Source organism: Mycobacterium sp. Root135, from assembly GCF_001426545.1.
GTDB lineage: Bacteria > Actinomycetota > Actinomycetes > Mycobacteriales > Mycobacteriaceae > Mycobacterium.
In genome coordinates, this window is sequence record NZ_LMEZ01000007.1 from 229279 (window position 1) to 286743 (window position 57465).

Sequence of the window (57465 nt, forward strand, 5' to 3'; positions counted from 1 at the left end):
TCCGGTGTGGCCTTGCCCGAGACGAGCTGCATTCCGCGCACCAACTGCCTGTACGACGCGTGGTAGACCGACCGCGCGGTCTCACTGCGGCGCAACAGGTCCACGGCGGTCACCGGAGCCAGATACAGCACGGGATGGCCGGCGAACACCGTCGAGTCCGTCTGGATGCGCAGGCTGCCCACGAACGCCGCTTCGAGCTCTGCCCGGTAGACGTCGCAGAACTCGGGCTGGGTGAAGTAGACCTTGTTGAACCCGATGGCGAACGGGGCCAGCTTGGCGCCGTCGTCGAGGTACTTCAGCGTGCCGACCGCGACGCCGGGCCACTGCTGGTTGAAGATGTCGTCGGCGATGACGATGCCGCCCTCGGAGAGGGTGTCCTCGGCCAGCCGCATGTCGCTGTAGACGATCTCGGCGGTGTGGCCGCCGTCGACGCTGAAGAAGCGGATCGGGCCGCCTGCCTTCTCCATCAGCACGGCGGCCTCGAGCTTCGTCGAGTCACCCTGGTGCAGGACGAGGCCGTCGGTCGTCGACCAGAGCGCCACGTTGTCGGTGAACTTGTCGAGGTTGCCGTTGCCGGACTTGTCGATGTTCAGCTCTTGGTCACCGAACAGGTCGATCGCCACCGACTTGCCGGTCCCCCGCTGCAGCAGGTGCAGCGGGATGAAGAGCCTGCCGTGGTGCACCCCGATCTCGGCGACGGCGCCCGCGACGTTGCGCGCCCGCTGGGCGTCGTCGAGAACCTTCAGGACCGGGAGGTTTCCTGGCTCGAGAAAGCCACTGACGAACCGATAGCCGACGTTGCTGTACCGCTCGAATGTGCGCTTCATCGACGCTGATCCTACGTTCCCAGGAGCCGATCCCGCAGCGCTGCATCCTTCTGCAGCACCATCTCTTCCAGGCTCGCCTGGAAGGCTTCCATCCGCCCGCGCAGAGTCGGGTCGGAGGCGCCGAGGATCCGCACGGCCAGGAGGCCCGCGTTGCGGGCGCCGCCGATGGACACCGTCGCGACGGGGACCCCGGCGGGCATCTGCACGATCGACAGCAGCGAGTCCAAGCCGTCCAGTCGCGCGAGCGGCACCGGAACGCCGATCACCGGCAGCGGCGTTGCCGCGGCGACCATGCCCGGCAGATGCGCTGCGCCACCCGCGCCTGCGATGACGACCTCGATCCCCCGCCCGGCGGCACCGCGGGCGTAGTCCAGCATCCGGCCGGGCGTGCGATGGGCGGACACCACGCCGACTTCGAACGGCACCTCGAACTCCGCCAACGCAGTGACGGCGTCCTCCATCACCGACCAGTCGCTGTCACTGCCCATGATGACGCCAACCCGGGGCGTGCTACTCGGCATGTTCATCCCATCCATCCGTCCATTCACCATGCGACAACCAGTGCGCGGCACGTACCGCCCGTTCCCGGACCTCCGCGACGTACTCCGCGTCGTCGACCGAACCACCCGCCGCGCCGAGCACGTTGACGTGGCCGATCTTGCGGCCCGGCCGTTCCGACTTGCCGTACAGGTGCACCTTCGCCTCGGGCAGCCGCGCGAACAGGTGATGCAGGCGCTCGTCCATGGTCATCGCGGGCGCCTCGGGTGCACCGAGCACGTTGGCCATCACCGTGACCGGAGCAATGGGGGCGGTGGACCCGAGCGGGTAGTCGAGAACCGCCCGGAGGTGCTGCTCGAATTGGCTGGTGACGGCGCCGTTCATGGTCCAGTGGCCGGTGTTGTGCGGTCGCATCGCCAACTCGTTGACCAGAAGTGCGCCGTCGACGGTCTCGAACAGTTCCACGGCGAGCACACCGACGACACCCAGCTCACCGGCCAGCCGCAGACCCAGTTGCTCGGCCGCGGCACCCAGTTCGCGGCCCAGGTTGGGCGCCGGTGCCATCACCTCGACGCAGATGCCGTCGCGCTGCACCGACTGCACGACCGGCCACGCCGCACCCTGCCCGAAGGGTGACCGGGCCACCAGCGCCGACAGTTCGCGGCGCATGTTCACCCGCTCCTCGAGCAGCACCGACGCGCCGTCGGCCAGGTAACGCTCGGTCACCGCACGTGCCTCGGCGACGTCCCTGGCCAATGTCACGCCGCGGCCGTCGTACCCGCCGCGGGCGGTCTTGACGACGATCGGACCGTCGATCCGAGCCGCGAACGCGTCGACGTCGGACGGGTCGACCGCCTCGGCGAACCGGGGAACGGGGGCGCCGAGCTCCTCCAGCCGGCGGCGCATCACCAGCTTGTCCTGCGCGTGGATCAGCGCCTGCGGCGGCGGCGCGACGTTCACGCCGGCGTCGACCAGTGCCTGCAACAGCTCGGTGGGTACGTGTTCATGGTCGAACGTCAGAGCCGCGGCTCCCTCGGCGACACGGGCCAGCGCGTCGGCGTCGGTGTGTGAACCGATGACCACGTCGCGGGTCACCATCGCCGCCGGATCATCCGGGGAGGCGGCCAGCACGCGCAGTGTCTGGCCGAGGGCAATGGCGGCTTGGTGGGTCATCCTGGCCAACTGTCCGCCGCCGACCATGGCTACGACTGGAGAAGCGCTCACGGCCCCTATGTTGTCACGGCCCCAAGTACCGGCCGCACCCGTCGCGACCTGCACGGCTACGCGTAGCATGGCCGGTTTACGTAGAATCGGCTCTCGTGTCCTTTACCGATGCCACCATTGCGCGTCTGCCGCGCGCGATTCGGCCGTTCTTCGAACAGCATCACGAGCTCATCAAGTTCGCGATCGTCGGCGGCACGACGTTCATCATCGACTCCGCGATCTTCTACACGCTGAAGCTGACGATCCTCGAGCCCAAGCCGGTGACGGCGAAGATCATCTCCGGCATCGTCGCCGTGATCGCGTCCTACATCCTGAACCGCGAATGGAGCTTCCGCGATCGCGGTGGCCGCGAACGCCACCACGAAGCCCTGCTGTTCTTCGGTGTCAGCGGGATCGGCGTGCTGATCTGCATGGTGCCGCTGTGGGTGTCCAGCTACGTGCTGGAACTCCGCGTCCCCATGGTCAGCCTCACCATGGAGAACATCGCCGACTTCATCTCCGCCTATGTGATCGGCAACCTGCTGCAAATGGCGTTCCGGTTCTGGGCGTTCCGCCGGTGGGTCTTCCCCGACGAATTCGGCCGCAACCCGGACAAGGCGGTCGAGGCCTCCATCACCGCCGGCGGCATCGCCGAGGCGCTCGAGGACGAGGCCGAGAAGGCGCACGACGCGGGCTCGGTCACCTCGCTACGGGGCCGTCGCACCCGCCGGGACGATCAGCTCGGCGATTCCTCCGACCCTAGAGTGTCGAAGACTTCGTGATACAGCAGTGAGTGAACCTGCTCCACGCGCGGAATGTCGTGGAATTCCAGGGGATCTTGCGACGCCGACTCGATGATCAACGTTCCGGTGCGGAGTATCCGGTCGACGAGGCCGTGACGGAATTCCACGCTGTTGATCCGTGCCAGCGGGATGTCGATGCCGGAACGCGTCATGACGCCGTGGCGGAACATCACCCGTCGGTCGGTGATGACGAAGTGCGTTGAGCGCCAATTCAGCAACGGCCAGGACACCAGCCAGCCGACGAGGATCAGCCAGATCACCCCGATGACGATCATGACGATGTTCTTCGCCGTCTGATCCCAGGTCATGCGGTTGACCACGCCGAGCCCGAAACCCGCGACCGCGGTGGCCAGCAGCAAGACGAAGACCGGACCGATCAGCCGCTTCCAGTGCGGATGACGGTGCAGGACGACGCGTTCGTCGCCGGCGAGCACGTTGTCGGGATATCCCACGGGGCAGACTCTACCCAGCCGTGATCGGCTAAACGGGTCGAAGATGCACGATGTCGCCTGCCGAAACGACGGTGACGTCGCCGCCGGTGTCGATGCGCAGACGACCCTGATCGTCGATCGACACGGCCTCGCCGACCACCTCCCGGCCGCCGGGCAACGTCGCCCGCACCCGCGATGCGACGGTCAGGCTGTTGGCCAGGTAGTCGGCGACGAGGCTGGCATCCGCCCCGCCCGCCGCCGCCAGGCCGTCGATTCGTCGCCGCAGCTGCCCCAACAGCGCGACCACCAGTGCGCCGCGGTCGGGGTCCTCGGCGCCAAGGACCCGCAGCGAGGTGGCCGTGGGCTCGGGAAGTTCGTCGGCACCGAGCGAGACGTTGACGCCGACGCCGACGACGATCGCCGCGGCCGGGGACGCCACCTCGGCGAGGATGCCGGCGAGTTTGCGACCGTCGCGCCGGGCGAGGACGTCGTTGGGCCACTTCAGGCCGACGGGGACGCCGGTCACCTCGGCCACGGCGTCCACGACGGCGAGACCGGTGATCAGCGGCACCCATCCCCAGGCGGTGGCGGGCAACCCGTTGGTGGGCACCCCCACCGACATGCTGATCTGCGCTCGAGGCACCGCCGACCAGCTGCGGCCGTTGCGACCGCGACCGGCAATCTGGTCCTCCGCGACGAGCACCGACCAGGCGATGTCCTGACCGGCGGCGACCCGGGCGACGAGGTCGGCGTTGGTCGACCCGGTTTCGGCGACGACGTCGAGCGTGCGCCAGCCTGCCGGATCGACGGCGGCGGCCCGCAGGGCGGCTTCGTCGAGCGGGCGGCGGGTGGAGTCAGCAGTCATTCTTGGCGGGCTTCCCCTCGAATCGGTCGGTCATCCACTGGATTGCGTCAAGCGCGTCGCTCGGATTGTGCCCGCCGTCTGGGTCGTACTTGATGGTGACGCTCCCGCCCAGTGCGCAGGCCCGTTGGATCGCCGCCGTGGTCCACTCGGCGTCGATGAACGGGTCCTTGCCGCCGTAGTAGACGTACAGCGGCTCCGACAGCGGTTTTTGCGGCAGCGCCCAGTCCTCCAGGAGCCCCCGCAGGCGGTCGGCGGCCGCAGGGGTCTTCGGCGCGAAGTCCCGTGGCCCGACGCCGTCGACGGCCTGGCTGCGGGCGTAGGCGTTGGCGGGCCTGCAATCGGTGAGGACGTTCCAGTAGTGCTTGGCCCCTGCGGTACGGAAGTCGTCGCGGTTCAGGTCGGGATGCAGCCGGGCCAGCGACTCGATTATCGCCTGGATGACACCGCGCTGCTCCGAGGTGAGGGTGCCGTCCTGGGCCTTCTGGACGATCCCCGTCATGTCGGCGGGCGGCGACGCGGCCAACGCTCCGAGCAGTTTGAGCTCGGGCGCGTAGTCCTTGGCCTGCTCGTCGGCCGCCCACGACGCGCCCGCGCCTTGCGAGTCCCCGAAGGCAACCCACCTGTCGGACACGTCGGGGAAGGTGTGCCGCAGCGCGCGTACCGCGTCGATCATGTTCAGCGCGGCGGTGCGGGAATCCGAATAGGGGTGAATTCCCTTGGCGCCCAGACCTTGAAAGTCGGCGAGGGCCACGGCGTAGCCCATGCCGGTGAAGACGTTGACGTATCTGAGGAAGCCGAGCAGCCCCGAATCGAGCGACGGTGCGCACGGTGTGTCGATGCCGAGGGTCGCGTGTCCGAGCGACACCACCGGCCAGCCGCCGGCGGGGGCGTCCCCCTTTGGGACGAAGACCGACCCGGACACGATCGTCGGTGACATGTCGTCACCCGAGGTCGACCGGTAGACGACCCGCGCGGCCTGCAATCCGCGGCCCTCCCACTTGCGCGTCACCAAGGGCAGCGTCGTCGCCTGGAGCACCGAGCCCGGCTCCGACCCGTTCAGTTCCGCCGATGCGACCTTCTCGGGCGGTCCGGCCGACGGCGCGACCTGGTCGTAGGCCCAGATCCCGACGACTGGCGCAAACGGGAACGCCGCGTAGGCAATTCCCAGGACGAGCACCACGATGACCACCGGAAGGACGACTCGCTTCAGCACGCCGGTCACGCTAGCTTTCCGCGCCCGACGCGGCAGCCCGCGTGGTCGAGTTCATGTCGAGCCACCCTATCCGCCGCCACCCGGCGGACACTGGTTGGCTGCCGGCTTGCCTGCGAATCTGTCTGCGATCCAACCGAATCCGGCGGCGACGTCGACGTTGCCATGCCCCTTGTCCGGCTGCAATTCCCACTCGACGTTGCCGCCGAGCGCACAAGCCCTGGCGATCGCGTCGGTGGTCCACTGCGCGTCGATGAACTCGTCCCGCCCTGCATAGGTGACTGACAGCGGGGCAGTCAGCCGTTGCTGTGGCAGCGCCCACGCGCGCAGGAGCGTCCGCAGGCGTTCGGCCGCGGCGGGTGTGGCGGGGGTGAAGTCTCGGGATCCGACCGCTTCGGCAGCCGTCGCCCGACTGGCCGCCTTCGGCCCGGAGCACGCCGACAGCACGTCCCAGTAGGTGACGGCCGCACCGCGCCGATAGTCGTCCCGGACGACGTCGGGGTGTAGCCGCGCCAGTGACTCCACGATGACCTCGAAGGCCAGTGACTGATCCTTCGACATCGTTCCCGCGACGGCCTTGTCGACCAGACCGGTGACGTCGGCCGCCGGGACGTAGGCCTCGGCGCCGACGAGATCCAACTCCGGAGCGTACGAGGCGGCTTGCTCGTCGGCGGCCCACGCCGCACCACCGCCCTGTGAGCCACCGACGGCGGCCCAGCGCGCCGAGACGCCGTCGAACGTGTGCCGTAGCGCGCGGACGGCGTCGATCATGTTGAGGCCAGCGGTCTTCGCATCGGTGTAGGGATGGACGCCCGGCGAGCCAAGACCCTCGTAGTCGGCGAGGGCGACCGCGTACCCCTTGGTCACGTACCCGACGAGGGTCGACGAGAACCCCAGGAGCGTGTTGGAAACCGAAGGCCCACAAGGCTCGTCGAGACCGGTGGTGCCGTGCCCGAACGAAATCACCGGCCAGCCGCCCTCGGGCGCTGCCCCCTTCGGGGTGAACACCGATCCGGAGACCTCGGTCTGCCGGCCGCTGTCACCGTTGGTCGACCGGTAGACGACCCGGGCCGCGTCGACGAGCTGTCCCTCCGGCGAGCGACTGAATGCGGGCATGGACGTCGCGCTGATCAGCGATCCCGGTCCGGAACCGGAGAGATCGGCCGTCGCGACGGCAGTCGGCTGATCGCCGACCGCGACGTTGCCGGTCGACCCGCAGGCCGACGACACGACGGCGACCACGATGGCGACCACGACCAACGGGACGAGCACCCACCTCGACGTGGAGTGACCACCGGCCTGGGTCATCGCCCGGCACCGTGGACCACGCGGCCGAGCTGGCGCCGTCCAAGGAGTTGGTCCTGCAGAAGGCCCCACGCCAGGACCAGCACCAGCGAGACGAAGAACCCGAGCCCGCCGCCCTGGACGAGGTTCCGCGTCAGCGAGCCCTCCCGCTTCGAGGGCCCAGCCTCGTCGACGAGTACCAACTCCGTTCCACCGCCGTCGACCTTCGCCAGCTCGCCGGACGCGGCGATCAGGTTGGCGGTGACAGCCGAGGCCACCTCACGCGTCTCGTCAGGATCGGTGCCCTTGACCACGATGTCCAGGACCGGCGTCAACGACGGAGCGATGCTGATGCGGCCGGCGAGATCCTGCCCGGTCTGCGGGAGTTCCAACTGGTCGGCGGTAGGTCCCGTCACCCGCTCACTGCGTGCGAGGTACTGGTAGGTCAGCACACGGGTCTTCGAGTTGACCTGACCGTAGAACGCGTCGAGGGGGGTTGCGTCTCCGGTGGACTTGACGATGACCCGCGCGGTCGAGTCGTACACCGGCGTGGTGGTCTGCCACACGACCCACCCCATCCCGATCGAGAGCACGGTCGCACACACCAGAACCAGCCATCCCCTGAGCACGATCTGGAGATAGTCCCCAAGGCGGGGGGCGCCCGGAGGGGAAATCACGACGCCCCCACGCAGACGTTGCCCAGCCGTTGGCCACCGAACCGGGCGTACAACCAGCCGACGGCACTCTCTATTACCTGGTCGTTGGAGGCCTCGGTGCTGCCGACGCGCTCGATCACCTCGATCTGTTCACCCTTGGCGCACGCGGCGTCGACTGCGCGGCGAATGCCCGCGGGCGGTGAGCTGGCGTCAAGGCTTCCGAAGGTCACCAGCACCGGCGCCGCCCCCGGCGTCGGATAGCGAGCGGGCACGCCTGCGGCCGAAAGTCGTTGGCGCAGATCGTCCGCCGCGGCGCGATCGCGAGGTTTCAGATCACTCGGCTTGAGGTCGTCGAAGATCTTCTTGGCCGCGTCGGGGTCGGGGGGAACGCAGTCGGCCAGGACGTCCCACTGCTCGCGGGCCAGCCCCGACCGATAGAGATCCAAGTCGAGGCTGGGATCCTGGTTCGCGAGACTCTGAAGTGACCAAATGTAGTTCCGCAGGTCGACGACGCCGGACAGCTCACCGCGCTCGGCGGCGTCCACCAGCGGCGACATGTCGGCGAACGGTGACAGAGCCACGGCGCCGACCATGGTCATTCCGCCGCCGTACGTTCCGGCACGTTCGGCCGCCGCCCAGGCCGCCAAGCCGCCTTCGCCGAGTCCGTAGGCAGCCCATTGGGTGCTGCTCGACGGCAACACCCGGTGTGCCGCCCTGGCAGCGTCGATCATGGTGTCGCCCAACGTCGTCGCGTCCACCGCCGAATGCGGCGCCTGACCGTCGAGACCAAGCCCCTGATAGTCGGGGAACACGACGACGAACCCTCGACCCAGCAGGTTGGCGATCGCCGAGGAGTAGCCGTAGTACTTGTCGGCCAGGGTTGGGCCGCACTTCGGCTGGGTGCCCGTCATGGCGTGGCCGAAGGCGATGATCGGCCAACCGTCCTTCGGGGGTTGACCCGGCGGAACGACGACGACGCCGGTGGCCTCACTCGGTGCTCCGGTGCGACTGGTCGATCGGTACGTCACCTTGACCGCGGAGGCGGCGGCGTCGTCGAAGGCCACCATTCCGGTCACCGGTGTGGAGTCGACGAGTGACCCGGGGCCGGTGTCCGACAGGTCAGGGGGCGGAATTTCAGGTGCCCCAGGGAAGTTGGGCGACACGTCGGACCGCGGCGGAAGGTCACGTGCGACTGACGGTGCCCGCGGCGACGGTGCGCAGCCCGAGAGAACGGCTGCCGACACGACCGCCGACGTGACCAGGGCGGTCAGAAGTCGCGACCGCACGGTCAGTCGGACCCGTGCCTGGCCGCTGCCGGCTCGGACGTTCCCACCAGGCCCTCGGTGGGTGCGTCGCCCTCGCTCGCGGGTGACTTCGGTGGTGCCACCTTCGAGGGGGCAGGCCCCGAGTTCAGTCGTCGACGGAACCCGGGTTCGAACGTCGCAACGGTGCCGATGAGGATGGCGTTCGCCGCGTGCAGCGTCTGGACGCCGCGCCGCAACTTCGCGCTGGTGGTGCGGCGGATCCTGGCCAGGAGCAAGGCACCGTCAGCAAGGGCGGCGACGAGCGCGCCGTCGTTGTACTTCTCAAGCGGAGGAGTGTCGACGACGACGTAGTCGAAGGAGTCACCCAGTTCGTCGAGGAGGTCCGTCGCACGGTCGCTCGCCCAGAGTTCGCCGGGCCGCGACGGGATGGGTCCGGTCGGTAGGAACGAGACGCGGTGATGGCCGACCGGCACGTCGGAGATGATCGCTTCGACGACGGTGGTCTCCCCGGCGATCGTGGTACTCAGGCCGCGGGTTGCGGCCGCTTCCTTCATGGGGCCTTCGAGCGAAAGTCGCTCGGCGAGGGTGGAACCCCGGAAGTCGCCGTCGACGAGGACCACCGAGCGCCCGGACTCGGCAAGGGCAGCCGCGAGGTCGACAGCCAGCGTGGTGCGTCCCTCCCCTGCCGCCGGGCTGGTGACGGCTATCACCTTTGGCGGCTCGGGACCGTCGGTCAACCTGGCGAAGCGCAGATTCGTGCGCAGTTCGCGGAGGCGCTCGGCGTAGAGACCGTCCCTGTCGAGGTCGACGACTCCCACCTTGGCTCGCGCCGGGTCTGCGGGCAGCCCGCCGATCACCGCGGAGTCGGTGCTGTCGGCCACCGGTTCGCGGCCACGCACCCGCCGGTCGAGCGCCCCGACCAGGACGGCCGCGAGAACGCCGAGCAGCAACCCTCCCGCGACGCCGAGGCCAATCCTGACGAGCATGGACATTCCCACGGGTTTGACCGGGTAGTCCGCTTCGTCGACGACGACGGCCCCGGCGGCGGGAGTGCCGCCCCTGCGGGAGGTTTCGAGTTCGCTGATGAGGCCGACGAGCTGATCGGTCACGGCGTTGGCGTAGGTCTGTGCCATGGCCGGATCGGCGTCGGTGACGGCGACGTTGAAGAGGACGGTCTTGGGCGCGGCAACCGCGGTGATCTTGCTCTTGAGCTCCTCGGGCGTAATCGAGCCCTTCAGCTGGTCGACGGCCCTGGCGGCCACCTGTTCACTGGTCGCGAGGCTGGCGTAGGAGTTCGTGCGGTCGGTGGAGAAGAGGTTGTTCTGGTACGCCTCGGTCACCGTGGTGCCGTTCTGCGTTGCCACGAACAGCGTTGCCGTCGACTGGTATTCGCGGGTACCGAACTGCCACGTCGCCCATCCGATGGCACCACCGATCACGGCGAGGACCACGATGACCCACCAGTACCTGCTAAAGATTCGCAGGTATTCCTTGATCTCCAACGTCGGACTCCTCGGTAATTGCCGTGCAACGTGTCAAGAGGCTAGTCGCCGCCGTCCACCCACGAGCCATGGAGCGCGGCCGCACCCGCGTGTTGAGCTTAGCTGGTCGACCTGCGACCATGGTCATCGTGAACCCCAGCAGGGAAACGATTCGCAACATCACGGTGTCCGTCCTGATTGTTGCGGCGACCCTGGGGGTGGTCTGGGTGGCTATTTCATTTGGAAAGCTTTCATTCATCGGCATCGTCGGGCTCATCGGATTGTTGATCGGCGCCTATGTCGGCGTCCGGCACCCGCTGTGGCTATTTTACGGGCTTGCCGCCATCATGGCTGGTCTGCAATTCGGGCGAATCCCGGGGATTAGTCTCCCCATCTATCTGCCGCTGGCATTCGGTGCCGTGGTGGCGTCGTACTTTCATCCGCGACTCGCACGGTCCATGCACCCGCTGGAATTCGCCTGGATTGCGTTGATCGTCACCAGCGGCGTGACCATGGCGATAAATGCACACGGGTTCGTCGACTATTCGCTTTACATTCGCTGGTTGATTGCCTCGATGGTGTTGCTCGCCCTCGTTCAATTGCCTCGCGAGAACTTGAAGCGCTTCGGCCAGATCTTCACGGTCGTCGCCGCGGGAAACGGCCTCTTCGGCCTGTACATGGTGGCGTTCGACCAGAACAACACCGCGCTGCGCATTTTCCAGCCGTTCGGCTATCTGCCGGAGGCCATCACCCCCATCTACGCCCAGGGCGCCGACGGGGTGACGGGGACCATCCGACTTGGCGGCACGTGGGTCAACGCCAACACGGCGGGCCTCAACCTCGCGCTGGCGTTGGGTCTCGCCATTCTGCTGTTCGCAGGCTGGCGGCGCACCATGCTGATCGTGGTCCTCACCGCAGCCCTGCTGCTCACGTTGAGCCGCGCCTCCATCTTCAGCGTCGCCGTCGGCCTCATCCTGGTGCTGGTGTTCGGCGCAATGCGGACGCGTGATCGTGCGGCGACCATCGGCCTTGGCCTGCTGGTCGCCGCGGGGGCGCTACTCGCGCCCGCCGTCCGCGACCGCCTGACGTCGGCCTTCGCCGGCCGCGACGTCGGCTCGCTCGCACGTGCGGACGCCCTGAGAGTCTTTCCCAGCCAAATGGCGCACCACTGGCAATTCGGCTGGGGCTGGGGTCGTCCGGAATTCATTGATCCGGAGTATTCATACCTCTTCAACCTGGCGTCCAACGCCCCGCTGACTACGCTTTACCGTGGCGGATTCCTGCCTTTCCTCGCCTTTGTGGCGGTCATGGTGATCAGCATTGCGATGTCCTATCGCGCGCTTCGATCCAATTCGCTGCCGCTGGCCATGTACGGCGGCATCATGATTGGCGTCACGGTGGTGCAATTCAACTTGGATCACAATGTGGCCGACGTTCCTCAGAACGTACTTCTGTGGTCGATGCTTCTGGCGTTCGTCCTATACGTCGACGACACCCGAAAGGACGCGGCGGCCACCGATCACCTCGACGGGAAATCGCCCGCTGCGCCGGAATTACTCCCCCGCTGACGGTGACCCGGTGCCGGCTACGACGGCACGTCGCCGACGACGGGAGTTCGGGATCGGCCAGTCAGGCGCCTCAACGCCTGTTTGCTGGCGGCTACGTCCTCGCCGCCGGTGACCGAACTCAGTACGCGCCGGAACCGGTCGCGATGGTACGAACGGTCTTGACCGCGATCAACACGTCGTTGGTGATGGACCAGTTCTCGACGTAGGACAGGTCGAGGCGGACCGAGTCCTCCCACGACAGGTCGGAGCGGCCGCTGACCTGCCACAGGCCGGTGATGCCCGGCAGAACGAGCAACCGGCGACGGACCTGGTCGTTGTAGGTGTCGACTTCGCGGCGCAGCGGCGGACGGGGGCCGACGACGCTCATGTCACGCCGGAGGACGTTGAAGAACTGGGGCAGCTCGTCGATGCTGTACTTCCGCAGAAGGCGTCCGATGTGGGTGATCCGTGGATCTTCCTTCATCTTGAACAGCACCCCGCCGACGCTTTCGTTGACGTCCATCATGTTGACCACCTGCTGGTCGGCTCCGTCGACCATGGTGCGGAACTTGATCATCTGGAACGGTTCGCCGTCCAAGCCGATGCGCTCGGACTTGTAGAAGACGGGCCCCTTGCTGGTCAGCTTGATCGCGATGGACGCGGCGATCATCACCGGGAGCGCCATGACGAGCGCGAAGATCGCCATGAAGTAGTCGAATGCGAGCTTCTGGATCTTCTTGGTGCCGCTGTATTGCGGCTTCTCCACGTGGATGAGGGGCAGGCCGGCCACGGGCCGCATCGTCAACCGTGGACCTGCAACGTCGACGACGCCGGGGGTGACCACCAGGTCGACGCCCAACTTGTGCAGGTCCCAGGACAGCTCGCGAACGCCTTCGGGACCGAGGTGGTCGGTTGTGGTCAGCGCGACGGTGTCGGTGTTGGTCTTGAGGATCGCGTCGTGGACCTTGCTCTCGTCGCCGTAGACGGGCAGCGCGCCGACACCGGGGATGTCGATGGTGCCACCGGAGCTCCGGCCGGTGAGACACACTCCGACGACGGAGTATCCGTATCCCCAGCCCCTGTTGAGGGATTGGACGAGACTGCGAACGGCCCTGGCGTCACCGACGGCCAAAACCGTGACAACGCACCGGCCGCGTTTACGCTGCCGGGACAAGAACAATCGGCACACATTACGGCCGACTACGAGTCCGGCGAGCCCAAGCGGAAATGCCACCGCGAGGTATCCCCTGGCGAATTCCGGCCGAAAGATCATGAGCGCGACGGCTACGACGCCAATCGTTGCCAGTGTGGCCGAAACCACACGTCGATACTCCTCGACACCCGCACCCACGATCCGCGGAGACCGGGTGCGGTAGGCGGCCAGAAGGCTGAGCCAGATGCAGGCGATGAGCACCGAGAGGATGGAGAAGTAAATCGACGCCGGATCGGTCGCCGTAATGGGCCGTCCAAGCCTGACGGTTTGGGCTCCTACCAGCGCAAGAGCGACGACGACGATGTCGGAGACGACCAGAACCTTGACGTACCGTCGCTGCCACCTGGGGCCACCGCTTCGGCGGGATGCCGTCATCGGCGCGTCAGTGAGAGACAAGGTTTCTTCAGTCAGAGACAACGTCCTCCACCCCTTCTGTTTGCTAGCAGTTAAACGCGTTAACAAGTTCCCCGCCCGCGTTTACTATGTCACTGTTAGCCAGCCAGCGCCAGGCATACAGCATATGTCCAGTTCACTGACATCCGCCCTGTATCGCCGCTTTGGCCAGACCACCCCATTGATAAGCGAAGATGAACTCCCAGCCGAGAAGTGAATAGCGATATCGACGGGGTACGTCGATCATGACCGCAGCCTCTGGCCGGTTCGAGAAACATTGCTGAAATACCAGTCTCGCGCGTGGTAGGTGGTACCGCCAGCTGATGACGATGATCTTGCGCCACGACCGTTCGTCAGCGAGGCGGCGCATCTCCTCGGCCTCACCGCGCGTGGTCCCCGGATCGGGCTTGAAGCAGATGACCTCGACGTCTTCGGGGCTGCGACACACCCGCTTCATCACGGCGTCACCGTCCAAGTAGGGATTGGACAGCACGACGGTCGGTGCCCATCCCTCCCTCGCCAGCTGCAACCCGTAGTCCTCCCGACCGTCGTGTTCGCCGCCGAGCACGATGATCGCGTCGGCACGCTCGAGTTGGTCGACCTTGGCGTTGGCGAACACGAAGTAGCCGCTGAGGCCCATGTCGACCAGGATGACCGCCATCACGAGCACGATGGCTTCGGCCGCGACCAAGAGCCGTCTACTCGCGGTCATACTCCGCCAGATCGTCGGCAAACGTCTCGCGATAGCGGGCCCACATCGCTCGTCCCATCGCACGCTGTCCGTCGGCGTTGTAGTGCCGGTCCTCCGCGTCGTTGACGCAGCCACGCTCGCCCGTGACGAATGCGGTCCGGTGCTTGCGACGCGGGGTGTCGGCGTGGATGGCGTCGATCACCGAATAGTCCTTGCGGCTCTGTTCCATCTCCTCGGGCACCATTTGGCCGAGGATGAACGGAAGGTCGTGTCCGTAGCGCGTGCGCAAATCGTCGATCACCGAGTCGAGCTTGTCCCGGTACGTCGGCCCTGACGTCAGCGGCACGTCACTTTCTCCTTGGTGCCACAGCACCGCGGCCACTGCACTTCCCGGGTGGCGTCCAAGCACCGCGTCGATCGCGCGCACGCCGGCGACGTAGAGGTTGACCCTGGTGCGGGTGTCGACCGGATCCCACGTGTACCCGTTCTTGGGTGCGAACGACGTGTCGCCTCGGGCGCCGGGGACCAGGAGGACGTGGCGACCGGTCTCCTCGGCGAGCAGCTTGGCGAAGGTCATGCCGAACCCCACGCCCATGCCGGGAATTTCGTGCATCAGCGGTTCCTCGGCGAGGATGATCCGGCCCTTGGCCGGCCCGCTCATGGCGTACTGGTGCACCCGTGGGTGCGGGCGGTCCAACCCGTCGCGGTCGAGACCCCGTCCCATCCCGAAGGCGTTGGACTGCCCGAGGATCGGCACCACCAGGTAGGGCTTTGGCGGTGGGTCGACGGGCGTCCCCGCCGACGCCAGCCTGCGCTTGACCGCCGACTTGGCCTCGAAGGCCAGCCGACGCCAGTTGGGTATGTCCCCGTCCGGGTTCCTAGCGGCATTCATTGACGGCCGTCTTCCCTTCGAATCGGTCGGCGATCCAGGCGAGTTGGTTGGTGACGTCGACGTCGCCGTGGCCCTTGGTGGGCTGCAGATCCCACTCCACGTTGCCACCGAGAGCGCACGCCTTGGCGATGGCGTCGGTGGTCCACGCCGCGTCGACCAGGGTGTCTGCGCCGCCGTACACGACCGACAACGGGGCCGAGAGGGGTCGTTGTGGAAGTGTCCACGCGGACAACAGTTTCCGAAGTTGATCGGCCGACGCCTGTGACGCCGGGCGGACGTCGGCGGCGGTCACCTGCTTGAGCGCGTCGGCTCTGGATTGGGCGGTGTCGCCGGCGCACGACAGGATGACGTTCCAATGTGTTGCCGCTGCACCACGCCGGAAGTCGTCACGGTTCACCTCGGGGTGGCGGCGGGCCAGGGATTCCACGATGGCGAGGAACGCCGGTCGCTGATCATCGGTCAAGGTGCCCGCCTGCGCCTTGTCGACCACTCCGATCACCTCGGCGGCGGGCGAATCTGACACGGCGCCAACGAGATCGAGCTCCGGCGCATACGTCGAGGCCTGTTCGTCGGCGGCCCACGACGCTCCCCCGCCCTGCGATCCCCCCAGCGCCAGCCAACGCGTGGAGGTGTTGGCGAAGGTGTGGCGTAGCGCACGGACCGCGTCGATCAAGTTGAGCCCCGCGGTCTTGGCGTCGGTGTACGGGTGGATTCCGCTCTCCCCGAGGCCCTCGTAGTCGGCGAGCGCGACTGCGTGTCCGGTCTTTACGAAGCCGACGACCAGGTCGGCGAGCCCGAGCAGCGAGTCGGAGAGCGACGGAGCGCAGCCCTCGTCTATGCCGGTGGTGCCATGGCCGAAGGACAGGATCGGCCAGCCTCCCTTCGGCGGCTCGCCGAGGGGGGTGAAGACGGATCCGGAGACGGTCGTCTGCGCGCCGGTGTCGCCGTTGGTCGAGCGGTACACCACTCGCGCCGCCTGCAACTGACGTCCGCTGATCGTCCTCTGGAGAGCGGGCATGGTCATCGCACTGACGAGGGACCCCGGGCCCGCCCCGCCGAGGTCGGCGGTTTCGACGGGAACCGGTTGCGCGGTCGGTAGGTCACCGCGAATGGCGTCGACGACCTTGCCAGCCACGCGGAATCCCGTCGGCAGCGTGAGCCCGACGAGCACCAGCGCGACCAGCGTCACCACGGTGACCGCGGCCGCCCGCGCACCCCGCCTCATGCCCGTCGACGCCGGTAGTGTTCGGCCACTCTCATCCGCCGTCTCCTGTTCGAGCCGGCGCCCCCTCTTGTCCTGGGGGCGGCGGGGGCGTGACGAAGGACGGGCAGCTGTTCGGCGCAGGGGCGGTCCCGAATCGGTCGGCGATCCATCCCAGCACCGGGCTGACGTCGACGTCGGAGTGCCCGCGGTCGGGTTGCATGTCGATGCGGACGACGTCATCCATCTCGCACGCGCGTTGCAGCGCCGCATCGGTCCAGGCGGGTGGGACGAGGACGTCCTGCCCGCCGTAGACGACGTAGGCCGGAGCCGCCAGGGGGCGCCGCGGGAGATCTGACGTGCGAAGGCGGTCCCGCAGCACGGCTGCGGCCGCGGCGGTCGACGGCGTCAAGTCGTCGGGGGTGATCTGTTCGGCGGCCGCCGAGCGCTCGTCAGCCTTCCCGAAGTCGCACTGCAACAGGACATCCCACTTGTCCGCGACGACCCCGCGTCGATAGTCGTCGAGGTTCAAGCCCGGATCCTCGTTCTCTTGCGAGGCCAGCAGCGCCTGATAGACCGGCTCCTGTTCCTTCGACAGCTCCCGATTGACGGCGTCGTCGACGAAGCCCGAAACATTGAGTGGCGGAGACACACTGGCGCTGCCGACCAGCTCCAGCCCGGCCGCGTAGGACGGGCTCAGCTCGTTGGCCGCCCATGCGGCCTGCCCCCCCTGCGACACACCGAATGCCGCCCACCGGTTGGAGGTGTCGGCGACCACCTTGCGCGCGGCACGCACCGAGTCGACGAGGTTGTAGCCGGCCGTCGTGGCGTCGAGATATGGATGGTAGGTCGAATCGTCGCCCAGCCCTTGGTAATCCGTCATGGTGACGACGTAGCCGGCGTTGACGAGCTCGAGGATGGCGGACGACAGGTTGGACAGGGTCGGCGACGAGGACGGAGCGCACCCCGCGATCACGCCGGTGGTGGGGTGGCCGTAGGCGATGATCGGCCATCCGCCCTCCGGTGGCTTGCCCTTCGGGGCGTAGACGGTGCCCGTGACCTTCGTGGGTTGGCCGGTCACCCCCGACGTCGACGTGTAGGTGATCTTGGCCGCCACCGACGTGACGCCGGTGAGCCTGCGGTCGAGGGTGGGCATGCTGTGGGCGGCGACGACCGTGCCAGGCCCCGAACCGCTGAGATCGGCGGGCAGTGCGATTCCGGCGTCGGGCGGAGGTGCGACCGGTTCGGTCGTTGGTCCACCGCACGCGGACGTCGTCACGGTCACCACGACGATCGCAGAGATGACGGCGCGGCGCAGGCTCATCCGTGACTCCTCCATCCGCCCCCGTCGAGTGTGGTTGCCAGCGGATCGCTCGCAACGCCCCCTGGTCGAACTCCCGCCCGTTGATCGTAGGCGATCGAGACGACCGATGACGCCCGCCCGTGGCTAATGCCCACCACTGCACAGCGAGCCGCCCGCGCATGCCGAGCCTCAACGAAGCCCGACATTGCCGTCAATTTTCGGCGCCGCACACCGTGGGTGGTCCGACATTCAGCAAACGTCATGATCGGCGGGCACCGGTGTCACGACGCTCCCCAAATCTCGGGTCGTGACGGCGCTCGATTCCGGTCACCGCGATCATGACCACTGTCGCTGTCGTCGAGGTCACGGCCGGGTACCCGGGTCGTCGGGGCCGCCCTCGATCAGCGCGTTCACCGCCGCCCGTACCGTCCCGTCCCGCCAGTGTCGTTCGTTGGCCTCGTAGATCGCCCGCCCCGCGGACACGGCCGCCCCACGGTCGGTCAGCATGCGTCGGCACGCCTGGACGAAGGCGTCGTCGTCCCCGGCGACGTCGAGGGCGAAGATGCTCCCCAGTGACCCCACCGCAGCCTCGGTCCCGACGACCGGAAGACCGATGCGGGCGGCGTCGAGGATCTTGACGCGCACGCCGCCACCGGTCGTGATCGGTGCCACCATGGCCCGGCACGTACCGAGGAACGCGTGTAGGTCGTCGACGAAGCCAAGATCCCGGACTCCCGCCGGGTAGGCCGGTTCGGGAGCGTTCGGCTTCTTCGCGCCGATGACGCACAATTCCGCGTCTGGCACGCCCGCGGAAATCCGCGGCCACAGCGCGAGTGCACGCAGGAACGCCTCCTGATTCGGCGGCCAGTCCCTGGTCCCCATCAGCACCAGACGCGGAGGAGTCGTCGAGACGTCGACCTGATCGGCAGGGGGCAACGTGAGCTCGAACCACCTGGCGCTGCGAACGCCGTTGCGGCGGTATTGCTCTGCCTCGTCGGCGTCGAAGGTGCCGACGGCATCGGCGGCCATGGCCACCCGTAGCTCGTCTCGGACCAGTCGCTTGGACTCGACCCGTCCGAGGAGTCCACGGCTGGCGCCCCACACCAGCGCCTCACTGACGTGGGTGTTGACCACCAGCCTGCGTGTGCCGACGAGCGAACTTCGCAGGAACGACTCGGCCATGTAGCTGTGCTCGGCGACGAAGACGTCGGCGTCCGCTCGTTCGATCGCCGCGACGAGTTCGTCGCCGTCGAATCGGACGTGGACCAGACTGCGGCGCGACCTGGCGGCGGCCGCGAGCAGGCCGAGTGGCCGGACGGCGGGTTTGCGCACCCTCGTCACCTCGACACCGCCGGGGACGAAATCGGCTGTGACGGAGCCACTCTCCGCGGCCAGGCAGATGACGGAGACGTCGTGACTCTCCGCGGCCAGCTCGACGAAGAGTCGCGACAGGGCGACGTCACCGCCGTGTTCGACCACGGGATCCTTGGACATCAGGAAGACGACGGAGGTCACGAGCGCCGTCGTCCGTAGAGTGCGTTCGCGAAGACCGCCAGAAGCATGGCGTCCGCTGCCGTCGTCGCAATCGCCGCGGCCACCGCTCCGAGGCCGAGCTTGACCAGGACGGTCAGCAGCGCGAGCTTGACCGGCAAGAGGGCAATCGACGACACGAGCCGAAAGCGGTCCCGCCGTTGGGCGTAGAGGATGACCTGGAAGACGCAGATGACGGTCCGCAGGAAACAGAATCCGGCCATGATCACCATGGCCTGGGCCATCGGCGCCGGCGCGGGCGTGAACAGCATTACCACTCCGGTGACGAGGACGATCGCCCCGACGGCGGACGCGATGGTGAGCGTCAGACGCAGCTTGGGCCCGGTCTTCAGGTCACCACCACTCTTGCGCAGGGGTTCGTGATAGGTCATCGCGAACGACTGCCCGATTCCGGCCAACGCGGTGGCCAGCATCAGCGTGATGTTGTAGTAGCCGACGACGGTGCTGTTGGTGAGGAAGCCCAGCAGCAGCACGTCGCCCTGCAGGTAAGCGGCTGTGCCCAAACCCATCTCGGCAGTGAGGTAGACCATCTGGCGAGGCGCGCCTGGCAGTCCGGGTCGGTGGCCCCGCACGGCCGCACCTGCCAAGACCAGGATCACGGCGTAGGGCGCGCAATAGAGCAGGCTGGTCAGCTTCAGCGTGGGGTCGTCCACCGCGAAGAGGTAGGCGCAGACGAGCACGACGCTGCTGGTCTGCCTGATGGCGTCGTAACGCCACACCAAATCGGGATGTCCTTCGCGTACGGCGCGGCTCTTGAGGCTGTTGAACGCCATCTCCCCGCCGGCCATGGCGAAGCCGAACCAGAGGAGGTACAGCTTGTCGAACGGCAGGAGGGCCAGCCCGACGACGACGAGCGCGACGCCCACCAGGTAACGACTCGAGCGCTCCCGGTTGAAGTCGTCCTCTGACTCCCGGATGGCCCGTACCGCCCATGGATTGTCAAGGGGCGGGCCGAGAATCGTCGCGAAGGAGAACGCCAGGGCGTACAGACCGTAGTCGGCGATGCCGAGGCGGGCGATGATGGCGAAGGTCAAGAGCAGGCCGAGGCCTCGGCTGCCGTACATGAAGAAGACGCCGACGAGCGTCTTGAAGAGGTTGCGCGACGCGCCTTCCGGGGCTGACTCGGGCGTCGATTCGGGGAGCGTCAGGTCACGAGCCCTTCGTCTCGAGCGTCGCCATCAGCAGAACAGGGGCCGATAGCCGCCCGTGTACTTGAGGGCCTCGGGATCGCGCTTGCCGATCACCTTGGCTGGCACACCTCCGACGATTTCGCACGTGCCGATGTCCTTGGTGACCACCGCTTGGGCGGCGACGACTCCGCCGCGTCCGATCAGCGACGGCAGAACCATGGCGCGGCTGGCGATCCACGCGTAATCGGAGACCACGGTGGGGATGGGTACCGGGAGGAAGTCGGGGTGGTTGACGTCGTGTCCCCCGCCGATGATCTGAACGTCGCTGGCAATGGTCACGTCATTGCCGATGTAGAGACCGGCGCGGGCGTCGAGCAGGCAGCGCGAACCGATCGACGTGTTGTCACCGACGGTCAGGAACTCGATGTCGAGGATCGTGGTGCCGAGCATGATGCACGAGTTGCCGCCGATGGTGGCGCCGAACAGCCGGAGGAATCCCTGTCGGATGAAGTGGAACGGAATGTGGGTGACGATCAGGTTGTAGAGCACCTGGCCGATCCGGTTGCGGAGCTTGCGTTGCAAGCCCATGTCCTGCATCCGGTAGTTGGCCACCCTGCCATCTGGTTGCAGGTCGTAGGACGGCGGTGGCGGCAACTTCAAACCGGGTGCTGCGGCGACCTTTCTGGCTACGTCTTCCGGGTCCGCCTTTGCGGGTTCGGTGTTCACCGGCGTGGCTCCTGCCATGTTCTGGGCGTACGGCGCCGCGGCGTCGTCTCGGCAATTCGGGGTGTCAGGGTACAGCGGTGAAGCAGCTCACCGGGGCAGCGCGACGAGGCCGTTGACCGCGTCGTGAAGCTTCTCCGAGAACGACGCCTCGCTGAACTGCTTGACGTGGTCCCGGATCTTGTCCGAGTCGAATTTGGTCATCTCGAATCGGTCGACTGCCTCGGCGATGTCGCCGGGGGTCGGCTCGTCGAAGTACATGCCGCTGATGCCCTCGTGGATGGTGTCGAGGAATCCGCCGTACCGCAGCGCGATCGCCGGCCGGCCCCAGATTCCCGCTTCGAGCGGTGTGAGGCCGTAGTCCTCGTAGCTCGCCGCGAGGATGGCGCGGCAGTTCCCGTACAGCCATGCCAACTCTCCGTCGGAGATGTCGGAGACCATGGTGACGTTCGGCGTCTTCATGGCGCGCAAGCGCTCGGCCTGCGGTCCGCGGCCGACGACGACGAGCCGGCGGTCGGTGCCTGCGAACGCACGAACGATCGCGTCGACGTTCTTGTACGGCAGCAGCCGGGAGACGACGAGGTAGAAGGCGCCGTCTACCGAGTCGATGTTGGCCGCGTCCGCGCCCAGCCAGTCGACGACCTCGGGGATCGGCTTCACGCTGTCGGCTTGCGCCATGGTGACCGGAGGGAAGACGACCTCCGCCTCGATGTCGTAGGCGACGCGGATGCGCTCGCGGATCACCGCCGAGTTCGCCAGGTAGCGGTCGCTGGACAGCGCGCCGCGGCGATCCCACGCGGTGAGGTACTTGGCCATGGCGCGAAGCCCCAGCTTCGCGACGGTGTTGCCGTGCTCGCCCAGGTAACTGTCACCTTGGTACAGCCAACGCGCCGGCGAATGGCAATAGATGAGCTTGCGGCCCGTGGTCTGGAATCCGTGCGCCCACCCGCTGCTGCTGGCGAGCACGACGTCGGCGTCGATCTGAATGGAGTTCGCGACGAATGGGAAGAGGGGAAGCGCCGCGCGGTGGTGCTTGCGGATCGCCTTCACCCGGTTGACGGGCGCCACCCGAACGTCGAGATCCCTGAATTCGGGGAACGTCGCGTCGGGGTCGTAGAGCATGGTGTAGATCGGAGCGTCCGGAAACGCCCTGCTCATGGCCAGTACGGTCTTCTCAGCCCCCCCGAGCTGAGTGAGGTAGTCGTGCGCTATCGCCACTCGAGGGCGCGTTGACGTGCGCGCTAAGAGGTCTCGGGGCACCGTCAGTAATCCTCACGATGTTTGGCACTTGAACATGCGTGCTGGGGGGGACAGGGGGTCGCGGCAACCCGCCATACGGGAGTTGCCGCCGCCAACTGTACACCGGCTGCCGAAATCTCACCGGTTGCCAGAGAATGACTGGCAACTCGTGACCGGATCGTCAGCAAAACGATCGAAACGTGTCCCCTGCTGTCACTTTAGGTGTCAGAACAGCGGCACCTTGAACTTCCCGCTGTACCGCAGAGCGTCCGGATTTCGTTTGCCGATGACCTTGGCGGGGACGCCGCCGGCGATCCCGAGCGGGGGTATGTCGTTGACGACCACCGCATGCGCGGCGACCACTGCACCACTGCCGATGAGGCACGGCAGGATCATCGCGCGGCTCGCGATCCAGACGTGGTGGTCGATGACGATGGGGTCGGGTGGATTTGGCGCCGGCGGAAAGTCGGGATGGTTGATGTCGTGGCCACCCGCGATCATGTGGGTGTCGCTGGCGATGATCACGTCGTCACCGATGGCAATCCCCGCCCTGGCGTCCAGCAAGCATCGGAACCCGATTGACACCCGGTCGCCGATGACGATCAATCGGATGGACCAGACGTTGGTTCCCCTGTTGATCGCCGTGTCCTTGCCGATCGACGCGCCGAACGCGCGGAGATAGGCCTGCCGGACGAAGTGCAGGGGAATGTAGGTGACGAAGTTGTTGAAGAACCAGGCGGAGTAGAGGTCGACGAACCTCGACCAGACCGTTTCGCCGGCGATGCGGAAGTTGACGATCCGCCCGTCGTCGTCGGTGATCCACTCCATCAGGCCGGGCGTCCGAACATTGGGATTCACCGCGCGCTTCTTGGCGAGGACCTCTGGATCGGACCGCTGGGGTTCGACGAACACTGTGCTTGCTCCCGTCTTCGTGGCTGCCCCCCGTAACGTCCGGGAGCAGTCAGCCGGTCATCTTGAACTCTCGAGCAATTCCGACCACACGGTGGTGTACGCCTTGGCGATCTCCACGGCCGAACGTGCCTTCCGCTGGACGAGCACCTCGTCACCCAAGGTCGCCAGCTTGGCGTCGTCGTTGACCAGGGCCGTCACTGCGTCCGCGAACGCAGCGGCGACCTCCTCCGGCGAGTGAGACAGCCCGCGCAAGACGACGACGCCTTCGTCCTCCCCCAGATCGCCGAGCGCCCCATGGTCGGTACAGATGACCGGTGTCCCGTACGCGACGGCATGGGCCATCACCGCCGAGGAGGGGTAGCCCATCCCGTACGGCGAACGCTTGCCATAGGGCATGACGATCGCGCGAACCGACTCGAAGAACGCGTCCTCGGCGTCACCTTCGATGCCGCCGACGATGTCGATGCCCTCGATTCGAGGCAGGTCCTCGGTTCCGCGGCCTGCGACGCGAATGGCAATCTCCGGTGGCAGGAGTTGCCTGAGGGCGCCAATCTGCTCGAATCCCTTGCCGCGGTAGACCAGACCGAAGAGCCCAATCGCGAGTGGTCGCTGCTCCGGCGGCCGGATGTCGGGCCGGTCGGCGACCTGGTGCGGGACCCGGACCACTCGAGCGTGCGGATAGGCCGGCCGGATGGACGTCGCGCCGCTTTCGGTCAGCACGAACAACGTGGTCGCTCGAAGCCACTTTCGCTGGACGGCGTAGGACACCCTGCGGAAGGGGAAGTGCACGGCGTGGTTGACAAGCCAGTGCTGGGCCATGAACCGTGTCCGGGCTGGCCACCAGATCGGGTGCGGCGGGTCGTGAATGGTGGCCGTCACCGGGACGTGTTCGGGCAGTTTCGCGGTCGCCCAGAACGGGACCACGGCCCCGCCACTCAGTTCGGCATGCACCAGCACTCGCCCGCCCGGCGCGTCTGCCACCAACTTGCGGATCGCGGCGCTGTGCCGACGCAGGTCGGACACGCTGTCGTCGCCGGGGCCGCCGTGGCGATACTCGACGACGTCGGCGAAGTGCGACCGCACGGCGTCGACGAACGCCTCCGCGAAGTCCCCGACGCCACCGATGCCGACCCGCGGCGCGATGTAGACCAGGCGGGTCTGCGAAAGGTCTGTGCTCACGAGGGCCGCTCCGGTCCCAAGTCGAACTCGACCATGGCCGCCACGATCTGGTCGAAGGACTTCGTCGTGCGCCAGTCCAGCACGGTTGCGGCCTTGGTCGCATCTCCGACCATCACGTCGATGTCCGCCGGCCGAATCAGGTCGGCGTCGACGTCCACCTTCGACTGCCAGTCCGTGATGCCAACGGAGGCAAATGCGGCGGCGGCGAAGTCGGCGATGGAGTGGTCGACACCCGTCGCAACCACGAAGTCGTCCCCCGTTCCGTGCGTGGCCATGCGGAACATCGCGTCGACGTAGTCCGGTGCCCAGCCCCAGTCCCGCCGCACCGCGATGTTCCCAAGTTTGACCGAGTTCTGCTCACCCCGGAAAATCGCTGCCACGGCGGCGGTTATCTTTCGTGTCACGAAAGACGTTGGCCGTCGCGGAGATTCGTGATTGAAGAGGATGGCATTGGACGCCTGCAATCCCCTGTCTCGGTAGACGTGGCACATCATGTGGCCCATCGCCTTGGACACCCCGTAGGGGGACGTCGGTCGAACGGGCGTGTCCTCGGTCTGCCGCGAGCCTGCCGACCCGGCAAAGATCTCCGCACTGGAGGCGTTCACCACGGCGATGCTGCGGCCCGTGGCGTTCTGCACCTTGAGGCAGGCGTCGAGCAATGCGGTAGTGGCGACGGCGTTCACGTCGGCCGTGTACACCGGCCGGTCCCACGACAGCGCCACCGACGAGACTCCCGCCAGGTGGAAGACGTAGTCGGGCGACACCGTGGTCACCAGGTCGAGCACGGCGTCGCCGTCGGTGAGGTTGGTGGCGTGCGCCGTGACTTCTGCCAGCGCGACCGACTGTGGCCCCTCGTTGGGGCCGACGACTCCGTGAACGGCGACCCCGGAGTCGCTCAGCAGCCGCGACAGGTAGTAGCCATCTTGGCCGGTGACGCCGGTGACCAGTGCGACCTTCATGTGCTGGCGGTCCGACTGCATCAACGCCTCACGGCGCGGCGTGGCCTGCGTCGCGCGACTGCAGGGCGAGGTCGTTGTTCACCATCATCTCGACGAGGTCTTTGAACGTCACCTTGGGTTCCCACCCAAAGGCGTTGCGCGCCTTCGTCGCATCGCCAATCAACTGGTCGACCTCGGCCGGCCGCAACAGCGCCGTGTCGGTCTGCACGTACGGCTTCCAATCGTCGATCCCGACCGTCGCGAAGGCGACGTCGAGAAGCTCGGAGATCGAATGCGTCTCCCCGGTGGCGATCACGTAGTCGTCGGCGACGTCCTGCTGGAGCATCAGGTACATGGCTTCGACGTAGTCGCCGGCGAAACCCCAGTCACGCTCGGCGTCGATGTTGCCGAGGGTGAGGGTGTCCTGCAGGCCCAGCGATATCCGTGCGACCGCACGGGACACCTTGCGCGTGACGAATTCGACGCCGCGGCGCGGTGATTCGTGGTTGAAGAGAATTCCCGAGCTGGCATGCATGTCGTAGGACTCGCGGTAGTTGATCGTCAGGTAATGCCCGTACACCTTGGCCACGCCGTACGGCGACCGCGGCCACAACAGCGTCGACTCGGTCTGCGGAACGTGCTGCACCTTGCCGAACATCTCCGAACTCGACGCCTGGTAGAACCGGACCCGCTTGCCGGAGACTTCCTGGTACAGCCGTACCGATTCCAGCATGCTCAGCACGCCGCCAGCCGTGACGTCGGTGGTCAGGCGCGCATTTTGCCAAGAGTAGGCAACGAACGACACCGCACCGAGGTTGTAGACCTCGTCGGGCTGCGCAATCGTCATCGCGCGCATCAAGCTGGACATGTCCAATAGGTCGCCGGCGATGACGTGAACGCTCGGGAGGACTTCCTCCAGCATTGCCGCCTTGGGGTTGTTCTGCCCCCGCAGCAACCCGTAGACCTCGTAACCCTTGGACAAGAGCAACTCCGACAAATAGATGCCGTCCTGCCCGGTGATACCGGTGATCAGCGCTCGCTTCGGAGCGCCGGACTCACCCGAGACCGATGCCATTCGTGGTACCTCCGTCGTGACTTCGAACAACCGCGTCAGAAACGCATGATCGAGATTAGCTGCGATGAATAGTTGCACGCTCGACGGGATCTGTCCGTAGTGACCTTAGTTTGCCCACCTCCGGACGTTCGGTCGGTCTGTCGCGCTGGCCAAGCGCCGCAACGCCACGTCGGCCTCGAAGTCGTCCTACGCGAAGATCCCGATCAGCACGGCCTCGATCTGAGAGACTCTGGGAGTGGCGATGTCACCGACCGACATGAAACGGTGGGCAAAGGACTGGGCGAAGCTTCGACTTCACACCCTCTTCGTCATGGGTCAGCGCGTGGGTGTGGACGTACTCCCCCGCCATTTCTACAGCCAAGTCCCCGACATTCCACACCTGCAAGGTGACCGCAAGTGGCAGCGACCGTACTCGCTGAGGGGCATCCGGGGAACCGACGTCGGTGAACAACTGGAATGGTTAGAGAATATTTGTGCGCCAAGTCTTACGGCCACTCTGCCCGCGCTGCGTCTGCACCAGCGTGCCGCCGTCGCCAACGGTGCCGTGGGTTATGGGCCAGTCGAGTCGGATCTCTTGTATTGCCTCATTCGAAGACTGGCACCCCGTCGGCTGGTCCAAATTGGTGCCGGCGCGTCAACGTGGGTCGCGCTGAAGGCAGCCGAAGACGCTGGAATCGACATCGAAATTACGTGTGTCGACCCGTATCCGACGAATTTCCTGACCGCTATGGACCGGGTGGGAAAGATCAAGCTCCGCGAGACTCCCGTTCAGGACATTCCTGCCGACGAATTGGCCGATCTCGGCGCGGGCGACGTTCTCTTCATAGATTCGACCCACACCGTCTCAGTGGGAAGTGACGTCAACTACGTCATCCTGGAGGTTCTTCCGAGACTCCGCAAAGGCAGCCTCGTTCACTTTCACGACGTCACGATGCCGTACGACTACGCGCCGTCCGTGCTGTCGAGCGACCTTTTCTTCTGGAACGAAAGTGTGCTGCTGCAGGCTTTCCTCACCGACAATTCTCGGTTTGAAATTCGACTTGGATGCGCATTACTTCATGATCAAGCCCTCGAGCGGGTACAGATGGTCCTTCCGACGTACTCGTCACCGATGAAGACTGATCGTGGACTCGCCGAGAAAGATCGCATTGGGGCGTATCCCACGTCGATGTGGCTCGAAGTCGTGGCAGATCCCACCTAAGGTCGAACGTCAAGAAGCGCAAGACCGCCCGCCCAGTATGAATCGGGTGAACCGCCCAGAGCGGCGTGCCAGAGAAATACTCTGGCTGAAGACCGTGTCGAAACGGTCACCGACGTTCACGATGTCAAAGTTGCGCTCGGCATAGTTGCGTGCGTCGATTCCCATCCTTTGCCGTCTCGACGGATCCGAGAGGAGGTCGCCGAGAGCGGCCGTCGCGGATTCAAGATCGCCCGGCGCGACGACCAATCCGGCTCCCGCAGCTGCAATCGTGTCCGACACCGCGTTCTCCTCGGGCAACAGCGCCAAGATCGAGCGGCCGGCGCACAGGTAATTCAGCACCTTCGACGGAACGGAGTATCGACTCGCATCTCGCTCCAGCAGTACGAGCAGAACGTCGGCAGTGGCCAGCACGTCCGGTAACTGCTCGTAGGGCTGATAGTCGACTAGCGTGAGGTTGGAGATGCCGCCGGCTCTTTCCTCGAGCCACTCGCGTCCCTTGCCTTGCGACACCACGAGCACTCGAGTCTCCGAGGGCAGGCTTCTGGCGAGGTCGGCGATGGCGGCGGGGTCGTGCTTCCACCCGAGTGTCCCGGCGTACATCACCACTGGAACGTCGGTCAGCTGGTGCGCCCTTGCCCAAGCGTTGTCCTTGTGCCGCAGTGGCATTTCGTCGATAGCCGCCCAGTTCGGAATGACGTGAATGGCGCGGCTGTGCACGCCCCAACCGTCGAGCTCGTCGACGAACGCGCCGCTTATCGGCACGACCGCAGCGGCGCTGCGCGCGACGTGCCGCTCGCAACGAGCCGCCAGCCAACCGATGACGCCGCCAATGCGCCCAAGCCTTCTGCGCGCGATTGCGTCGATCGCCTCGCTGTAAACGTCCTGCTGCCAAAAGACGTAGCCGACGCCACACATTCCGAGAGCCGTCGACATCATCAGCAGCGACAAGAGCGGCACATTTGACAGCACTACGAGATCGGGACTGTGCCCCAACAACGCACGAGTCGCCTTCACTCCATATTGGATTTCTTGGCAAACCCGCACGATTGGCGAGTAGCGCCGGAACTGGCTCCGTAGGTGGATCGGGAGGATGGTGAACGATTCGGGATCGCCTGCACGGCGCTGGGTTGCGCCTTGACCGGTGACGAACGAACCGCAGAACTGATGTTGCACGTGGTGCCCGCGACGCGCCAGTTCGCGACTGAGACGGATTTGACCTGGATGACCTGAATAGTCGTGCACGACCAGTCTCATACCGGACCTCCGCAACCAATCGTGCTGCGGGCCACCACCCGCATTGGTGGCTCGGCCCAGCTCAAGCGGGCACCAAACTAGCGAGACCGAGCGCTCCGCAAACGATATGCCTCGGTAACCCGATGCGTAACGAAAACAATGTTCACCGCCCAAAATCGTTGTCCTGACGGCTGATCCCGTGGCGTGGCCAATGGGCAGGCATCCGCCCCGTGCCAAGCAGAGCGCTCGTCGACGAACGGCCCTCGGCTTGCGCCCCGTCATCGACCACCCTGCGGGGCGTCTACGCCGACACGGTCGTCGCAGGCTTGACGGCGAATCTTTCGGCACAGCGCAACGGGTAGCCACCGACGACCGACCGGGACGATGCGGTGTAGCGTCGAGCTTCAATCAGCAAACACATTTCAGTATCGGCCATGTCCGCCGGCGGGGCCCACCCCTAGCGCCGATGACGCCATGAGCTAATTAATAAGTTGAACTTCATCTGGGTTCGACCACGCCAAACCACCCTTCAGCTTCCTCCCAGTGAATGTTCGAGCCAGGCATAAATACGCAACAAGCTCGTGTTACGCCGAGATTGCGCCGCCCGTCGCGGCCCTCGGGGTTCCCGTGGTCGAACTCGCGACCACTGACTGAAATCATGAGACAGCGAAGAACTCCATCAATAGACGTCTGAAGCATTCGCGCCGTTTCGGACTATTCGTACGAGATGTTCGCTAACGTCTGACGTACTCAGTCACCCAGACCCCGTGAGCGGAGTACCAGCCATGAATCACCATGTCGAAACAAGTAGTGACCTCGCTAGAGGTTCCGTCTTGGTCGCCGGGGCGGGGGGCTTCATCGGAGGCCATCTCGCGAAAACCCTTTGCAGCCAAGGGTTCAGCGTTCGGGGAGCCGACATTAAGCCCCTAAACGAGTGGCATCAAATTCCCAAGGGCCTCGACGCCAGACAGTTGGACCTGTCACGACTGGACCATTGCCGGGAAGCGGTCCGCGGCGTGGAAACCGTCTACATGCTGGCGGCAGACATGGGTGGCATGGGCTTCATCGAGTCGCACAAGGCCGACTGCATGTTGTCGGTGCTCATCAGCACCCACATGCTGCTGGCCTCACGTGACGCGGACGTAAGCCGCTACTTCTACTCCAGTTCGGCGTGCGTCTACGCGGCGGACAGGCAGACCAGTGCCGACGTCATCGCGTTGAAGGAGTCCGACGCCTACCCAGCGATGCCAGAAGACGGCTACGGCTGGGAGAAACTGTTCAGTGAACGCATGTGTCTGCACTTCCTCGCGGACTTCGGGCTGCAGACCCGAATTGCAAGGTTTCACAACGTCTACGGTCCCCGCGGAACGTATCGCGGCGGCCGGGAGAAGGCCCCTGCCGCGCTGTGCCGCAAGGTGGCCGAGGCCGCGCTCAGCGGCAGGCAAGAGATCGACATATGGGGTGACGGCGAACAAACCCGGAGCTTCATGTACGTCGACGATTGTGTCGAAGGCACGCTCAGGTTTGCGGCGTCGGACAACGCCCAGCCCGTCAACCTAGGGAGCTCAGAGCTGGTGACCATCAATCAGATGGTCGACATCATCGAGGACTTCGCCGGAATCAAGGTGAAGCGGCACTACTTGTTGGACGCTCCGCTCGGTGTCCGCGGTCGAAATAGCGACAACACCCTCGTCCGACAGCTTTACGGATGGGAACCGTCGACCCGACTCGCCGATGGCTTGGCCCGCACGTACAGCTGGATCTTCGACGAACTCTCTGGCCGAGCCGCGATGACAGTTGCCATCTGACGAGGCGCTGCTCAGCGCTCGCGGGTAGGGGCGACGCGCGACCGACGTCTTTAAGACCTGTTTAAGAGAAGTCGTGTTGGTGCCGCTACCATCAAGCACCATGACGAGCGTTACGGATCCTTCTGCCCCGGCCGCCTCACCCGAGATCGACATTCACACCTCCGCAGGCAAGCTTGCCGACCTCCGCAAGCGCACCGAGGAGACGCTGCATCCGGTGGGCGAGGCGGCCGTCGACAAGGTACACGCCAAGGGCAAGCTGACCGCTCGCGAACGCATCCACGCCCTGATGGACGAGGGCACCTTCGTCGAACTCGATGCGCTGGCCAAGCACCGCAGCACCAACTTCGGGCTCGCGGAGAACCGGCCCGTCGGCGACGGCGTCGTGACCGGCTACGGCACCATCGACGGCCGCGACGTCTGCATCTTCAGCCAGGACGCCTCAGTCTTCGGCGGCAGCCTCGGCGAGGTCTACGGCGAGAAGATCGTCAAGGTTCAGGAGTTGGCCCTCAAGACCGGTCGTCCCCTGATCGGCATCAACGACGGCGCGGGCGCCCGCATCCAAGAGGGCGTCGTTTCACTTGGCTTGTACAGCAAGATCTTTCGCAACAACATCCTGGCCTCGGGCGTCATCCCGCAGATCTCGCTGATCATGGGCGCCGCGGCAGGCGGGCACGTCTACTCCCCCGCGCTGACCGACTTCGTGATCATGGTCGACCAGACCAGCCAGATGTTCATCACCGGGCCCGACGTCATCAAGACGGTCACCGGTGAAGAAGTGACCATGGAAGAGCTGGGCGGTGCCCACACGCACATGGCCAAGTCGGGTACGGCGCACTACGTCGCCTCCGGGGAGCAGGACGCCTTCGACTACGTCCGCGACCTGCTCAGCTACCTGCCCCCCAACAGCGCCTCCGAGCCGCCGCGCTACCCGGCGCCGCCGCACCCCGGAGCCATCGAGGACAACCTCACCGACGAGGACCTCGAACTCGACACCCTCATCCCCGACTCGCCCAACCAGCCGTACGACATGCACGAGGTCATCACGCGCATCCTCGACGACGACGAGTTCCTCGAGGTGCAGGCCGGCTACGCGGGCAACATCGTCGTCGGATTCGGTCGGGTCGACGGTCGCACCGTCGGCATCGTGGCCAACCAGCCCACCGTGTTCGCCGGTTGCCTCGACATCAACGCGTCCGAGAAGGCCGCCCGGTTCATTCGCACCTGCGACTGCTTCAACATCCCGATCATCATGTTGGTCGACGTCCCGGGCTTCCTGCCCGGCACCGACCAGGAGTTCAACGGCATCATCCGGCGCGGCGCGAAGCTGCTGTACGCCTACGGCGAGGCCACCGTCGCGAAGATCACCGTCATCACCCGCAAGGCCTATGGCGGCGCGTACTGCGTGATGGGTTCCAAGGACATGGGCTGTGACGTCAACGTCGCATGGCCGACGGCGCAGATCGCCGTGATGGGCGCCTCGGGCGCCGTCGGGTTCGTCTACCGGTCTCAGCTCAAGGAGGCGGCCAAGGAGGGCAAGGACGTCGACTCCCTGCGCCTGGAGCTGCAGCAGGATTACGAGGACACCCTCGTCAACCCGTACGTGGCCGCCGAGCGGGGCTACGTCGACGCGGTCATCCCTCCGTCGCACACCCGCGGCTACATCTCTGCCGCGTTGCGGCTGCTGGAACGCAAGATCGTGCAGTTGCCGCCCAAGAAGCATGGCAACATCCCGCTCTGATCCGCTCTCCTTCCCCAACGAACGGACCACTCGTGTCACAAGACGTGGACATCACCGAGGTCTCCGACCCCGACGACCTGACCATCGACGCCCCGGTCGTGACGTCGGTGCCCGAGATCAAGATCCTCAAGGGCAATCCCACCGACGAAGACCTGGCCGCACTGGTGACGGTGCTGGCGGGCAGCGGCGGCGGTGCAGCGGCGCCGGGCCCACAGGAACTGAACCGGTGGGGACTTCCGGTCGACCAGCTGCGCTACTCGCTGATCAGCTGGCAGCGGATCACGCAGGTGGAACGCGCCCACTTGCGGCGCTAGTGGGGAGTTCGACGCGGGTCGTCCTGGCATCCGCATCTCCCGGCCGACGGAAGATACTGCGTGGCGCAGGGATCGATCCCGTCGTGCTGGTCTCCGGGGTGGACGAAGACGCCTTGCTGGCTGCCCTTCCCGACGACGCCGGCCCCGGCGACGCGACGACGGCCCTGGCGACCGCCAAGGCAGAGGCCGTCGCTCACGTCCTCGACGCCGAGTTGAGTGCGGATTGTGTTGTCATCGGGTGTGATTCGATGCTCTACCGCGACGGCCGGCTCTGGGGTAAACCGGCCAGCGCGGCCGCCGCGGTTCAGGGCTGGCGCGCGATGGCCGGTCGAACGGGCGAGTTGTTCACCGGCCACTGCGTCCTTCGCGTCAGCGGCAACCGAATTCAGCACACTGCGGCAGCGCACGCCGTGACCACCGTCCGGTTCGGTCGTCCGTCGGCGTCCGACCTCGAGGCATACGCACGCACTGGAGAACCCACCGCAGTAGCGGGCGGATTCACCCTCGACGGCCTCGGCGGCTGGTTCGTCGACGGCGTCGACGGCGACCCGTCTGCGGTCATCGGGCTCGGACTTCCCCTCACCAGAGGCTTGTTCGAACGCGTGGGCATCTCCGTCTCCGAACTCTGGCTCGCCAACCCCGTAGCAGGCTGATCGACCTACGCGACGTGAACGACGGCGGTCTTCAACTGGACGGGACCGGTCGAGACGTCAAGATCCCACGTCGACGGAGAGCGGTGGAATCGGCTCTGCGAGACTGCGCTCGAAGAGGAAGTCGGCTTGGACGGCACGCCCGTTGACGTCGTAGGACGCGTTGTACACCCCCGTCAGGACGTAGTTTCGCCGGGCGAGCCAGTCGACGACGGCGGCAGCCGGATCTTGGCCCGCGTACAGCTCGAGAAACGAACACTCGCAATAGATTGCGAAGAACGTCGGCAATAGCGGTTCGCATCCGCGAAGCACATTCAACTCGTATCCCTGAACGTCGATCTTGAGTAGAGCAGGGCCGACGATTGCGTCCTTGCTCAAGAAGTCCGTCAACGGAGCTACCCGCACGCGGGTCGTCCCAACTTCTTTCGTTCCAGGGAAGACTTCGTCCTGAAGTGCGGTGATTGCCAAAAGGGATGACGAGTCGTCTCTCTTGGAAAGATGCATGGTGGCGCTCTCCGCCGTGGGGCCGATGGCCGCCACGTGCAGAGTGACGAGACGGTCGTTCGCGAACACCCTTCGGAACTTCGCCGCAGGCCCCTCGAGGGGTTCGAAGGAAATCACCGTTGCGGTTGGCCACCGACGACGTGCGGCAAGGGCAAACTGTCCTCGGTTGGCGCCGACGTCGACGACAGTTCGACAATCGATCGAATTCAGTACCGATCCGTGCTCGACGCCTGCCGGCGTTCCGCGGATGAGTGCCCGAATCCACGGACCGTGCCCTGATCCAAGTATTACGAGCAACTTCCTGAGTCGTTGCACCTCAACCGTCACGATCTGTCGCGTAGTCGATGATTTCCACCCGTCACGGAGTCAAATCCCACCCACCAGTCGCGTTCGCCGCCACCAACATGGAAACCAATCGCGATCTGCTGACACGGGAAGTTACACCTCGTGTCCCTGTCTGGGACGATAACGACTGACGTCGAATTCGGGGCTCAGGACGCGATCGCGTGCGAGAGCATCGTGACGAACTTGGCCGCCGACCGGTCCTCGTCGAATACGTCGGCAAAACATGATCGGGCCCGAACCCGCATGTCGTCCCGTTCCACTGGCCCCAACGCCAACCATCTCCGCAATAGCGAAGTGGCGCCGTCCACGGTGTCGCGGTCGACGAAACCTGCTCCGGCATCGTCTATTTCGCGCCAGATGTTGACCCTGTCGGTAATCAGGACCGGCAGCCCGCACGCGAGAGCCTCGGGAATGACGACACCGAAGTTCTCTGAGTGGGACGTCAACGCAAAGACGTCTGCGGCGCGATACGCGCCCCACTTCGCCGCGCCGTTGAGCATCCCGGTCCAGACGACGCGGTCGGAGATTCCGAGTTCCTCGCCGAGCGCCTCCAATTCCACGCGTGTCTCCGCTTCGTCGGGCCCTGCCATTACCAAGCGAAGATCTGGACTGTGGCTGCATACAGCTGCGAACGCCCGAATGAGGAGGTCGCAACCCTTCTTGGGGTGAATTCTGCTCAAGAAGAGCACGAACTGCTTGCCCTCCAATTCGGGGAACGCAGCGAGGAACGCAGCGCATTGCAGCGCCGAGTCGTCCGGCGGCTCGTGTACGCCGAGGTCGACGATTGACTCGACGGCGCGATACGGCGAGAACGACGTGCGTGCGAGTTGTCGCTCCTCTTCGCGGGTGAACAACACCGAGCGCGCGTCTCGCAGTACGCGATGTTCGATTAGGCGCCAATACACCGACTTCTTGACGTGCTTGGCGGGATATCGCCTTTCGAACCACGGGTCGAGAGCGCCGTGCACGAAGACGAAGAACGGCACGTTGGCGGCGCGACAGGCGCTCCGCACGGCTTTACTGTGATACTGCCAAATGCCATGCACCACAACCGCGTCATAGTCGCCTGCATGAGTTCGAAGCCACCTCCGAAGCTTCTTCGAATAGCCGTACCGTCCGGTCCCGGTACCGAGGGCGAACGTGCGACCGGGCACGTCGGACAGCCATTCCGCGTCAGATGGATCTGACACGGCGATGTCGACCGCGTGCCCGAACTTGCTCAAACCAACGGTTATTTGGTTCAGCACCACCGGCGGGCCGCCGTAGGCAGGATTGAGCGTGCCGGTCACTTGCAGCACTCGCATTCGGTCAGAGTAGCGAGATTCCTCGAACTGGCTGCAGGTCTCGAAAACTAGGACGACGACGGCCGTGCATCGTGTTCCCCACGACGGCAAGGACGTTCGAGCAGGTCGTCATGCACCCGCGAGTGAATGAGATTGTTCGTTTGCTGGTCGACGGTCATACCTCGCTGATAGTCTGCGAACGAGGCTTGGCTCCCGGAGATGCGAGGACGCGAAGGATGCGGACGAAATCCCGAACCGCCAGGTCCGCGCTTCTGCGAGGCGTCTGTCCGGTCTTTCTGACCATAGCGCTCACCATCAACACGATTCCCGCCCGGGTGTCGAACCCAGTGCGACTCTCGGCTACGTCCGGTGCGGTTTTCGACGACTTCCTCGGGCCCGCAGGGTCTGCGCCGAACGCTCAATTTTGGGACGCTGCACCAGGACCCACGGCCGGTATCGGCGCCCTCGAAAACAATACGGTGTCGCCGTCCAACGTCCGCCTTGACGGGCAGGGACACCTCGTCATCGAAGCTCAGGCCACCCCGACCGGATATACCTCCGGGCGAATCGTCACCTTTGGCAAGGTGGACATGCTTTACGGCCGGGTAGAGGCACGTATCAAATTACCCTCGACCTTTGCGATTTGGCCGGCATTCTGGATGCTGGGTACCAATTTCTTCGAAGTGTCGTGGCCTCAATGCGGCGAAATCGACATCGTCGACATGGTTTCCGATGAATCGCATTTCTACGCGGGGATACATGGCCCGGTGTCCCCGCCGGAGCCTAGCGGCTACGTATTGACGACAGCGAAGCGGTCATCCGACGACATGCCGTTGACTGACGGCTTTCATACCTACTGGGCAAATTGGCGTCCGGATTTCATCCAATTAGGTGTCGACGACACTCCATTGGCCGAATACACGCCGGCTTCCTTACCACCGGGCGCCCAATGGGTATTCAACGAGCCGATGTTCGCAATCCTGAACATAGCGGTCGGTAACGCCTACATCGGAACGCCAGACGCGCGGACCACGTTTCCCGCGACCATGCTCGTCGACTGGTTCCGGTACACCCCGCTGTGAACAGCGCCGCCGTACGCGACTACGGCCGGCCAGCTTAGCCAGTCGGTCCGCAACTGGCAGTGAGCCCGGCCTGCTCGAGATCACTCTTGAGCCGCCGAGCGAACTCGACATAGCCGTCGGAGTTTGGCACGACGCCAAAGAACAGTGACTCGTCGCTGAGCCACTGCTCAGCCACTGGATCGACGTACAGCACACCATTTTGCTGCGCCGCTGCGGCGATGGCGCCGGACACTCGCCCGTATTCACCGGACTCCGCCCGACGCGGAACTACGAGTGGCCCGATGGCCACGATCGTCGCGTTCGCGTTCTTGCCACGCAAGGCCTTGAAAGTCGCGTCGGAGGCGGCGGTTATCTCCTCCGAGGTCGCGAGGAAGTCGTTGGCACCGCCTTCGACCAAGATGTAGTCCGCGTCGTCGACGTCGAATGCGTCCAATCGCAACGGATATGCGGTTACGCCAGGCCGAAGCGCAGCAACGAAGCCAGTCCCGGGTTCCATCGACGTGGTCGCAAGCCGCCAGCACATTTGCTCGCTCAGTCGAAGCACCCATCCCCGGGCCCACCCCGCTCCGTCGCCGAGAGCGTAATCGTCGCCGACGACAGCGAACGTCTTCCCTGGGGGTGAACCCGGTTCCAAAACAACCGACGGCGCCCGATTGTCCTCCAGGGAAATCGCCTCGGGGGCTGGCGCGCTTATCCGATCGCGAATGGCAATCACCCATACCAAACCGCCAACCAGGGCAAGTGCACCGATGGCCAAGACCACCTTGGCCACGAAGTTTACGCCGCGCCGCGCCTCTGCCATCGCGTTTCCCCTTTGCGATTCGCGAAAAACTTGACACCGCGCGCAACGATACAACCAAGTGAAATCAATGTTCGTGAAGTTGAACGAGCCGGATATTTCCCGATCCGCGCGTGGACTTACACAACGTTGGCCGCCGGCACGCGCGTGACCCGCCTCGTTCTCTCACATCGACTTTCACGCCGAAGGATTTCTAACGCATTCGCCGTCGATCTGGCGTCCAAGTGTGAAATGCTGCTACGCGCTACACCGCGACTGAGAGCGCGTGACGGCCCACCCATCATGGGTTGACGCGCAATGTGTTCCGGTGCGCTGCATCGAAGCGTTTGACTACTTGGTCAAACGTCGGCGACAGGGGGTCGTGCACGCATGGCGAGCAAGTCGAGGCGTCCCGCGCCGCGCTCCATCTTTGCCGTGCTTACGAAGGCCTGGATGCTGATCGTGGGTACGGCAATCGTTTTCGGACTCGTCGCCTTGGCTGCGTCACTCGTCCAGAAGCCCGTATACGCCGCCACGACCACGCTGTATCTGACCTCCGGCGGCACCGTCGCCTCGTCGGCCTACGACTCGGTGACCTCCTCCACCGAGCGCGTCGGAAGCTACGCCCAGCTCATCTACACACAGGCCGTGTTGATGCCGGCAGCCGACGCCGTCGGTTTGAACTTGTCGTTGGACGAAGCCCGTAAAAGGGTCAGCGTCGACGTGAACCCTCAGGTAGTCCTGATGACCATCACCGTCGAGGATACGAATCCGGCGTTGGCGCAACGCTTTGCAGATGCACTTGCCCAGTCGATGCAGTCTGCCGTTTCCAAGCTCGAGGTGCCGGGCGCCGCCAGCGAGCCGCTGGTGAAGATCCGCCAGGTTACGAAGGCAACCGTCGGCCCCTCGCCGGTTGCCCCGACCACCCTGATCAACGTTTCCGTAGCAGTCGCCGTCGGGCTGATCATCGGCTGCTTGTTGGCCGTCTGGCGAGAGTCGAGGAACGACAAGGTACGCGATGAGGTCGACGCGGAGGCAGCCCTGGAGACGCGACTGCTGGCCGTAGTCGGCCCCGGGAATCGCTCAAAAGAGGGGTATCGCACCATTCGTACCCGCTTATTGGCGCAGGATCCGCCAATTCGCGTATTGCTGGTGACAGGGGCCCGTACGTCGGAGAGCACCTCTACGGTGACGATGAACGTCGGCAAGCTTCTCGCCAGGGCCGGCAATTCCGTTGTCATCGTCGATGCGAATCTGAACGACTCGAACATCACGAAGTGGGCTGGATCAGAAGGTTCCCCGGGTCTCATAGACGCCCTTCGCGGCAGGCCGTTGGGAGAGACGTTGACGCAAGGCGTCGACGGCGTCAAAACGCTGACGATACTGGGGTCGGGCGCGAAATCAACGGGTCACCCAGCCGACTACTTCTCATCCGAGGCGTTCCGGCGAATTTTGCGAATGCTGTCCGACCAATTTGATTATGTGGTCGTCGACTCGACGCCTCTCTTGGAGGATTTCGGCACCGAGAGCATTCTCCCGACCGTTGACGGCATCGCCATCGTGTGCGGCCCAGCGCTTTCGACGCTGAGCGATCTCGTCGAGTGCCGAACGCGAACACGTAACGTCGGTGCGAACATTCTGGGTCTGGTCTTCTTCGACTACCGAGACGATCCGGTAAATCGGCATCGACCAGTTAAGGCGATCGCCGAGAATTCAATGGCAGGTTCGCACCCGGCGGCATCGTGAAACGTCACGTTTGGCAATCAGATAGCAGCTGATGAACATCCGTCACCGCATCGGGGTCAAGTGACCGACAGCGATCCGCGTGTTCGGACGCCCGGCGAAACTCCGCGACGCGTTGCTCTTCTCACCACCGTCGACCAGCTCCTTTCGAGTGTGAGCAATGCCTTGCTCCTCTTCACCGTTGCCCAGACGGCGTCACTGTCGGAGTTTGGAATCACTGCTTTGCTGGTCGCCGTCAGTGCAGGATGGATGGCCTTCAATCGCGGCGCCTTAGGCGCGCCCGTTCTCCTCGTGAGCAACCTGGCGATAGACGAGATCCGCGCCGAGGCGGGCTACGCGATGACTTGGGCAGCGGGTTCTGGGGCAGTTGCCGGAGCCACCGTCGGCGTCGTGGGGATCATCGCCGGCGAGCCACAGGTTGCGGTGGTGTTCGCAGCTGCAATTCCGGCTGTCCTCGTTCAGGACGTCTTGCGTTTCGCGGCCATCGCATGCGAAAAGCCCTTCATTGCAGTGCTTTCCGACGGACTGTGGACCATCCTCATAGGTGCCGCATTTCTCGCGAACATCGGCGGAGCGAGTATTCCGGCATCGTATGCGGTCGCACTGTGGGGAACGAGTGGGCTGTTGGCGGCACTGGTGCTTGCATGTGCCGTCGGAATTCGGCCGAGATTCTTCCGAATCCGAGCGTGGTGGGGTACCTACGCCAGGGCCCGACTCCATTACGGGGCTGGAGATGCTCTTTCTCCCGTGTACACACTCGCCGTACTGTTCGCCGTGACCTTGATTCTCGACTCCTCCGTAGCCGGCACGCTTCGGGGAGCCGCCGCATTGTTTGGCCCCATTGCCCTACTGTTCTCGGCGTTGCCACTCGTCTTGGTGCCACATGCCCGCCGAGAGATGACAACGGCCCAACGCCAGTGGCAAATCCTCGTCAAGATGTCCTGGATCTCCTCCGGCCTGATCGCGGTCGCAACTGCCGCCGCAGTCGCCGTTCCGCATACATGGGGCACCGCAATCATGGGAAGCACATGGGTTTCGGCCGTCGCGGTGATGCCCTACGAGGGTCTGGCTGGGGTGGCGGCCATTTGGATGGCGAGCGTGTACGTCTTCTTGAAGATGCAGGGCGAAAGTCGGGCCGCCTTCTGGACACGGCTAGTCCAGGTCATCGCTCAGCTCGCCGGTTGCATCGTGGCCGCGTTCGTCTTCGGCACCGCCATCGCCATCGCGGCCTCGAGCGCCGTCTTGTGTTGCGGTGTCGTCGCAGCGAGTGTGGTCGTCGCGAGGCGGGTCGCTGCGAGTAGCCCAGCCACAGTCTCCGGCTTGGACGGGGCGAATAGCGGGGTCCGGTCGGACCCAAGACACGAGGACGTCGCGACGCCTGCCATGGCGAACCGTGCGCTGCGGCCATGGCCGGAGATCGACGTTCTCCAAACCAGAACGACTGGTTCCCGACCGTAGATCTCGAATCCTGAACGACCAGTGGATGCCCGGCTACGTCCGCTCACGACGAAGCGTTGCGCGCACTCCCGATGACGAAGGCAGGGGCGTGCTCGCGGTGGCTTTCGACGATCGGCGGGCCGTTTCGCCTCCCTGGCAGATGGATCCAACTCAGCGCCGCGATCGAACCGACCGCGTAATACAGGTACCTGTCGGCGATCGCATTCTCCACTAGACCAAGGACAAGCCATGTTCCCAACGAGATCATCAGAAAGCGCGCGTAGATCAGGCCCTGACTCGACAATTGCCACGAGTCGTGGAGTATCAACAGAAAGTAGACGAGCATCGCCATCGCGAGTACCAGACCACCTGATGCCAGAAATTGGAGGTAGATGTTGTGCGCCTCGACGAGGTGGCGAATGCCGGAACCAAAGACTGGGTGCGCCTGCCAGTCCGCTATCGCAGCTCGAAACAATCGAAGTCGCTCTGAATCGCTTCCGGCCGCATCAGACGAGCCAGAAAATGCTCGGAACAGCCTCTGTCGTACTTGCGTGGGAAGGGCTAGCAATGCGACCACGCCACCCACGATCATTCCGATTATGGCAATTGAGCGAATGCGGCCAACAGATCTGCCCTTGGGAATGCAGAACACAGAGGCGAGAGCACACAGCGGCGTCACCGCCTGAGCGCCCCGCGATCCGGAAGCCAAGATGCCCCCGAACAACAAAACTAGCGATACGGCGGGTATCCACTTCCGCTGCATCGTCGCCAGGAAGTACACGGCGACCGGAACGGAGATGGCAACTGTGATGCCAAGGGTGTTGGGGTGGTCGGTGAGCCCGTTCATCCGAACGCCTCCCCCGGCGTTGAAGCATGTGTACGTGCAAATCTGAGTGGACTCACCCAGGAAGCGCCCGATGTGGGGTGTCAGGCCGATCAGGTCACCGATCGCGACAGCACTTGAAACCGTAGTCCCCACCACGAAAGCACCCATCGTCCATACCGGGGCTCTGCGATCGATTGCCGAACACGCCACGATGGCAGTCGGAACGAACAGAATCGCAAAGAACCAGAACAACGCCTTGGTGATGTCGTCCGGATAATATCCGTAGATTTGCATGCGTAGCACCCTCACGTACGCCGGCGAGGGATCCAGGTGGCGTACGAGAACGCAGGTTGCGATTGCCACGCAGGGAAACAACGGCCATACGGGGATTGAGAACCGCAGGTCACCGAACACCACCATCAGGGCGATCACGCCGAGTGACAGCACGATCAGTACGTCTGCGGGAGCACCTCCGCTGGGCAACTTGACGCCGGTCCACGGGGCCGTAAGCGCAGCAAGCAGGACTAGCCCAATCACTATCTTGCCGACGGCGTTGGGGAAGTAAATGGAGGTTGGCGCGACTCCCGCGTGTTGCGGTACGGGCGTGGGGGCCGTCATCTCAAACGGGCCCAACATCACGGTGACAGTCAGCGAAGATCGCCTCTATCGGTGAACTCTCGGCAGGCACTGCAGACTCATTGGCCAGCAGAGCATAGTGGACCGTGGGCGTCGCAAAAGTCCTTGCACGCCTTCACCATTGCGTCCGATATCGCACAGTTCGCCGGATCAGCGTTGATGTAATCGGCCTTGGCCTGGTTGTCCTTGGCCTCCCGGCCCGCCGGGCTGGCCGCAGAATTGCCCGACTGAGTGGCGGAGGCAACCGTCGCGTTGCAATTGAGGAAGAGCATTACGTTGTTCTTCTGATCTCGCTGAGAGCGGGTGACGATGCACTCGTCCCTCGGAAGTCGGTCGCCGACCACTCCCGCCACGACGACGTTGGCCTTCAACTGCCCGATGACTTCGACTGCCCTGGCATAGGTGACGCCCGCAAACGTATCGGCGGCCGCGACGCCGCTACCAAAGGCCACGAAGAAAATTGACAGCGCGCCCAGCGCCACGATGAATCGATGGACGAACTCTTTCACGTGGAACCACCCCCGATTGGCTCCGAGCACATGGAACCAAATCAAAAATACGCCACCGCCCAGCTACCCGGACGGAATTGCTGGAAAAGTAGGTTGTCGAGGTCGAGCGTTCAGCGGGAGCACTTGTCGTCGGATGCTGCCGCCAGAACACGGCACCACATCAGATCCGTACGGCGAGGGATTCCACCGTCTCCTTGTGACGGGATTGCCGGACGGCGAGATAGTTTCGATACCGAGTGTCCGAGGGTGGACGCAAGCTGGCGCATTCTTCCGGACCTCTCGCCCCAAGCTTGTAGAACGAATAGCCGCGTTCGCGAAAAGTGCGTTCGATTTCCTCACGCTTGGCCGCCTCTATCACTTCGAAGATGACCGCTGGCGCCCATTTGACGAGCGTCGACCCAAGCCCGGCTATTGCGCGATCCTCGAAGCCTTCGACGTCGATTTTGACGAGGTCGACCGGGGCGGTGTCGCCGAGACAGGAATCGATGGCACGCGCGAAGGATCTCGTCACAGACCCGCCTAGATGCTGCCAGGCGGGGTCCCGCCGACCGATCTGTACACCTCGTGGATCAAGGCTCGCCGACATGGGAGTTGACGACGCTGGTATATGGAAGGGAACGTAACCGTCTGCCTCCGCCACGGGGTTCTCGAACACGGTGCAGCGTTCTTCCCACCCGTTCCGTGCGATATTCTCGCGAAGGACGTTCGCAATTCGCGGTACCGGCTCAAAGGCGTATACGCGCGCCGACGGATTAACGGCACAGCTGAGCAGCGTATACAAGCCCGTATGGGCCCCCGCATCGACGACGCCGCGAGCGGATTTGGCCAGTGCGGCAAACACACGCGTCGTTTCCGGCTCCCATCCGTCCATCCCTCGCCAGAACAAGTATCGCCCGAGGGTGTCTGTAGCCGTCGCCGCGTAATCGAAGCTCGCGCCGGGTGCAACGTGCACGCCGAACACCGCGTCGACCGGTATGCGTGACCAAGCCGCTTGCGATATGCGTCCGTTGGCGATCGACCGTTTAAGAAGGCGGCGAACGGTTTCCGACGCCGTGACTAACGAACCGGCCTGCAGCAGCACATCCTTCGTCCGACGGTCAGGCATCGACGTGCCTTCGAAAATCTCGATCGACCCGATTGGCCGACGTGTGGTCGCCCGGGAGTTTCACGCTGGTGAGGCTCATGAGAAATTCGTCCCGGGTTCATCCCTGAGCAAGCCGATTGGTCCGTCGACGACGAATTCAGTGATCATGTGATCTGTCGTTCGAAAATACTCACCGTCGAGCTCGCGGCGCCACCGTGCAGGCGATCCGGCGTAGAGGCCCGATTGCTGCGAATCCGCGGACGACGCGAGCATCGTCGAACTCGCTGCCAGTAGCGAGCGATCCGGCAGGTGTGCTCCCTTCAGCATCACCGCGCATGTCGCTACCAACGCATGATCGCCGATGACGATGCGTCCCACCGTCTGTCGAAAGTTCTCGAGGTCCGCTTCGTGAGTCTGAAGATAGGCCCGGCCGCCTCCGATTCGCGCATGCCGCTTCATGATGATCGTGCCGGAACAATCCAGGTAGTGACGGCTGGTCATAGCCGCCCCGTACCCCATGTGCAGAGTTCCGGCCTCTGGATTTACACGTTGAAATTCTGGCGCGGCACTGATCCAGTTCCACGATCCGATTATTACGCCCTCATCGAGGCGAACCAAAGCCAAGTTCTTGAATACGTTTCCCGGCGAAATCAAAACGTCGGCACCGATCTCGAAGTGTTCGACACCGAGGACGATTGACGGCCATATTCGTGCGGTGGCCGAGACATCATGACCGAACCGGCGCAGCAATGCATTCTTTAGCCGCCCTGGCGGAAGCAGCCAGCAGACAACCTCAAGCGTCGCACGCATATCGACCTTTCCAACACGCTTCCACCGCGGGAAATGAAAAGAACGCTGCAGACAAACATTAGACGCGTGGCTCAGAAGCCGCGCCATAATGCGCCGATCGAATCAAGACCGTCTCGCCGCGATCGGCAAACGACGTCGGCGTCATGGCCCGGAGCAAGACGGCAGTCGCAAGAGATCGGACACGTTGAAGGCTCCCTCAGGCACGAAGGCTGCGGAAAGCACCGTCGGACAACGGAATCGAGCATGGGGAGACCCGTAGACATCCCGAACCGGCCGGCCTGTCGCATTCGCTGGTAACCCCGACGGGCTGCGAGACACCGGCTCGGAGTCGACGATCTCGCCGCGCGTCGGCATCGGCGACACGGTGCCAGTGTCGACGGTCGACCAGTCGACACTGAGGGTCCGACCCGTCTACGCCCAACAAGTAGGCTGCAGGAGTGTCGCTGCCTGCAGACCCGCATCCCTCCCTCGCCGCCTACGCCCACCCCGAACGGCTGGTGACCGCCGACTGGTTGGCCGGCAACATCGGCAGGCCAGGGCTCGCCATCGTCGAGTCAGACGAGGACGTCCTCCTCTACGACACCGGGCACATTCCCGGCGCGGTCAAGATCGACTGGCACACCGACCTCAACGACGACCGCGTCCGCGACTACATCGACGGCGCACAGTTCGCCGCGCTGATGGACCGCAAGGGCATCGGCCGCGACGACACCGTCGTCATCTACGGCGACAAGAGCAACTGGTGGGCGGCCTACGCCCTGTGGGTGTTCACGCTGTTCGGTCATCCGGACGTGCGGTTGCTCGACGGTGGCCGCGACCTCTGGGTGTCCAACGGTCGTGACACCAACCTCGACGTGCCGTCCAAGACGACGAGCGGCTACCCCGTCGTCGAGCGCGACGACGCCCCGATCCGCGCCTTCAAGGACGACGTCCTGACCAACCTCGGACGCCAGCCCCTGATCGACGTCCGATCCCCCATGGAGTACACCGGCGAGCGGACCCACATGCCCGACTACCCCGAAGAGGGCGCGTTGCGCGGCGGCCACATTCCGACGGCGACGTCGATCCCGTGGGCCAAGGCCGCCAGGGACAACGGACAGTTCCGCAGCCGGGCCGAACTCGACGAGCTGTACGACTTCCTGCATCCCGAGGACGAGACGATCGTCTACTGCCGCATCGGTGAACGCTCGAGCCACACTTGGTTCGTGCTGACTCATCTGCTCGGCAAGGACGGCGTCCGCAACTACGACGGCTCGTGGACCGAGTGGGGCAATGCGGTGCGCGTTCCCGTCGCGGTCGGAACCGATCCGGGTGAGGCGCCGGGCCAGGCATGAGTGCCATGCCTGCCGCGCTGGCGGAGGTGGTGTCGGACTTCGCCGATATGCAGGGCCAAGACAAGCTTCAGCTCCTGCTGGAGTTCGCGAACGAACTGCCGCCAATCCCCGCCGAACTCGAAGAGTCCGCCATGGAACCGGTGCCGGAGTGCCAGTCACCGCTGTTCCTGCACGTCGACGCCACTGACCGCGCTCGCGTCCGGCTGTACTTCAGTGCGCCGCCCGAGGCGCCGACGACGCGCGGCTTCGCGGCGATCCTGTCCGCTGGCCTCGACGAGCTCTCGGCCGACGAAATCCTCGCCGTGCCGGACGACTTCTACGCCGACCTCGGGCTGGCCAAGCTGATCAGCCCGCTGCGTCTCAGGGGCATGTCGGCGATGTTGACCCGTATCAAACGCCGACTCGGCCAGTCATAAATTTTTCATCCGCCCTTAGTTGAGCTGCGGCGATCTTTGCTGGTGCAGCACGACCATGCGAGTCCTGCACCACAACGAGGAGTCCGCAAGAGCGCGTCGATGCGCCATGACCGCACCGCTCGTCGACAGCCCGAATTCCCGTCTACAAGCCCCTTGAGCGTGAGGCCGGCGCGGCTAAGCTTTTACGGATGGCCGAGATGCGTGAGCAGCGACGAAGCAGCGTGATAGCGGCCAATCTCGGACGCCACGACGGACATACGCGTGCCGATCTCGAGCGGACGGGACTGGTCCGCCTCCCCGGCGTCATACCGCCGGAGTGGCTCGCCGAGGCACGCGCCGACGTCGACGGTTTCCTCTCTCGGCACGGTTCGGGCGAACACAGCCTCGTCGACGCCGACCGGTGGGACTGCCCCACCATCGCGGAGTTGGCCGTCGACGAACGCGTCGAATCGTTCCTGCACTCCCTGACGCCACCTTCGGTGTCCGCCGCGCCTGGGTTCGCCGGGTACCGACAGCGCGTCTTGCGCATCCTCGACGGCTCGGCGGTGGACTCGCCGCCCTTCGACTGGCACTACGACGCGAACGCGGTGACGATGCTCGTTCCCGTCGTCGTTCCCGACGGCGCGGGCGATCTGGCGTTGTTCCCCGACCATCGCCCGCATCGACGCTCGGCAACGGTCGACGCGGCCGAGCGCTTGCTGGTGCACAACGGTGTCTACGGCCGGACGCTGCGGCGACGCTTCGACGCCAACCCGTCGGCGTTCACCGTTCACCTCACTCCCGGTGACGTCTACGTCTTCAGGGGCTACCGCTCGTTGCACGCCACGCTGCCCTGGCCAACGGACACGCTGAGGGTGACCCTGCTGCTGCAGTACGGCCACCCCTACGGGGCGGAAGGTTCGGTGCTGCAGGCGGTGCGAAACCGCCGGAACGCGATGCGCAAGCGGCGAACCGGCTATCAGCCGTGAGACTCAGCCGGCCGAACGTACCTACTCACCAGTAGGGGACCGGCGCGCCGACGACCCTAGCGCGCCGCTTAAACTGCCTCCGATACATTCTTAAAGAGGTTTCTTAGAGAACATGCCATCAGGAGGCGCAGTGCCAAGTCACGCCAGCTCGAAGATCGCCAAGGTGCTCGTCGCCAACCGGGGCGAAATCGCCGTGCGAGTGATCAGGGCCGCCAAGGACGCGGGGCTCACCAGCGTGGCCGTGTACGCCGAACCCGATGCCGACGCACCGCACGTCCGGCTCGCCGACGAGGCCTTCGCCCTCGGCGGCCAGACCTCGGCCGAGTCGTACCTCGACTTCGCCAAGATCCTCGACGCTGCGCAGAAGTCCGGTGCCAACGCCATCCACCCCGGATACGGGTTCCTGTCGGAGAACGCCGACTTCGCCCAGGCCGTCCTCGACGCCGGGCTGATCTGGATCGGACCCAGCCCCCAGTCCATCCGCGACCTCGGCGACAAGGTCACCGCCCGCCACATCGCCGCCAAGGCGAACGCACCGCTGGTCCCCGGCACCTCCGAGCCGGTCAAGGACGCCGACGAAATCGTCGCGTTCGCCAAGGAATTCGGCGTGCCGATCGCGATCAAAGCCGCCTTCGGCGGCGGCGGCCGCGGCATGAAGGTCGCGCGCACCATCGAAGAGATCCCCGAGCTCTTCGACTCCGCCACCCGTGAAGCCGTGTCCGCCTTCGGCCGCGGCGAGTGCTTCGTCGAGCGCTACCTGGACAAGCCCCGCCACGTCGAGGCGCAGGTCATCGCCGACACCCATGGCAACGTCGTCGTGGCCGGCACCCGCGACTGCTCGCTGCAGCGCCGCTTCCAGAAGCTGGTGGAAGAAGCGCCGGCGCCCTTCTTGACCGACGCGCAGCGCAAGGAAATCCACGAGTCCGCCAAGCGCATCTGCAAGGAAGCCGGCTACTACGGCGCGGGCACCGTCGAATACCTGGTCGGCCAAGACGGACTGATCTCGTTCCTCGAGGTCAACACCCGGCTGCAGGTCGAACACCCGGTGACCGAGGAGACCTCGGGCATCGACCTGGTTCGCCAGCAGTTCCGGATCGCCAACGGCGAGGCCCTCGACATCACCGAGGATCCGACTCCCCGCGGTCACTCCTTCGAGTTCCGCATCAACGGCGAGGACGCCGGCCGTGGATTCCTGCCCGCGCCGGGACCCGTCACCCTGTTCGACCCGCCGACCGGCCCCGGCGTCCGCTTGGACTCCGGTGTCGAGACCGGCTCGGTCATCGGCGGCCAGTTCGACTCGATGCTCGCCAAGCTGATCGTCACCGGCGCCACCCGCGAGGAGGCCCTGGACCGCTCGCGTCGGGCGCTGGCCGAGTTCACCGTCGAGGGCCTGGCGACGGTCATCCCGTTCCACCGCGCCGTCGTGTCCGATCCCGCCTTCATCGGCGACGAGAACGGGTTCACGGTCCACACGCGGTGGATCGAGACCGAGTGGGACAACACGGTCGAGCCGTTCACCTCCGGCGCACCGCTTGACGAAGAGGACACCCTGCCCCGGCAGAAGGTGGTCGTCGAGGTCGGCGGTCGCCGCGTCGAGGTGTCGCTGCCCGGTGATCTCGCCATCGGCGGCGGAGGCGGTGCCGCCGCGCCCGGTGTCATCCGCAAGAAGCCGAAGTCGCGCAAGCGTGGCGCCAGTGGCGGCGCCGCGGTGTCGGGTGACGCGGTCACCGCGCCGATGCAGGGCACCGTCGTCAAGGTTGCCGTCGAAGAGGGTCAGCAGGTTTCGGCCGGCGACCTCGTCGCGGTGCTCGAGGCCATGAAGATGGAGAACCCGGTGACCGCCCACAAGGACGGCACGATCACCGGCCTCTCCGTCGAGGCGGGTGCCGCCGTCACGCAGGGCACCGTGCTCGCCGAGATCAAGGACTGAGAACCCGCCGAGTGGCCACGTGCTGCACGCTCCTTCGCGATCTGCGTGCAGTAACTGGCCACTCGACCGGTTGACACCATCATGGAACCCGTCGAAATCAACAACGGCACGTGGTACCTGCGCGGGCTGCGCTACGACGACCGCGTCGACGACCGCCCAGCGCTGGCCGACCTCGGTGAGCACGACCTCGACTACGTGCACGACGCCGAGGACGGCTGGGCCGACGACAGCATGTACACCTGGGCGGTGTGCGAACCCTCGACCGGTGAACTCCTCGCCGAGATCACCCTGAATCCGAAGACCGGGTTCATGGAGAGCAGGGCGCGCCCAGGCCACGAGGACGCAGCGGCGATGTCCGAGGACACCGTTCGGCGCTACGCCTCGGAGGTGCTCAACATCCGGGTGCACACGTGAGCGCACCCGGACATGCGCCGGCTATCCGCCCACCCAGCTCCGCCCGCCCGAAGGTCGTCACCGTCACCGGCGCCGCCGGCCAGATCGGCTACGCCGCCCTCTTTCGCATCGGTGCGGGCGCACTGCTCGGCCGTGACGTCCCGGTGACGCTCCGGCTGCTGGAACTGCCTTCGGCGATCCGAGCGGCCGAGGGCGTGGTGATGGAGCTGGTCGACAGCGCCTTCGACCTGCTGGTCGACGTTGAAATCCACGACGATCCGGTCCGTGCCTTCGACGGCGTCGACGTCGCGTTGCTGGTCGGTGCCAAGCCCCGCAGCAAGGGCATGGAACGCGCCGACCTGCTGGCCGCCAACGCCGCGATCTTCGCCGACGCGGGACGGGCCGTCAACGCCGGCGCGTCGTCCGACGTGCGAGTCGTGGTGGTCGGCAACCCCGCCAACACCAACGCCTTGGTCGCCTCCGCCCACGCACCCGACGTGCCTGCGGAACGCTTCACCGCACTGACGCGGCTGGACCACAACCGCGCCGTCGCCGCGCTTGCCGCCCACGCAGGCGTGCACGTCACCGACGTCTCTCGGGTGACGGTCTGGGGCAACCACTCCCCGAGCATGTATCCCGACATCTTCCACGCCGTCGTCGGCGGTCGGCCCGGCGCCGAGTTCGCCACCGACACCGATTGGCTGACAAGGGATTTCATCCCCACCGTCGCCACCCGCGGTACCGCGATCATCGAGGCCCGCGGGACGTCGTCCGCCGCGTCGGCCGCCAACGCCGCCATCGACCACGTCCGCGACTGGGTCGACGGCACGGACGCCGACGACTGGACGTCGGTCGCCTTGCCCTCACCGGGTGTGTACGGCATCCCAGAGGGCATCGTGGCGTCGCTGCCGGTGCGCGCGGTCGACGGCGCCTGGCACGTCGTCGAGGGCCTCGAGATCAACGAGTTCTCCCGGGTCCGCATCGACGCGTCGGTGTCCGAACTGCAATCCGAGCGCGCGGCCGTCGCCGCGCTCGGTCTGCTCTAGCCTCTGGAGTTCGCGGTCCGGAAGGCGTCGACCGCGTCGAACGGAAGCGGCCCCCTGCTGCCAACGCGGAACCCGTTGTCGTTGCACCAGTCCCGGATCTGCACGCGCTCTTGACCGCTGACCTGTTTGCGCCACGGGTCGACGCGGGCGAGGTGGCGTCTCTGCGGCGCCCGCACCCGTCGTCCCGCTTGAGCCCACTCCGCCAACGTTCGACGAAGCTCCGCGGCGTTGACCGCCGACAGGTCAATCGAGTACAGCTGACCGTCGATGCCGAATTCGACCGATTCGACGGCTGGCGTGCCGTCGACCGCGTCCACCACCCCGATGCACTTCTTCTTACCCATGGCCGATGCCCCCCTTGCCCATGGCAGAAACTCCCCATTCCTGCGTACTCAGGTGTATACCACCATCCGGTTACGTTTCGTCTATGTCCAGCCCGGTCGCGAGGTCTCCACATTCGACGAAGACCACTCCCGGACTCCCCTTCAGGAAGGTGCGAGCGCCTTCGTCGCCGTGCAGCGTCGCCGCCAGCGCGACCCGGTGCCGTCGTGCGATCACCACTGGGTGGCCGGGGCGCCCGCCGTAGGTCGCGCGGGCCAACCCCGAGGCCGACGACACCGCCGCGCCGACGACGCGGGTAATCACGTCGGCGCCGACGTCGGGGGTGTCGACGAGATGCAGGACCAACAGCTCGGCCTCGCCCGCAGCGTCCAGCCCGGCGCGCAGCGACGCACTCATTCCGGTCGCCCAGTCCTCGGCCAGCACCGCGCGGGCCGGGGGTGGGACGTCGACCACCGCGGCGCCCATTACCACCACGACGTCGTCGCACCCGCCGTTCGCCAGCGCCTCGACCGCAACGTGCAGCCACTCGCCCTGCTGCGCAAGCACTTTGGGCATGCCGTAGCGGGTGCCGGCCCCGGCGGCCAGCAGGACCCCGACCACGGAGTGAGCTCTCGACATGCGAACATTCTCAACCTGGTCGATTCTTGAGCTGTGTCCACCCCAAGGTCGGCCCCGCCACTCACCACCGGCAAGAAGCGCGTGCACCCGGTCGACGAGGTGCTTCCGCTGCCCAAACTCGCGACCTACGGGTTCCAGCACGTCGTCGCGTTCTACGCGGGCGCGGTGCTCGTGCCGATCATCATCGCCGGCGCCATCGACCTGCCTGCGGACCAACTGGTCAAGCTCATCACGGCCGACCTGTTCACCTGCGGGATCGCGTCGATCATCCAGGCCGTCGGGTTCTGGAAGATCGGTGTTCGACTGCCGCTACTGCAGGGGGTGACGTTCGCCGGCGTTTCCCCGATCATCGCGATCGGCCTGGCCAACGGGGGCGGCGCTCCGAGCCTGCTGTACGTCTACGGCGCAGTGATCGTCGCGGGCGTCTTCACGTTCCTGATCGCGCCGATCTTCATCAAGCTGCTGAGATTCTTCCCGCCCGTGGTGACCGGCACGCTCATCACCATCATCGGGTTGTGTCTGGTGCCCGTCGGCGCGCTGGACGCGGTCACCGATCCCGCCACGCACCAACCAGATCCGACCAACATCCGGTGGTTCCTCTACGCGTTGGGCACCATCGCGATCATCGTCGGCATCCAGCGCCTGTTCCGTGGATTCCTGGCGACCATCGCGGTGCTGCTTGGTCTCGTCATCGGCTGCGCGGTTGCCTACGCGCTCGGCGACATGACCTTCGACAAGGTCGCCGAGGCGTCGGCATTCGGTTTCACGCCGCCGTTCCTGTTCGGGTTGCCCAAGTTCGACTTCGTCGCGTGTCTCACGATGATCATCGTGCTGCTGATCACCGCGGTCGAGTCGACAGGAAGCACCATCGCGACCGGCGAGATCGTCGGCAAGCGCGTCAAGGCCTCCGACATCGGCAACGTGCTGAGGGCCGACGGGGTGGCCACCACGATCGGCGGCATCTTCAACTCGTTCCCCTACACCGCGTTCTCGGAGAACGTCGGCCTGGTGCGCCTCACCGGCGTCAAGAGCCGGTGGGTGGTTGCCGCGGCCGGCGTCATCATGATCATCCTGGGCTTCCTGCCGAAGGTGGCCGCGGTCGTCGCGTCCATCCCCAACCCGGTGCTTGGCGGCGCCGCGCTGACCCTGTTCGCCACCGTCGCCGTCGTCGGCATCCAGACCCTCGGCAAGGTCGACTTCACAGATCACCGCAACCTCATCATCGTCACCACCAGTCTGGCTCTCGCGCTGTGGGTGACGACCTATCCCGACATCGCCAAGGCGATGCCCACCGGCCTGAACCTAATCTTCGGCAGCGGTATCAGCATCGGGGCCGTCGCCGCGATCGTGCTCAACATCGTGTTCTTCCACACCGGTTCTCGCGGCCCGCGGGTGGCCGGCGGCGGTTCCATCACGCTCGACGAGGTGAACTCGATGACGAAGGAGCGTTTCACGGAGGTGTTCGGCCACGTGGTTCAGGACGTGTCGTGGGCCGTCGACCGCGCGCTCGAGCAACGGCCGTTTGCCGACACGACCGCCCTGCGGGAGGCCTTTCAGGACGCCGTGCTGACGGGCACCTCCGAGCAGCAGACGGAGTTGCTCAACGCCTTTCACGACCTCGGCGCGGAGGATGAGACGGGGCACGCGCTGGCCGTCGACCACGTCGCGCTGTCGAATCTCGACGAGGACGACCACAATGACGTCGTGGACCTGGCCGCCGCGTACCGCGAGCACTTCGGCTTCCCGTTGATCATCTGTGCCCGCGAAACCGAGCGCTTCGACCGGGTGCTGAGGAACGGGTGGTCGAGGATCGACAACTCCCCGGCCGCGGAACGCGCGTTCGCCCTCATCGAGATCGCCAAGATCGCGAACTACCGCTTCGACGACCTGGTCGCCGATGCGAATCCGATTGCAGCGGCCCGGTTCAGCCGGCTCAACGAACTCCAGTAGATGCCAACTCAGGGAGCCCTGGGCTTGGACGGCTTCACCCGGCTGACGGCCCGCCAACAGATGAACGTGTTGTTCGGTGTGTGCTCGTCGCCCATCTGGGCCAGACGCGTCCTCGCGGGCGGCCCCTTTCACGACGTCGGCGCGCTGCTGGATCGCGCCGACCGAGTGCTCGCCGAGCTTCCCGACGCCGAGATCGACGCGGCCCTCGACGGTCACCCGCGGATTGGCGCGAAGGCCGACAACGCGTCCTCGGCGCGGGAGCAAGCCGCGGTGGTGACGGCCGCAGATTCCGTCAAGGCCGAATTGGCGCTCAGGAACGCCGAATACGACGAGAAGTTCGGCTACGTCTACCTGGTGTGTGCCAGCGGGCGCTCGGCGGAGGAACTGCTCGCCATCCTCGCCGACCGTCTCCACAACGATCCCGAGACCGAGCGCCGGGTGATGCGCAGCGAGCTGGCCAAGATCAACCGGCTTCGGCTGGAGCGGCTGCTGAGCGAGCCCACGTGACGGCCCAGTCACACCGCGAGCAGACACGAAAGGCCCTCGATTGCGCCGAAACAGGGCCGTTTGCGTCTGCTCACGGGAGAGGGTGACCACATGAGCCTCTCCACTCACGTCCTCGACGCCACGTCCGGCCGACCCGCCGCAGGTGTCACCGTGACGCTCGCAGACCGTCTTGGCGAGCCGCTGACCGTCGCGACCACCGACGACGACGGGCGCATCGCCGCGTTGGGCGCCGACTTGCCCGCCGGGGTGTACCGACTGCACTTCGACACGGGCGCGTACTTCGCCGCACGGGACGTCCCGACGTTCTACCCAGAGGTGATCGTCGCGTTCGAAATCACCGACGTGGGCGGCAAATACCACGTCCCGGTGCTGCTTTCGCCATATGCCTATTCCACCTACCGAGGGAGTTGAGCGGTGTCCGAGATCATTCTGGGCGGCAACCAGTACGGCAAGGCCGAGACCCGGGTCGTCAGGATCTACCGCGACACCCCGCGCCACGAAATCCACGACGTCAACGTAACCACCTGTCTGCGTGGTGATTTCAGTGCCGCCCACTTGGCGGGCGATCAGTCGAAGGTGCTGCCCACCGACACCCAGAAGCAGACGGCCTACGCCTACGCCAAGGAGAAGGGGTTGTTGTCCGTCGAGGACTACGGCCTGACCCTGGCCAGGCACTTCGTCGCAGACGTCGAACCGGTGGAGGGCGCCCGAATCGAGATCGAGGAGTACGCCTGGGAACGCGCGATCGTCGATGGCGCCGAGCACGACCACACGTGGATCCGCAAGGGTCAAGAGGTTCGGACTGCCGCGATCACCGTCGACGCGCAGGGCGAAACGGTCGTCGGCGGCCTCAAGGACATGGTCATCCTGAAGTCGACGGGTTCGGAGTTCTCCGGGTTCCTCACCGATCCGTACACCGTCCTGGAGCCGACGCACGACCGGGTGATGGCGACGTCGCTGGTCGCCCAGTGGCGGTTCACCTCTACCGACGTCGACTGGGAGTCCACCTACGTCGGCATCAAGGCTCAACTGGTCAAGCAGTTCGCCGTGGTGCAGTCACTTGCCCTGCAGCAGACGCTGTTCGAGATGGGCAAGGCCGTGCTGGAGGCTTACCCGTTCATCGCGGAAGTCCGGTTGTCGGCTCCGAACAAACACCACTTCGTCTACGACCTGTCGCCGTTCGGATTGGCGAACGACAACGAAGTCTTCAACGCCGACGACCGCCCGTACGGCCTCATCCAGGCCACCGTCATCCGCGACGACGCTCCCCCCGCAGGCGCGGCGTGGGACCCGTATCGGGGCTGGCTGTCCTGAGGCTCTACTCGAGCTGATCCCGCAGGCGCGTCAGCGATTTCGCGAGCAACCGCGACACGTGCATCTGCGAGATGCCGACCCGCTCGGCGATCTGCGTCTGCGTCATCGATTCGAAGAAGCGAAGCAGCAGCACCTGGCGCTCGCGCTCCGGGAGACTGGCGAGCAAGGGCCGCAACGACTCTCGGTTTTCGATCTGGTCGAGGTTGAGGTCGACGTCTCCAAGGGTGTCGGCGATGGCGGGGGCCTCTTCGGTGCCACCGCCGGCGCCGTCGATGGACAGCGTGTTGTAGGAGCTGCCCGCCACCAGGCCCTCGACTATTTCCTCGCGGTCCATTTCGAGTTCAACCGCGAGCTCCGAAGGGGTGGGGGCGCGCCCGAGCTTCTGCGACAACTCGGCGTTGGCAGCGCCGAGCCGGAGGTGTAGCTCCTTGAGGCGTCGAGGCACCTTGACCGACCAGCTGTTGTCGCGAAAGTGGCGCCGAACCTCACCCATGATCGTGGGCACCGCGAAGGACACGAAGTCCGATCCGGCGTCCACGTTGAAGCGGATGACCGCGTTCACCAAGCCGACGCGAGCCACCTGCACCAGGTCGTCACGGGGCTCACCGCGACCGTCGAACCGGCGGGCGATGTGATCGGCCAGCGGCAGACAGCGCTCGACTATCGAGTCACGCTGGCGGACGAATTTGGCCGAGCCCTCTTCCAGACCCTGCAAGGTGCGGAACATGTCGACCACGTCCGCGTATTCAGAGTTCGACCGTGACGTCGAACCCCGGGAGGACGACGTCGTCACCTCAGCGAGCTCGCTCGTCTCGTCGTCATGGAGATGCCGAAGATGTGCGAGTCTTCGGGGCCATGGCCGTCGTGGAATGTGCTGACGTCGTCGGTCAAGGAACTCAACACGTGCCAGCTGAAGCTGCCCGGCACGACGATGTCGGGCGACGAACACGCCGTCGACACGTCGACCACCAGTTGCTCTTCAAGCGGATGCACGACCAAGACGAGGGTGGCGTCCGACGTCGCGGATCGGATCAGTCGCGTGCACGCCTCGTCCACCGCCAGCCGAAGGTCTGCCACGCTGTCGAAGTCGAGGTCCTCGTAGGTTCCGACGGCGCCCACCACGGTGCGCAACACCGCCAGGTTCTCTAGCTTCGCTGCGACTCGAACCTCGACTGATCGCGGGCTTCGATGCCCGCTGTCGTGGCCGTACTCACCGTCTGACACGCGCCCTCCATGTGATCTCCACGCGAGATTACCCCGAGCTGGCTCGTAGCTAACCACCAGCACTCCCCTCACCGGCAACGGGCGACCAGGAGTCGCGGGTGGGCGGTGCCGTCGTACGTGTGATCACGAAGTCGTCCCGCCTCCCGCTCGATTGATCCAACTCATTCCCGGTGGGGATGCCCAACGGGCGTGTGACTAAACCAGGACGGCTCACACCCTCACTCGAACCCGGCCTCAAAACGGGCGGAAAACAACGAAATTGGCGTCACGGCTACGTCGCGTGCCGAGACCGTTTAGTCGGACGGGTTGTCGGGCAGCCTTCGTGCACGGGGCGCACGGCGACCGTGTGTCCTACGCAAGATGGCGTGACCCACCGTCACCGCCACAGCACCTACGAACGAGAGGCAACCATGAGCGACAGTGGTCCCGAAGCAGGCGTCAAGGGCGTCGTCGAAGACGTCAAGGGCAAGGCGAAGGAAGTCGCCGGCACCGTGACCGGCAATGACGATCTGAGCCGCGAGGGCGAGGCCCAGCAGGACAAGGCGGACGCCCAGCGCGACGTCGCGAAGAAGGAAGCCGAGGCCGAGGCCGCTCGCGGCAGCGCCGAAGCAGCCGAGGCTCGCCAGAAGTCCGCGCAGTAGCGCACGGCGACATCGAAGGGCCCGGCCGGGACGTCTTGGCCGGGCCCTTCGCCGTCGGCTTGGTGTTCGCGCGCCGTATGACATGCGGCGGCCGCGAAGCGGCACTACCGTCGACGGGTGGACCTGACCACGATCGAGACGATCAGCACGCCCCGGTGTCGGGACGAACTGTGGCCGCTCGGCGCCGCCGACGCCGTCGTGGCCGGCGGGACGTGGCTGTTCTCCGCGCCGCAACTGAGTAGCCGACGTCTGGTCGACATCACGCAGTTGGGCTGGGCACCGGTCGTCGTC

The 57465-nt window shown here is 65.5% G+C and carries 57 protein-coding genes (2 of these 57 cut by a window edge); 22 read left to right on the forward strand and 35 right to left on the reverse strand.

The features are described 5' to 3' along the window. The 3 genes in view from ASD37_RS21335 to ASD37_RS21345 are tightly spaced (at most 11 nt apart) and all read right to left on the reverse strand, a layout consistent with a single transcriptional unit that may run on beyond the window. Positions 1–827 carry the 5' portion of a class I SAM-dependent methyltransferase gene (locus ASD37_RS21335; protein ID WP_056556111.1) on the reverse strand. 7 nt of this gene lie to the left of the window's left edge, so 827 of the gene's 834 nt are visible here — the first part of the coding sequence; its start codon is at positions 825–827; its stop codon lies off the left edge, out of view. An 11-nt stretch (positions 828–838) separates the two neighbouring features. Beyond that, positions 839–1354, reverse strand: coding sequence for a 5-(carboxyamino)imidazole ribonucleotide mutase (purE, locus tag ASD37_RS21340; RefSeq protein ID WP_156721010.1), 516 nt, complete (start codon positions 1352–1354; stop codon positions 839–841). Then, complete coding sequence (locus ASD37_RS21345; protein ID WP_056556116.1) at positions 1338–2525, reverse strand: 5-(carboxyamino)imidazole ribonucleotide synthase; 1188 nt, start codon at positions 2523–2525, stop codon at positions 1338–1340. The genes purE and ASD37_RS21345 overlap by 17 nt, the downstream gene beginning before the upstream one ends. Before the next feature lie 119 nt (positions 2526–2644). On the opposite strand from ASD37_RS21345, the gene ASD37_RS21350 reads away from it, so the two are divergent. After that, positions 2645–3310: a GtrA family protein gene (locus ASD37_RS21350; RefSeq protein ID WP_056556119.1), complete on the forward strand. Its 666-nt coding sequence runs from the start codon at positions 2645–2647 to the stop codon at positions 3308–3310. Here the strand turns inward: ASD37_RS21350 and ASD37_RS21355 are convergent. The 7 genes from ASD37_RS21355 to ASD37_RS21385 form a co-directional block, all read right to left on the reverse strand. After that, entirely contained in the window at positions 3265–3783 is a 519-nt protein-coding gene (locus tag ASD37_RS21355; RefSeq protein WP_056556122.1) for a PH domain-containing protein, read from the reverse strand. The genes ASD37_RS21350 and ASD37_RS21355 overlap by 46 nt on opposite strands. Before the next feature lie 28 nt (positions 3784–3811). Further along, entirely contained in the window at positions 3812–4627 is an 816-nt protein-coding gene (locus tag ASD37_RS21360) for a biotin--[acetyl-CoA-carboxylase] ligase (protein WP_056556125.1), read from the reverse strand. Next, a complete protein-coding gene (locus tag ASD37_RS21365) occupies positions 4617–5840 on the reverse strand; it encodes a lipase family protein (RefSeq protein WP_235568496.1) in 1224 nt (407 codons plus the stop codon). The genes ASD37_RS21360 and ASD37_RS21365 overlap by 11 nt, the downstream gene beginning before the upstream one ends. Positions 5841–5906: 66 nt before the next feature. Then, complete coding sequence (locus tag ASD37_RS21370) at positions 5907–7145, reverse strand: lipase family protein (RefSeq protein ID WP_056556128.1); 1239 nt, start codon at positions 7143–7145, stop codon at positions 5907–5909. Then, positions 7142–7798: a YveK family protein gene (locus tag ASD37_RS21375; RefSeq protein ID WP_056556132.1), complete on the reverse strand. Its 657-nt coding sequence runs from the start codon at positions 7796–7798 to the stop codon at positions 7142–7144. Before ASD37_RS21375 ends, ASD37_RS21370 begins: the two co-directional genes overlap by 4 nt. Continuing rightward, positions 7795–9063 (reverse strand): lipase family protein, encoded by a 1269-nt coding sequence (locus tag ASD37_RS21380; protein WP_056556135.1) that lies wholly within the window; start codon positions 9061–9063, stop codon positions 7795–7797. Before ASD37_RS21380 ends, ASD37_RS21375 begins: the two co-directional genes overlap by 4 nt. A 2-nt stretch (positions 9064–9065) precedes the next feature. Next, positions 9066–10544 (reverse strand): polysaccharide biosynthesis tyrosine autokinase, encoded by a 1479-nt coding sequence (locus ASD37_RS21385; protein WP_056556138.1) that lies wholly within the window; start codon positions 10542–10544, stop codon positions 9066–9068. Positions 10545–10663: 119 nt separating this feature from the next. Here ASD37_RS21385 and ASD37_RS21390 point away from each other — a divergent pair, with 119 nt between their 5' ends. Then, on the forward strand, positions 10664–12091 hold the full coding sequence (locus tag ASD37_RS21390) for an O-antigen ligase family protein (RefSeq protein WP_056556141.1): 1428 nt from the start codon (positions 10664–10666) through the stop codon (positions 12089–12091). Between the two features lie 118 nt (positions 12092–12209). Here the strand turns inward: ASD37_RS21390 and ASD37_RS21395 are convergent, their stop codons facing one another. The 13 genes from ASD37_RS21395 to ASD37_RS21455 form a co-directional block, all read right to left on the reverse strand. Next, positions 12210–13658, reverse strand: a complete 1449-nt coding sequence (locus tag ASD37_RS21395; protein ID WP_056556144.1) for a sugar transferase — start codon at positions 13656–13658, stop codon at positions 12210–12212. Between the two features lie 154 nt (positions 13659–13812). Then, entirely contained in the window at positions 13813–14388 is a 576-nt protein-coding gene (locus ASD37_RS21400; RefSeq protein WP_056556147.1) for a YdcF family protein, read from the reverse strand. Next, positions 14375–15259 (reverse strand): sialate O-acetylesterase, encoded by an 885-nt coding sequence (locus tag ASD37_RS21405; RefSeq protein ID WP_056556150.1) that lies wholly within the window; start codon positions 15257–15259, stop codon positions 14375–14377. The genes ASD37_RS21400 and ASD37_RS21405 overlap by 14 nt, the downstream gene beginning before the upstream one ends. Next, positions 15246–16484 (reverse strand): lipase family protein, encoded by a 1239-nt coding sequence (locus ASD37_RS21410; protein ID WP_056556153.1) that lies wholly within the window; start codon positions 16482–16484, stop codon positions 15246–15248. Before ASD37_RS21410 ends, ASD37_RS21405 begins: the two co-directional genes overlap by 14 nt. A gap of 31 nt (positions 16485–16515) precedes the next feature. Next, a complete protein-coding gene (locus ASD37_RS21415) occupies positions 16516–17784 on the reverse strand; it encodes a lipase family protein (RefSeq protein ID WP_082570320.1) in 1269 nt (422 codons plus the stop codon). Positions 17785–18126: 342 nt separating this feature from the next. Next, positions 18127–19278 carry a glycosyltransferase gene (locus ASD37_RS21420; RefSeq protein WP_056556156.1) on the reverse strand — a complete coding sequence of 384 codons (1152 nt, stop codon included), beginning with the start codon at positions 19276–19278 and terminating at the stop codon, positions 18127–18129. Next, positions 19275–20378, reverse strand: a complete 1104-nt coding sequence (locus ASD37_RS21425) for a lipopolysaccharide biosynthesis protein (protein WP_056556160.1) — start codon at positions 20376–20378, stop codon at positions 19275–19277. The genes ASD37_RS21420 and ASD37_RS21425 overlap by 4 nt, the downstream gene beginning before the upstream one ends. Positions 20379–20492: 114 nt before the next feature. After that, positions 20493–21188 (reverse strand): acyltransferase, encoded by a 696-nt coding sequence (locus ASD37_RS21430; RefSeq protein ID WP_056556163.1) that lies wholly within the window; start codon positions 21186–21188, stop codon positions 20493–20495. 69 nt (positions 21189–21257) lie between these two features. Next, the gene (locus ASD37_RS21435; protein ID WP_082570368.1) at positions 21258–22325 is read right to left on the reverse strand and encodes a glycosyltransferase; all 1068 of its coding nucleotides are present in this window, start codon (positions 22323–22325) and stop codon (positions 21258–21260) included. Between the two features lie 306 nt (positions 22326–22631). Beyond that, on the reverse strand, positions 22632–23318 hold the full coding sequence (locus ASD37_RS21440) for an acyltransferase (protein WP_056556170.1): 687 nt from the start codon (positions 23316–23318) through the stop codon (positions 22632–22634). A 57-nt stretch (positions 23319–23375) separates the two neighbouring features. Then, positions 23376–24497, reverse strand: coding sequence for a glycosyltransferase (locus ASD37_RS21445; RefSeq protein WP_056556172.1), 1122 nt, complete (start codon positions 24495–24497; stop codon positions 23376–23378). Further along, entirely contained in the window at positions 24494–25456 is a 963-nt protein-coding gene (locus tag ASD37_RS21450) for a GDP-mannose 4,6-dehydratase (protein WP_235568497.1), read from the reverse strand. Before ASD37_RS21450 ends, ASD37_RS21445 begins: the two co-directional genes overlap by 4 nt. A gap of 28 nt (positions 25457–25484) precedes the next feature. Then, positions 25485–26510 (reverse strand): GDP-mannose 4,6-dehydratase, encoded by a 1026-nt coding sequence (locus ASD37_RS21455; protein WP_056556178.1) that lies wholly within the window; start codon positions 26508–26510, stop codon positions 25485–25487. Positions 26511–26751: 241 nt separating this feature from the next. Here ASD37_RS21455 and ASD37_RS21460 point away from each other — a divergent pair, with 241 nt between their 5' ends. Beyond that, complete coding sequence (locus ASD37_RS21460; RefSeq protein WP_156721011.1) at positions 26752–27711, forward strand: class I SAM-dependent methyltransferase; 960 nt, start codon at positions 26752–26754, stop codon at positions 27709–27711. A 9-nt stretch (positions 27712–27720) separates the two neighbouring features. Here ASD37_RS21460 and ASD37_RS31120 read toward each other — a convergent pair whose 3' ends face one another. Continuing rightward, the gene (locus tag ASD37_RS31120) at positions 27721–29118 is read right to left on the reverse strand and encodes a glycosyltransferase family 4 protein (RefSeq protein WP_162253298.1); all 1398 of its coding nucleotides are present in this window, start codon (positions 29116–29118) and stop codon (positions 27721–27723) included. A gap of 611 nt (positions 29119–29729) precedes the next feature. On the opposite strand from ASD37_RS31120, the gene ASD37_RS21470 reads away from it, so the two are divergent. The 4 genes from ASD37_RS21470 to ASD37_RS21485 all read left to right on the forward strand — a co-directional run bounded on the left by ASD37_RS21470 (position 29730) and on the right by ASD37_RS21485 (position 33457). Continuing rightward, a complete protein-coding gene (locus ASD37_RS21470) occupies positions 29730–30752 on the forward strand; it encodes an NAD-dependent epimerase/dehydratase family protein (RefSeq protein ID WP_056557466.1) in 1023 nt (340 codons plus the stop codon). A gap of 100 nt (positions 30753–30852) precedes the next feature. Further along, positions 30853–32490: an acyl-CoA carboxylase subunit beta gene (locus tag ASD37_RS21475; RefSeq protein WP_056556186.1), complete on the forward strand. Its 1638-nt coding sequence runs from the start codon at positions 30853–30855 to the stop codon at positions 32488–32490. A 32-nt stretch (positions 32491–32522) separates the two neighbouring features. Continuing rightward, positions 32523–32804, forward strand: coding sequence for an acyl-CoA carboxylase subunit epsilon (locus ASD37_RS21480; protein WP_056556189.1), 282 nt, complete (start codon positions 32523–32525; stop codon positions 32802–32804). Further along, positions 32804–33457, forward strand: coding sequence for a nucleoside triphosphate pyrophosphatase (locus ASD37_RS21485; protein WP_082570322.1), 654 nt, complete (start codon positions 32804–32806; stop codon positions 33455–33457). Before ASD37_RS21480 ends, ASD37_RS21485 begins: the two co-directional genes overlap by 1 nt. Positions 33458–33514: 57 nt before the next feature. On the opposite strand, the gene ASD37_RS21490 is transcribed toward ASD37_RS21485, so the two are convergent. Together ASD37_RS21490 and ASD37_RS21495 are read right to left on the reverse strand one after the other, a co-directional pair. Next, positions 33515–34285 (reverse strand): FkbM family methyltransferase, encoded by a 771-nt coding sequence (locus tag ASD37_RS21490; protein ID WP_200959958.1) that lies wholly within the window; start codon positions 34283–34285, stop codon positions 33515–33517. Between the two features lie 164 nt (positions 34286–34449). Further along, a complete protein-coding gene (locus ASD37_RS21495) occupies positions 34450–35607 on the reverse strand; it encodes a glycosyltransferase (RefSeq protein WP_056556192.1) in 1158 nt (385 codons plus the stop codon). 215 nt (positions 35608–35822) lie between these two features. Between ASD37_RS21495 and ASD37_RS21500 the strand changes: the two genes are divergently transcribed. Next, positions 35823–36668, forward strand: a complete 846-nt coding sequence (locus ASD37_RS21500; RefSeq protein ID WP_082570369.1) for a glycoside hydrolase family 16 protein — start codon at positions 35823–35825, stop codon at positions 36666–36668. Between the two features lie 34 nt (positions 36669–36702). On the opposite strand, the gene ASD37_RS32755 is transcribed toward ASD37_RS21500, so the two are convergent. Next, positions 36703–37470, reverse strand: a complete 768-nt coding sequence (locus tag ASD37_RS32755) for an SGNH/GDSL hydrolase family protein (protein ID WP_370073084.1) — start codon at positions 37468–37470, stop codon at positions 36703–36705. Positions 37471–37836: 366 nt separating this feature from the next. On the opposite strand from ASD37_RS32755, the gene ASD37_RS21510 reads away from it, so the two are divergent. Both ASD37_RS21510 and ASD37_RS21515 read left to right on the forward strand, forming a co-directional pair. Continuing rightward, entirely contained in the window at positions 37837–39192 is a 1356-nt protein-coding gene (locus ASD37_RS21510; protein ID WP_056556201.1) for a polysaccharide biosynthesis tyrosine autokinase, read from the forward strand. 288 nt (positions 39193–39480) lie between these two features. After that, positions 39481–40647: a hypothetical protein gene (locus tag ASD37_RS21515; RefSeq protein WP_156721013.1), complete on the forward strand. Its 1167-nt coding sequence runs from the start codon at positions 39481–39483 to the stop codon at positions 40645–40647. Between the two features lie 43 nt (positions 40648–40690). Here ASD37_RS21515 and ASD37_RS21520 read toward each other — a convergent pair whose 3' ends face one another. The 4 genes from ASD37_RS21520 to ASD37_RS31615 form a co-directional block, all read right to left on the reverse strand. Further along, complete coding sequence (locus tag ASD37_RS21520; protein ID WP_162253299.1) at positions 40691–41746, reverse strand: O-antigen ligase; 1056 nt, start codon at positions 41744–41746, stop codon at positions 40691–40693. A 401-nt stretch (positions 41747–42147) separates the two neighbouring features. Beyond that, on the reverse strand, positions 42148–42597 hold the full coding sequence (locus tag ASD37_RS21525) for a hypothetical protein (protein WP_156721015.1): 450 nt from the start codon (positions 42595–42597) through the stop codon (positions 42148–42150). 160 nt (positions 42598–42757) lie between these two features. Further along, positions 42758–43702, reverse strand: a complete 945-nt coding sequence (locus tag ASD37_RS31125; protein ID WP_082570323.1) for an FkbM family methyltransferase — start codon at positions 43700–43702, stop codon at positions 42758–42760. Between the two features lie 75 nt (positions 43703–43777). After that, a complete protein-coding gene (locus ASD37_RS31615; protein ID WP_156721016.1) occupies positions 43778–44578 on the reverse strand; it encodes a hypothetical protein in 801 nt (266 codons plus the stop codon). A gap of 350 nt (positions 44579–44928) precedes the next feature. Here ASD37_RS31615 and ASD37_RS21540 point away from each other — a divergent pair, with 350 nt between their 5' ends. From ASD37_RS21540 to ASD37_RS21565, 6 genes are all read left to right on the forward strand, one after another. After that, positions 44929–45825: a sulfurtransferase gene (locus ASD37_RS21540; RefSeq protein ID WP_056556218.1), complete on the forward strand. Its 897-nt coding sequence runs from the start codon at positions 44929–44931 to the stop codon at positions 45823–45825. Next, positions 45822–46241, forward strand: coding sequence for a SufE family protein (locus ASD37_RS21545; protein WP_056556220.1), 420 nt, complete (start codon positions 45822–45824; stop codon positions 46239–46241). The genes ASD37_RS21540 and ASD37_RS21545 overlap by 4 nt, the downstream gene beginning before the upstream one ends. Positions 46242–46429: 188 nt before the next feature. Next, positions 46430–47209, forward strand: a complete 780-nt coding sequence (locus tag ASD37_RS21550; RefSeq protein WP_056556223.1) for a hypothetical protein — start codon at positions 46430–46432, stop codon at positions 47207–47209. Positions 47210–47339: 130 nt separating this feature from the next. Continuing rightward, positions 47340–49139 carry an acetyl/propionyl/methylcrotonyl-CoA carboxylase subunit alpha gene (locus ASD37_RS21555; protein ID WP_056556227.1) on the forward strand — a complete coding sequence of 600 codons (1800 nt, stop codon included), beginning with the start codon at positions 47340–47342 and terminating at the stop codon, positions 49137–49139. Positions 49140–49220: 81 nt separating this feature from the next. Continuing rightward, complete coding sequence (locus tag ASD37_RS21560; protein ID WP_056556229.1) at positions 49221–49553, forward strand: hypothetical protein; 333 nt, start codon at positions 49221–49223, stop codon at positions 49551–49553. Beyond that, a complete protein-coding gene (locus tag ASD37_RS21565; RefSeq protein WP_370073074.1) occupies positions 49550–50578 on the forward strand; it encodes a malate dehydrogenase in 1029 nt (342 codons plus the stop codon). The genes ASD37_RS21560 and ASD37_RS21565 overlap by 4 nt, the downstream gene beginning before the upstream one ends. On the opposite strand, the gene ASD37_RS21570 is transcribed toward ASD37_RS21565, so the two are convergent. Both ASD37_RS21570 and ASD37_RS21575 read right to left on the reverse strand, forming a co-directional pair. Beyond that, a complete protein-coding gene (locus ASD37_RS21570) occupies positions 50575–50922 on the reverse strand; it encodes an Lsr2 family protein (protein ID WP_056556233.1) in 348 nt (115 codons plus the stop codon). The genes ASD37_RS21565 and ASD37_RS21570 overlap by 4 nt on opposite strands. Positions 50923–50992: 70 nt before the next feature. Next, positions 50993–51538 carry an NTP transferase domain-containing protein gene (locus tag ASD37_RS21575; protein WP_056556237.1) on the reverse strand — a complete coding sequence of 182 codons (546 nt, stop codon included), beginning with the start codon at positions 51536–51538 and terminating at the stop codon, positions 50993–50995. 33 nt (positions 51539–51571) lie between these two features. Here ASD37_RS21575 and ASD37_RS21580 point away from each other — a divergent pair, with 33 nt between their 5' ends. From ASD37_RS21580 to pucL, 4 genes are all read left to right on the forward strand, one after another. Then, positions 51572–53488 carry a solute carrier family 23 protein gene (locus ASD37_RS21580; RefSeq protein WP_056556240.1) on the forward strand — a complete coding sequence of 639 codons (1917 nt, stop codon included), beginning with the start codon at positions 51572–51574 and terminating at the stop codon, positions 53486–53488. Next, positions 53489–53995: a 2-oxo-4-hydroxy-4-carboxy-5-ureidoimidazoline decarboxylase gene (uraD, locus tag ASD37_RS21585; protein WP_082570324.1), complete on the forward strand. Its 507-nt coding sequence runs from the start codon at positions 53489–53491 to the stop codon at positions 53993–53995. A gap of 90 nt (positions 53996–54085) precedes the next feature. Continuing rightward, complete coding sequence (uraH, locus tag ASD37_RS21590) at positions 54086–54406, forward strand: hydroxyisourate hydrolase (RefSeq protein ID WP_056557475.1); 321 nt, start codon at positions 54086–54088, stop codon at positions 54404–54406. Between the two features lie 3 nt (positions 54407–54409). Continuing rightward, positions 54410–55309, forward strand: a complete 900-nt coding sequence (gene pucL, locus ASD37_RS21595; RefSeq protein ID WP_056556243.1) for a factor-independent urate hydroxylase — start codon at positions 54410–54412, stop codon at positions 55307–55309. 4 nt (positions 55310–55313) lie between these two features. On the opposite strand, the gene ASD37_RS21600 is transcribed toward pucL, so the two are convergent. Continuing rightward, complete coding sequence (locus ASD37_RS21600; RefSeq protein WP_056556246.1) at positions 55314–56102, reverse strand: RNA polymerase sigma factor SigF; 789 nt, start codon at positions 56100–56102, stop codon at positions 55314–55316. Beyond that, positions 56099–56533, reverse strand: coding sequence for an ATP-binding protein (locus tag ASD37_RS21605; protein WP_056556249.1), 435 nt, complete (start codon positions 56531–56533; stop codon positions 56099–56101). The genes ASD37_RS21600 and ASD37_RS21605 overlap by 4 nt, the downstream gene beginning before the upstream one ends. Positions 56534–56943: 410 nt before the next feature. Here ASD37_RS21605 and ASD37_RS21610 point away from each other — a divergent pair, with 410 nt between their 5' ends. Together ASD37_RS21610 and ASD37_RS21615 are read left to right on the forward strand one after the other, a co-directional pair. Next, entirely contained in the window at positions 56944–57174 is a 231-nt protein-coding gene (locus ASD37_RS21610; RefSeq protein ID WP_056556253.1) for a CsbD family protein, read from the forward strand. 117 nt (positions 57175–57291) lie between these two features. Then, positions 57292–57465, forward strand: the beginning of a protein-coding gene (locus ASD37_RS21615) for an FAD binding domain-containing protein (protein WP_056556257.1). The gene runs 654 nt beyond the window's last position; only the first 174 of its 828 coding nucleotides appear in the window; the start codon lies at positions 57292–57294; the stop codon falls past the right edge of the window.

Bases quoted from the DNA above. Each gene is read 5' to 3' on its own strand.
- ASD37_RS21495 (WP_056556192.1), bottom strand. From the start codon at position 35,607: ATGCGAGTGCTGCAAGTGACCGGCACGCTCAATCCTGCCTACGGCGGC.
- ASD37_RS21415 (WP_082570320.1), bottom strand. From the start codon at position 17,784: ATGAGCCTGCGCCGCGCCGTCATCTCTGCGATCGTCGTGGTGACCGTG.
- ASD37_RS21395 (WP_056556144.1), bottom strand. From the start codon at position 13,658: ATGACGGCATCCCGCCGAAGCGGTGGCCCCAGGTGGCAGCGACGGTAC.
- uraH (WP_056557475.1), top strand. From the start codon at position 54,086: ATGAGCCTCTCCACTCACGTCCTCGACGCCACGTCCGGCCGACCCGCC.
- ASD37_RS21430 (WP_056556163.1), bottom strand. From the start codon at position 21,188: ATGGCAGGAGCCACGCCGGTGAACACCGAACCCGCAAAGGCGGACCCG.
- ASD37_RS21425 (WP_056556160.1), bottom strand. From the start codon at position 20,378: ATGTACGGCAGCCGAGGCCTCGGCCTGCTCTTGACCTTCGCCATCATC.
- ASD37_RS21345 (WP_056556116.1), bottom strand. From the start codon at position 2,525: ATGGTCGGCGGCGGACAGTTGGCCAGGATGACCCACCAAGCCGCCATT.
- purE (WP_156721010.1), bottom strand. From the start codon at position 1,354: ATGAACATGCCGAGTAGCACGCCCCGGGTTGGCGTCATCATGGGCAGT.
- ASD37_RS21455 (WP_056556178.1), bottom strand. From the start codon at position 26,510: ATGGCATCGGTCTCGGGTGAGTCCGGCGCTCCGAAGCGAGCGCTGATC.
- ASD37_RS32755 (WP_370073084.1), bottom strand. From the start codon at position 37,470: ATGGCAGAGGCGCGGCGCGGCGTAAACTTCGTGGCCAAGGTGGTCTTG.
- ASD37_RS21610 (WP_056556253.1), top strand. From the start codon at position 56,944: ATGAGCGACAGTGGTCCCGAAGCAGGCGTCAAGGGCGTCGTCGAAGAC.
- ASD37_RS21400 (WP_056556147.1), bottom strand. From the start codon at position 14,388: ATGACCGCGAGTAGACGGCTCTTGGTCGCGGCCGAAGCCATCGTGCTC.
- ASD37_RS21475 (WP_056556186.1), top strand. From the start codon at position 30,853: ATGACGAGCGTTACGGATCCTTCTGCCCCGGCCGCCTCACCCGAGATC.
- ASD37_RS21500 (WP_082570369.1), top strand. From the start codon at position 35,823: ATGCGGACGAAATCCCGAACCGCCAGGTCCGCGCTTCTGCGAGGCGTC.
- ASD37_RS31615 (WP_156721016.1), bottom strand. From the start codon at position 44,578: ATGGCGCGGCTTCTGAGCCACGCGTCTAATGTTTGTCTGCAGCGTTCT.
- ASD37_RS31125 (WP_082570323.1), bottom strand. From the start codon at position 43,702: ATGCCTGACCGTCGGACGAAGGATGTGCTGCTGCAGGCCGGTTCGTTA.
- ASD37_RS21405 (WP_056556150.1), bottom strand. From the start codon at position 15,259: ATGAATGCCGCTAGGAACCCGGACGGGGACATACCCAACTGGCGTCGG.
- ASD37_RS21470 (WP_056557466.1), top strand. From the start codon at position 29,730: ATGAATCACCATGTCGAAACAAGTAGTGACCTCGCTAGAGGTTCCGTC.
- ASD37_RS21545 (WP_056556220.1), top strand. From the start codon at position 45,822: ATGAGTGCCATGCCTGCCGCGCTGGCGGAGGTGGTGTCGGACTTCGCC.
- ASD37_RS21575 (WP_056556237.1), bottom strand. From the start codon at position 51,538: ATGTCGAGAGCTCACTCCGTGGTCGGGGTCCTGCTGGCCGCCGGGGCC.
- ASD37_RS21435 (WP_082570368.1), bottom strand. From the start codon at position 22,325: ATGAGCAGGGCGTTTCCGGACGCTCCGATCTACACCATGCTCTACGAC.
- ASD37_RS21510 (WP_056556201.1), top strand. From the start codon at position 37,837: ATGGCGAGCAAGTCGAGGCGTCCCGCGCCGCGCTCCATCTTTGCCGTG.
- ASD37_RS21520 (WP_162253299.1), bottom strand. From the start codon at position 41,746: ATGCAAATCTACGGATATTATCCGGACGACATCACCAAGGCGTTGTTC.
- ASD37_RS21450 (WP_235568497.1), bottom strand. From the start codon at position 25,456: ATGAAGGTCGCACTGGTCACCGGCGTCACCGGCCAAGATGGCTACTAC.
- ASD37_RS21570 (WP_056556233.1), bottom strand. From the start codon at position 50,922: ATGGGTAAGAAGAAGTGCATCGGGGTGGTGGACGCGGTCGACGGCACG.
- ASD37_RS21560 (WP_056556229.1), top strand. From the start codon at position 49,221: ATGGAACCCGTCGAAATCAACAACGGCACGTGGTACCTGCGCGGGCTG.
- ASD37_RS21550 (WP_056556223.1), top strand. From the start codon at position 46,430: ATGGCCGAGATGCGTGAGCAGCGACGAAGCAGCGTGATAGCGGCCAAT.
- ASD37_RS21360 (WP_056556125.1), bottom strand. From the start codon at position 4,627: ATGACTGCTGACTCCACCCGCCGCCCGCTCGACGAAGCCGCCCTGCGG.
- uraD (WP_082570324.1), top strand. From the start codon at position 53,489: ATGCCAACTCAGGGAGCCCTGGGCTTGGACGGCTTCACCCGGCTGACG.
- ASD37_RS21460 (WP_156721011.1), top strand. From the start codon at position 26,752: ATGTCACCGACCGACATGAAACGGTGGGCAAAGGACTGGGCGAAGCTT.
- ASD37_RS21370 (WP_056556128.1), bottom strand. From the start codon at position 7,145: ATGACCCAGGCCGGTGGTCACTCCACGTCGAGGTGGGTGCTCGTCCCG.
- ASD37_RS21410 (WP_056556153.1), bottom strand. From the start codon at position 16,484: ATGAGGCGGGGTGCGCGGGCGGCCGCGGTCACCGTGGTGACGCTGGTC.
- ASD37_RS21390 (WP_056556141.1), top strand. From the start codon at position 10,664: ATGGTCATCGTGAACCCCAGCAGGGAAACGATTCGCAACATCACGGTG.